Genomic DNA, 56324 nt, shown 5'->3' with positions numbered 1-56324 from the left:
GCGGCCGTCGCCGTTGCCGTCGCCCTCGTTGACGGAGGGCGAGGCGCTCGCCTTCTGGTCGTCGGCGCTCCCGTGCGCGACGGGCTTCTTGTCGTCGTCACCGCCGCTGGTGGCGAGGAACACGCCACCGCCGATGACCAGCAGCGCCGCGACCGCGGCACCGATGATCACCGCGGGCTTGCCCTTGAAGGCGCTGCCGCCGCCGGGGCCGCCCGGGACCGGGGCGCCGGGGTACTGCTGCTGCGGGTAGCCGTAACCGGGCTGCTGCGGCTGACCGTACGGTCCGGGCTGCTGACCGTAGGGACCCGGCTGCTGTCCGTACGGGCCCGACTGTCGGGCGTACGGGCCCGACTGGCCGTAAGGGCCGGGCTGCTGCGGGTAGCCGTAGCCGGGCTCCTGACCCGGCGCCTGCGGGTAGCCGTAACCGGGCTGGGCAGTGGGCGGCGCGGCCGGCATCTGCGGCGGCTGACCGGGCGGCTGAGGACTCCCCTGCGGCGGCTCCTGCGGAGCGCCGAAGCCTCCCTGCGGCGGTTGCTGGCTGGGCGGCTGGGTCATCAGCACGTCCCCCTTCGTGCGGTCCGGTGCCCGTTCCGGTCTCCCCCGCGATTCCGCAGGGCTGAATTCCCTTTGGAAAGGAGCGAATCGGGCATGGCTCCCGCGGCGTTACGACAGTCGAGCGGGGCTTCTTTTTACCATCAGCGCGCGTTCGAACACCGGGTCGGTCCACCCCCTGTTCCCAAGGGAGAACCGCCTCGTGATGCCGCCGTTACGCAGCCGGAGCGCGCCTCGCACGACCGCAGCCGGTGCGCCGCATCGGGCGCCGCTCGATGTGCGGGTGCCAACTCTTCGCAAACTGTCATGACTTCGGACAGCGGAAGTCCGGCATGTCAAGGACCGTCACACATCTCCGATTATCGCCCGAACCGGATAAACCATCAGAACTTCACGTTTCATGACGGAACGTCAGAGTCTTTGCGGACCTCGCGGACCGTCAGGGACCGAAGACCATGACGGTCTTCACCTTCTTCTCCTCCTTGTCGTCGGTCGCGCTGACGCGTGCGCTCACCAGGATGGAGCGGCCGCCCGCATACACCAGCCTCGCCATATCGAAGGAGCTCTCGGCCTTGGTCGTCGACACCGGATGCCGCAGCAGCATCGTCGGGGCGCCGCCCGTCGGTGCGAGGCTGGCGACGGCTCCGCTCTTCCGGTAGGTGCCCTCCACCCGGACGATCACGTTCCGGCCGTTCATCCGCAGCGGCTGCATGATCTGCCCGGCCGGGGCGGCGGCCCTCCACTTGGCCTTGCCGGTGTTCAGGTCGAAGGCGACGACCTTGTTGGTGAGAGCGGAGCCCACGGTCACCGGCTTGGTCGCCAGGTAGAACGTGCCGTCGTCGGCCGCGACCCCTGCGCAGCCGTCGAGGTTCCTGCCGCTCACCACGAGATCCGCGTCGCAGGTGGCGGCGTAGTTCTCGTTCTTGCCGCCGATCATCTGGGAGCGGTACGTGCCGTTGTCCCGCAGCGTGACGATGGCCCACGCCCCGCCCTCGCCGTCGCCCTTCTTCAGCGAAATCACCGGAGGGCTCGTCGAGTAGACCTGCTGGACCCGCCAGCCGGTCTTGACCCGGTACGTCCATTTCGGTGTGCCGGTGGCCGGGTCGATCTCCTCGACCTGCTGCTTGTCCTGCTCGTCGGCGTCGGTGCGGCAGCTGGTGGCGGCGATCAGCCGGGGACCGCTGGTGAACGCGAACGGCTGGCAGACACCCTGCCTCTTGCCGAACACTTCCTTTCCGTCGCTGACCCGGTAGCCCACGGAAGCACTCGCGCGTCCGAAGGTGACGAGATCCCCTCCGATGCTCATGGCCACGTCCGACAACAGGTCCTGGACGCCCTTGCGTTCGACGGTCTTCTTCCAGCCCGCCGTTCCTGTCCTGAGGTCGATCATCTGCAGGACGGAGCAGACCGAGTCCGACGAGGCGCTCTCCTTGAGACCGACGACGATCTTGCCGTCGGCGGTGGGGAGGGTCGGTGCGGCGCACAGGTCGGCGGGCAGCTTCAGCGCCCACTTCCGGGTGCCGTCGGCCACGGAGTAGCCGGAGACGGTGCGGTACATGCCCTTGGCGACGATGTCCCCGGTCAGCCAGGGGCCGTACGCGTCGGCGCCGTTGCGCGGCACGTCGATACCGTTGTCCCGCATCCAGAGGACCTTGGCCTCGCCCGGCTTGCGTGCGGCGTTGAGCCCGTCGACCGGTACGGCCGTGTCGACGACCTCGGCCTCGGCAGGGAGAGAGACTGGCTGCGAGGCGGTGGACTGCTCGGCGTCGGCGCTGCCGTGCGCCACGGGCTTCCTGCCGTCGTCACCACCGCTCACGGCGAACCAGACGCCACCGCCGACCACCAGGACCCCGGCGACCACGGCGGCGACGAGGGCGGTGCGTCTGCGGCCCGAGGGGTGACGACCGGCAGGGCCGCCCGGGCCACCCGTCGCCGGGCCGACGGGGTACGGCTGTTGCGGTTGGCCGTACCCGTATCCGTACGGACCGGGCTGGGACTGGGGCTGCGACGGGGGCGGGGGCTGCTGACCGTACCCCTGCACCGGCTGGGTGGGCCCCATCGGCTCCACGGGCTCGAACGGAGCCCCGAATTCACCCTGTGGCGGCTGCGGCTGCGGCTGGTGCGGGCCGGGCGGCCAGGTCATCGGGACGTCCCCCTTGGTGCGGTCGAACGGGAATCCTTTGTATCACCCGTATCGAACACACCATCAGCACCACCGGCCGCTGAGCGGCTGTCAGGCGCCCTCGGCAAGCTCCAGCCAGCGCATCTCCAACTCGTCGCGCTCCGCCACCAGTTCCCTCAGCTCCGCGTCCAGTTTCGCCACCTTCTCGAAGTCCGTGGCGTTATCGGCGATCTGTGCGTGCAGAGTCGTCTCCCTGCTCGACATCTTGTCGAGCTGCCGCTCGATCTTCTGCAGTTCCTTCTTCGCCGCCCGCGCCGCCTGTGCGGACACCGCCGGAGCCACCGCCCCACCGGACTCCTTCACCGCCGCGGCAGCCGGGGCGGGCGAGGACGCCTCCGCCATCCGCTCCCTGCGCTCGATGTACTCGTCGATGCCGCGCGGCAGCATCCGGAGCGTGGCGTCGCCGAGCAGCGCCATCACCCGGTCCGTGGTCCGCTCGATGAAGAACCGGTCGTGGGAGATCACGATCATCGAACCGGGCCAGCCGTCGAGGAGGTCCTCCAGCTGGGTCAGGGTCTCGATGTCGAGATCGTTGGTGGGCTCGTCGAGGAAGAGGACGTTCGGCTCGTCCATCAGCAGGCGCAGGATCTGCAGCCGGCGCCGCTCACCGCCGGACAGGTCGGCGACCGGGGTCCACTGCTTCTCCTTCGAGAAGCCGAACTGCTCGCAGAGCTGACCTGCGGTCATCTCCCGGCCCTTGCCGAGGTCGACCCGGTCACGTACCTGCTGCACGGCTTCCAGTACCCGCAGGTTCGAGTTGAGCTCGGCGACCTCCTGGGAGAGGTACGCGAGCTTGACGGTCTTGCCGACGACGATCTTCCCGGCCGCGGGCTGTGCGTCGCCCTGGGTACGTGCCGCCTCGGCCAGCGCCCGCAGCAGCGAGGTCTTGCCCGCGCCGTTGACGCCGACCAGACCGATCCGGTCGCCCGGACCGAGCTGCCAGGTGAGGTGGGTGAGCAGCGTCTTGGGGCCGGCCTGGACGGTCACGTCCTCCAGGTCGAAGACCGTCTTGCCGAGCCGGGCGTTGGCGAACTTCATCAGCTCGCTGGTGTCGCGCGGCGGCGGCACATCGGCGATCAGCTCGTTGGCCGCCTCGATGCGGTAGCGCGGCTTGGAGGTGCGGGCGGGAGCGCCGCGCCGCAGCCAGGCCAACTCCTTGCGCATCAGGTTCTGCCGCTTGGACTCCTCGGTCGCGGCGATCCGCTCGCGCTCGGCGCGGGCGAAGACGTAGTCGCTGTAGCCGCCCTCGTACTCGTGGACGGTGCCTCGCTGGACATCCCACATGCGCGTGCAGACCTGGTCGAGGAACCACCGGTCGTGAGTGACGCAGACCAGCGCCGAGCGTCGGCCCTGCAGATGCCGGGCCAGCCAGGAGATGCCCTCGACGTCGAGGTGGTTGGTCGGCTCGTCGAGGACGATCAGGTCCTGTTCGGCGATGAGCAGCTTGGCGAGCGCGATCCGGCGCCGCTCGCCGCCGGAGAGCGGGGCGATGACGGTGTCCAGGCCGTGCTCGAAGCCGGGCAGGTCGAGCCCGCCGAAGAGCCCCGTCAGTACGTCACGGATCTTGGCGCTGCCCGCCCACTCGTGGTCGGCGAGATCGCCGATGACCTCGTGGCGGACGGTCGCCTTCGGGTCGAGCGAATCGTGCTGGGTGAGGACACCGAGGCGCAGGCCGCCGTTGTGGGTGACGCGGCCTGCGTCCGCGTCCTCCAGCTTGGCGAGCATCCGGATGAGGGTCGTCTTGCCGTCGCCGTTGCGGCCGACAACACCGATCCGGTCCCCCTCGGACACACCGAGGGACACACCGTCGAGCAGGGCACGGGTGCCGTACACCTTGCTGACCTGCTCGACATTGACCAGATTGACGGCCATTTCACTCCTGACTGGGGGGATCGATCGACCTCCCAGGGTAATCGCCACGCGGGTGGGTTAGCGTGCGGCGATCGATCAGGGGCGGGGACAGGGGACTTCCATGGTGATCAATTCGGTACGCGGCACGGTCGTGGCCGTGCTGGCGGCGGTGTCGGTGGCGGTGACCGGCTGCACGTCGTCCGCCCCGGACGACGGCGGTAACGGCAAGGAGGCGGCGCCGAAGCCGAGAACCGCGGCAAGGAGTGCGGTGAAGGGCGGCAGCATCGGGGGCTCCGGTTCTGCCTGTGCCCTGCCCGTCACCTTCGACCTCGCGGCGTCCTGGAAGCCGGCGGCCGTCCGGGTCGCCGATGACGACGAACTGAGCGAACTGGGCAAACAGGGCCCGCTCACGCTCGTCTGCGAGATCGACGCGAAGCCCGCCGGGAACATCGGCTTCCTGCGGGTGTGGACCGGGGACCGTACCGACGGCACCCCGCGCCAGGTCCTGACGGCGTTCCTGGCCGCCGACCCGAACGCCTCCGAAGCCACGTACACCGAGGTGAAGGCAGGTGCCCTGACCGCGGCCGAGGTCCGCTACACCTTCAGCAGCGAGCTGCTGGACGAGCCCATGAAGCAGCGGGCCTTCGCCATCTCCACCCCGAGCGGACCGGTCGTGGTGCACCTCGGCGGGCTGGACCCGCAGGAGCACCAGGAGATGCTCCCGGCGTACGAGCTGGCGAAGACGAGCGTACGGCTCGGCTGAGACGAACGCGGGTCTCCGCCGGAACGAACACGGGTCTCCGCGGTGCCCGTGGTCAGCCCGACCGGCGCCGCCCCGCCCGCTCCACCAGCAGCCAGCCGCCCAGCGCCATCGCGACGGCGGCCGGGGCGCTGACCCGTACCGCGATCAGCATCGCCGTGTGCCCCTCCAGCAACCCGCCGAACCCGACCATCGACACCCCGAGCACCCCGAACAGGCAGAGCGTCACACCGAGCGCGGACACCGGCCCCGAGCCCGTCCCCGGCACCGCGGACACCGGCCGCTCGAAGGTACGGAAGACGGCGACCAGCCCCGCGGTGACGACCGCCGCCACCGCGATCCGCGCCGGCACCTGCGCCCACCAGGCGCCGCTCGCCGGCTCGGGCAGGGGCACGTCGAGGGCGAGCATCGCCCCGTACACCCCGAGCATCGCGGTGAGGTGCCAGAGGAAAGCCGTCATCGCGACCCCGTTGGCGGCGACGACCCCGCGCCACACGCGCGGGCGGGCGACCAGCCGGGCGCCGGGGCCGCGCAGCAGCTCGACCGCGCCGACCAGCCAGAGGCCGTGGCAGAGAAGGGCCGGCGTGGGCGGCGCCATGTTGCTGATCTTCTCTCCGGGCATCCCGACCATGGAGAACGGATACGGGCCGAGCGCGACCAGGGCGACGGCGGCGGCCAGGCCGATGCCGGCCAGGAGCGCGGGGCGTGTGATGCGGCCGTCGGCGCGCAGGAAGCCGAGCTGGTGCACGGCCAGCCAGACGAACGCGAAGTTGAGGAACGCGATGTACGGGACACCGGCGGCGAACCGCAGCACGTCGACGGCGACCGCAGCCCCGGCGAGCCCGGCGAAGGCGCCCCAGCCGTACCGGTCGTGCAGCGTCAGCAGCGGCGGGGTGAACGCCACCATCGCGAGGTAGATCCCGATGAACCAGAGCGGCTGGGCGACCAGCCGCAGCGTGACCCCGGTCAGTCCGCCGCCCCCGCCGAGCAGCTGGACGATCAGCGCGGCGGCCCCCCAGACCAGGATGAAGACCATGGTGGGGCGCAGCAGCCGCTGCAGCCTGGCCCGGAGAAAGGCCGAGTAGACGGAGCCCGTGGACCCCTCCGGCTGCTTGCGGCGCAGGGAGCGGTAGGACAGGGCGTGCGAGAACCCGCCGACGAAGAAGAACACCGGCATGATCTGGAGCGCCCAGGTCAGCACCTGGAGCCCGGGGACGACGGCGAGCAGGTTGCCCACACCGTCGGTGGTGACGGCGGCCATCAGCCAGTGCCCCAGGACGACCGTCCCGAGCGAGGCGACGCGCAGCAGATCGATGTAGCGGTCCCGGGTGGCGGGGGTGGCCCCGGCCAGTTCACGAACACTTGATCCCATACGGGTACGGTCGCGCCCGACGCCCCGGGGGCGGCAGCGCGACCGTACTCAGTTCCCGTCTGAGTACCCGCGGTCAGAGCACCGTGGCACCCGGCGCCGGGGACACCGCGACGCGCGCGGTCCGGCAGGTCCCCGACGTCAGCAGCGCGTCCGCGACCTTCCGCGCCGACTCGGCGTCCGCCACCAGGAACGCGGTAGTCGGCCCGGAGCCCGAGACCAGGGCGGCCAGGGCGCCCGCCGCAGTGCCCGCGGCGAGGGTGTCGGCGAGCGAGGGCCGCAGGGACAGCGCGGCGGGCTGCAGGTCGTTGGAGAGCGCACCGGCGAGCGCGTGGGTGTCGCCTCTGCGCAGAGCGTCGAGGAGCGCCGGGGAGGCCGCCGGTGCGGGGACGTCGGTGTCCGCGGTGAGCCGGTCGAACTCGCCGTAGACGGCCGGGGTGGAGAGCCCGCCGTCGGCGACCGCGAAGACCCAGTGGAAGGTGCCGCCGACGTCGATCGTGGTCAGTTGTTCGCCGCGGCCGATCCCGAGGGCGGCGCCGCCGACCAGCGAGAACGGCACGTCGCTGCCGAGTTCCGCGCAGATGGCGAGCAGCTCGTCCCGGGTGGCGCCGGTGGACCAGAGGGCGTCGCAGGCGAGCAGCGCTGCCGCGCCGTCGGCGCTGCCGCCCGCCATGCCGCCCGCGACGGGGATGTCCTTGGCGATGTGGATGTGCACGTGGGGCGCGATGCCGTGGCGTTCGGCGAGCGCGATCGCGGCGCGGGCGGCGAGGTTGGAGGCGTCCAGCGGGACCTGGGCGGCGTCCGGGCCCGAGCAGGTGACCGTCAGCTCGTCGGCGGGGGTGACGGTGACCTCGTCGTACAGGCCGACGGCGAGGAAGACGTTGGCCAGGTCATGGAAGCCGTCGGGGCGCGCGGCACCTACCGCGAGCTGGACGTTGACCTTGGCGGGGACGCGGACGGTGACGCTCACTCACTGCTCCCGGAGGGCTGGTCCTCATCGGTCTTCGGGGCGGGCTTGTGCTCGGCGATGGCCGCGAACTCCTCGATCGTCAGTGCTTCGCCCCGGGCCTGCGGTGAGATCCCGGCCGCGACCAGGGCCGCCTCGGCGGCGGGCGCGGAACCCGCCCAGCCGGCCAGGGCCGCCCGCAGCGTCTTGCGGCGCTGGGCGAACGCCGCGTCGACGACGGCGAAGACCTCGGCCCGGCTCGCGGTCGTCGTGATCGGCTCGGTGCGCCGGACCAGCGACACCAGACCGGAGTCGACATTCGGGGCCGGCCAGAAGACGGTGCGGCCGATGGACCCGGCCCGCTTGACGTCCGCGTACCAGTTGGCCTTCACCGAGGGCACGCCGTAGACCTTGTTGCCCGGCCGGGCGGCCAGCCGGTCGGCGACCTCGGCCTGCACCATCACCAGGGTCCGCTCGATGGTCGGGAACCGCTCCAGCATCGTCAGCAGGACCGGCACGGCGACGTTGTACGGCAGGTTGGCGACAAGGGCGGTGGGCGCCGGGCCCGGCAGCTCCGTGACCAGCATCGCGTCGGAGTGGACGAGCGAGAACCGGTCGGCGCGGCCCGGCATCCGGGCCGCGACCGTGGCGGGCAGCGCCGCCGCGAGCACGTCGTCGATCTCGACGGCGACGACCCGGTCCGCCGCCTCAAGCAGCGCCAGGGTCAGCGAACCCAGCCCCGGCCCGACTTCCACCACCACGTCGTCCGGGCGGACCTCCGCGGTCCGTACGATCCTGCGGACCGTATTGGCGTCGATGACGAAGTTCTGACCGCGCTGCTTCGTGGGGCGTACGCCCAGCTTCGCGGCCAGGTCGCGGATGTCTGCGGGCCCCAGGAGGGCGTCGGGCTCTGTGCTGCTCACCCGGTAAGCCTACGGCCGCAGTGCGGCCACGGGCTCGCCCCCCGTTGCACGTAGAGCTTCTTCGCCCGGAACGTCTGCTCGGACGCCGGGGCGTCCTGCGGGCGTCCTCTGCCACCGAGGGCATGCCAGGTGTGCGTGTCGAACTGGTACAGCCCGCCGTACGTGCCGCTGGGGTCGACCGCCCCGGTCCGGCCGCCGGACTCGCAGGCCGCGAGCCCGGCCCAGTTCAGCCCGTCCACGTCCGCCACCGACTGCGGACGCCGCCCGGTGCCCACCTTCACGATCCGGTCGACCGGCGTGCGGACGGTCTCCTCGTCCAGCGCCCGGGGCCGCTGCCGGACGCCGTTGACGGTCCGCACGGCGTACGTGATCCGGCGGGCGCCCGGCCTGCCCTCGCGCTCGACGACTTCTGTACCGGCGAAGAGCGAGGGGTCCTCGGAGCGTTGCTCGGCGTACGGGATGAGGTCCTCGCGCACCTCGCGGGAGCCGGTGATCCGCATCACGGAGACCGTCTGGCCGTCGCGCGGGAAGCTCTGCGGGTCCACGGAGGTGGTGTCCTCGCCGCGCAGCGTGATACCCGCCTCGTCGATGGCCTCGCGGACGGTCGCGGCATTGGTGCGGACGGTGCGTTCCCGGCCGTCCGCCATGAAGGTCACGGTGCGTTCGGTACGGACGTCCAGGGCGAGCCCGGTCCGGCCGATCGCAGAGGAGCGGGTCGCGGAGAGGTACGTCCCCTCGGCGCGCACCCCGAGCTGACGCAGGGCGCCGTCGACCGTGCCGGCGGTGGTCCACACCCGGCGCCGGACCCCGTCGAGGGTGAGGGTCACCGGGCGGCTGTGCCGGACGGTGATCTCGTCGCCGTTCTCGAGCTCACTGCCGCGCGCGGGGGTGATGACGTCATGGGCGCCGACGGTGACGCCCTGCTCGTCGAGGAGCTCGTCGATGTCGTCGGCGAACGTGTGCAGGGTGCGCGGCTCCCCGTCGACAGTGAGTTCCACCGCCTTGTCGTCGGCGAGGAAGGCCGTGGTGCCGCCTGCCAGGAAGGCGACGACCAGGGCCTGCGGGACGAGCCGGCGCAGGTTCTCCGGGCGGACGGGGGCCCTGTGCCGCCGCGCGGCCCGCCGGGCCTCGGCCCGGCCGCCGGTGCGGATGCCCGCAGGGGCGGGAAGCGGCGCCCGGGCATCGACGACGGTCGGTTCGTGGACCGGCCACGGGGCGACGAGCGTCTCCTTCTCGTGGAACGACTCATGGACCGGCCCGTGGAACGACAGCGGCGCGGGGACGCTCGGCGGCGTCTCCACCGCCGTACCGCCCCTGCCCGTTGCCGCGCGGTGACTGCCCTGCAGATTGCTCACGACGCTCCAGAAGATCCGTCCGTCCGGTCGCCCGAGGGGCGTCCGGGACGATAGTGGACCTTCCGTCACTCTCCAAAACGGCGCGACTGCACACCGTCACGGGCGAGGCGTCAGTAGTCGAACGCGCGCGCCGTGTTCTCGTTGATCGCCGACGCCAGGGTGTCCTCGTCGACCCCCTTCACCTCCGCCATGGCACGGAGCGTCACGGGAATGAGATACGGCGCGTTGGGGCGTCCGCGGTACGGGGCGGGGGTGAGGAACGGCGCGTCCGTCTCCACCAGGACCAGTTCGATCGGCGCCACGGACAGCGCGTCCCGCAGCGGCTGGGCGTTCTTGAACGTCACGTTGCCCGCGAACGACATGAAGTACCCGGCGTCCGCACAGATCCGGGCCATCTCGGCGTCACCGGAGTAGCAGTGGAACACGGTCCGCTCGGGGGCGCCCGCGTCGGCGAGGACGCGCAGCACATCGGCGTGCGCCTCGCGGTCGTGGATGACGAGCGCCTTGCCGTGCCGTTTGGCGATCTCGATGTGGGCCCGGAAGGACTCCTCCTGGGCGGCCATGCCCTCGGGGCCGGTACGGAAGTAATCGAGCCCGGTCTCGCCGACGCCGCGCACCCGGTCGAGGGCGGCCAGCCGGTCGATCTCGGCGAGCGCCTCGTCGAGCGCGGCCTTCCCGCCGGGTTCGCGGCCACCCTGCCGCGACCAGCCGTCCGGGTCCCCGTGCACGATGCGCGGCGCCTCGTTGGGGTGGAGCGCCACCGCCGCGTACACACTCGGGTGCGCGGCGGCGGTCTCGGCGGCCCAGCGCGAGCCCTTCACGTCGCAGCCCACCTGGATCACGGTGGTGACGTTCACCGCCGCGGCCCGGGCCAGGCCCTCCTCGACGGTGGCGTCCTGCATGTCCAGATGGGTGTGCGAATCGGCGACCGGTACCCGAAGGGGTTCGGGCAGCGGCGGCGCGTCCTTGGAGCTCATAGGGCGATCCTATGAGAGCCCGGTGTCACCGGGCCCGGACCTCACTTACGGCGCTGCCGCGTGCGAAACACATGCACGAAACGCCACTGGCGCGGGGAGTGCTCCGACACGCTCTCCGAGGCCGGTATGGGCCCGGCGGTGGCGCCGGTCGGGGTCGCGAAGTTCAGGCGTCGCAGGGTTTCCGCGATGGAGGAGACCTGCCCGGCGCGCATGATGCGGACCTTGTGCCCGTCGCAGTTGAGGCAGGTGAGCCGGTTCAACGGTGAGGGAACGAGCTGCCCCTGCACGCGGTACACGACGAAGGGCTGGCCGCGGCCGTCCGTGTGGTGCTCGATGTCGTAGACCTGTTCCCAACCATGTCCGCAACCCATACAGGCGAAGGCATACGCCTCATGCACGGTGGTTGCTGCGATCTCGCTCATGCCTGCTCCTCTTGTCCGCCGGACAAGCACTCCGGAGAATGCGTCCCTGATTCAGTGGACGCCTTTACCGGCGGGAGCGCACCAGGTCCTGTCGAGTGTTGGAGCGGTCTTGGCCTTCTCGTGGCAAAAGTGGCCGGTGCGCGGCTCGCGCTTTGCTTTTCACGATAGCCCTTTGCCTTCTGCTGGGCCGGTCCGAGCCGCATTCTTTGCCGCGACGACCGCATCGAAAACATCGCGTTTGGGCAGCCCGGCGGCCGCGGCGACGGCGGCGATCGCCTCCTTGCGCCGCTCCCCCGCCTCCTCGCGCACCTGCACCCTGCGCACCAGCTCGGCGGCGTCCAGTTCCTCCGCCGATTCCGCGGCGCCCTCGACGACGACGGTGATCTCGCCGCGTACGCCTTCGGCCGCCCAGACCGCGAGCTCGCCCAGCGGGCCGCGCTTCACTTCCTCGTACGTCTTGGTCAGCTCCCGGCACACGGCGGCCCGGCGGTCGCTGCCGAACACCTCGGCCATCGCGGCGAGGGTGTCGTCGAGTCGGTGCGGGGCCTCGAAGAAGACCATGGTGCGGCGCTCGTCGGCGACCTCGCGGAGCCGGCCGAGCCGCTCGCCGGCCTTGCGCGGCAGGAAGCCCTCGAAGCAGAACCGGTCGACGGGCAGCCCGGACAGGGCGAGCGCGGTGAGCACGGCGGACGGGCCGGGGACCGCGGTGACCTTGATGTCCTTCTCCACGGCGGCGGCGACGAGCCGGTAGCCGGGGTCGGAGACCGACGGCATCCCCGCGTCCGTGACCAGCAGCACCCGGGCGCCGCCCATCAGCGCCTCGACGAGTTCGGGCGTACGGGCCGACTCGTTGCCCTCGAAGTAGGAGACGACACGCCCCGTGGTGTGGATGCCGAGCGCCTGCGTCAGGCGGCGCAGCCGACGGGTGTCCTCCGCGGCGACGACATCGGCCGTCTCCAGTTCGGCGGCAAGCCGTGGCGGTGCGTCCGCCACATCGCCGATGGGGGTCCCTGCGAGTACCAGCGTTCCAGTCGTTCCAGTCACATCAGCCATCCTCCCAGCACGGGCGACAGCAGTCGCACAGATGCGTTCCCTACGATGGCGCGGTGACGAGTACTGCGCCCGAAGCCCAGCAGGGTCAAGACGCCGGGAACCAGCACGGTGAAGAGCTCCCGTCCTGGCAGCAGCGGCTGCGCCGCTTCGGCCATGCGCCCCGGTCCGTAATCGGGCTGCGTGAACGGCTGGTCCCGCCGTACACCCGGCCGGGACAGCAGCTCTGGGCTGTGCTGGGGGTGTCCCCGTCGACGGCCGACCGGCTGGTGCGGTGGTCGGCCTGGGGCGGGCCACTGCTGGTGGCGCTGGTCGCCGGGGTGCTGCGGTTCTGGCATCTGGGCAGCCCGAAGGCGGTGATATTCGATGAGACGTACTACGCCAAGGACTCCTGGGCCCTGATCAAGCAGGGGTACGAGGGGTCCTGGCCGAAGGACGTCGACAAGTCGATCCTGGCCGACCCGTCGCTGGTGCCGGTGCCGACGGAGCCCGGTTATGTGGTGCATCCGCCGGTCGGCAAATGGATCATCGGGTTCGGTGAGCAGCTCTTCGGGTTCACGCCGTTCGGCTGGCGGTTCATGGTGGCGGTGCTCGGCACGCTGTCGGTGCTGATGCTGTGCAGGATCGGGCGGCGACTGTTCCGTTCGACGTTCCTGGGATGTCTGGCGGGCGCGCTGCTCGCCGTCGACGGGCTGCACTTCGTGATGAGCCGCACGGCGCTGCTGGACCTGGTGCTGATGTTCTTCGTGCTGGGGGCATTCGGCTGCCTGCTGATCGACCGGGACTGGGCGCGGCGCAGGCTGGCTGCGGCGTTGCCGGTCGACGCCGAGGGCGTGCTGCGCCCGGACACAGAGGTCGCGGAGACACTGCGGCTGGGGTGGCGGCCGTGGCGGATCGCTGCCGGGCTCTCGCTGGGCCTGGCGTTCGGCACGAAGTGGAACGGGCTGTACATCCTGGTCGCGTTCGGCCTGATGACGGTGTTGTGGGATGTCGGCGCCCGCCGGACGGCCGGCGCGGTCCGCCCGTACCAGGCGGTGATCAAGCGCGACCTGCTGCCGGCGTTCGTCTCGACGGTGCCGGTCGCGATCCTGACGTACCTCGCGTCCTGGACCGGCTGGATCATCAGGAACGACCCCGAGCGCCACGGCTACTACCGGGACTGGGCGACGACCGACGGATCGGGCGGCAACTGGACCTGGCTGCCGGACTGGCTGCGCAGCCTGTGGCACTACGAGTACCAGGTCTACGAGTTCCACGTGAACCTGACCTCGGGACACACGTACCAGTCGAACCCCTGGAGCTGGATCGTCCTGGGCCGTCCCGTCTCGTACTTCTACGAGGAGCAGAACGGCTGCACGAGCTCGGCGACCGGCAAGTGCGCCCGCGAGGTCCTGGCGATCGGCACACCGCTGCTGTGGTGGGCCGCGTGCTTCGCGCTGCTGTACGTGCTGTGGCGCTGGTTCTTCCGCCGCGACTGGCGGGCAGGTGCGATCGCGTGCGGTGTGGCGGCGGGCTGGCTGCCCTGGTTCCTCTACCAGGAGCGGACGATCTTCCTGTTCTACGCGGTCGTGTTCGTGCCGTTCCTCTGTCTCGCGGTGGCGATGATGATCGGCGCGATGCTCGGCCCTGCTGCGGGCACCGGGTCCAGGTGGGAACTGGGCCTGGTGTCCGGCGATCCGTCCGGTGAGCGGCGGAGAACATGGGGGGCCATTGCGGCCGGCGTACTCGTTCTGCTGATTGTCTGGAATTTCATCTACTTCTGGCCGCTGTATACGGGAACGCCGATTCCGGAGAACTCCTGGCGCAACCGCATGTGGCTGGATACCTGGATTTGACCGAACTGTTCAGGCCGTTGCCGATCGCGTTCCGATAACAAAAGCCCCCGCTGTCACTACCGTCCCGTAAAGTGCCCACAAGCGCTCTCTTGAACGTGTTCAAGAGAGTCTTCCGGGGAGGGGGACTGCACAGATGCGCAGTGGAGCGAAGGTCGCCGTCATCGGCGGAGTGTTCGTGCTGGTGGTCGGTGGGGTGGGGTACGGGGCGTACAACGTCCTCGACGGGTTCGGCGGCAGCGGGGGCGGCGGTACGGACGGACGCTCCACCTCCGCCGAGGTGAAGACCGGCCCGCCGAGCAAGGCGGAGATCAGCGAGACGTCCGAGAAGTTCCTCAAGGCCTGGGCGGACGGCCAGGCTTCCGACGCGTCCCAGCTCACCAACAACGCGGTCGACGCCGAACCGGCCCTCAGCGGATACAGCGACCAGGCCCACGTCACCAAGGCTGTGATCACCCCGGGGCCGGCAACCGGCTCGAAGGTCCCGTTCACCGTGAAGGCGACGGTGAGCTTCGAGGGGAAGTCCAAGCCCTGGTCGTACTCCTCGGAACTGACCGTCGTGCGCGGCCTGACCACCGGCCGGCCGCTGATCGACTGGAAACCGTCCGTGATCCATCCGGACCTGGCGGACGGCGAAACGCTGAAGACCGGCGAGGCGTCGACCCCGTCCATCGAGGCGCTCGACCACAACGGCAAGGTGCTGACGAAGGAGAAGTACCCGTCGCTTGGGCCGATCCTGGACGCGCTGCGCGAGAAGTACGGGGAGAAGGTCGGCGGCACCGCGGGTATCGAGACCCGGATCGAGTCGGAGGACGAGAACACTCCGGACAAGACGCTGCTGACGCTGTCCAAGGGGAAGCCCGGCACGCTGCAGACCACGCTCGACGCCCATGTCCAGGCGGCGGCCGAGCAGGCCGTCAAGCAGTACTCCCAGGCCTCGGTGGTCGCCGTCCGGCCGTCCACCGGCTCGATCCGCGCGGTCGCCAACAACCCGGCGACCGGCTTCAACGCGGCCATGCTCGGCAAGCAGGCACCCGGTTCGACGATGAAGATCGTGACCGCGTCGATGCTGATCGAGAAGGGGCTCGCCGGCGCGAACCAGAAGATCGAGTGCCCGAAGACCGCGATGTACCAGGGCCGCACGTTCCAGAACCTGGACGGGTTCTCCATCCCGGACGGCACTTTCACCACCAGCTTCGCCCGGTCGTGCAACACCGCCTTCATCAAGCTGATCGACGACACCAAGGACGACGCCGCACTGGCCAAGGAGGCCCGGGACGTCTTCGGGATCGGTCTGGACTGGAAGACCGGCGTCGCGTCCTTCGACGGCAGCGTGCCCGAGGCCGGCGGTGGTGAGGCCGCCGCGCAGTACATCGGCCAGGGCACCATCCAGATGAACGCACTCAACATGGCGTCGATCACCGCCACCGCGAAGAACGGCACCTTCCGTCAGCCGGTCCTCGTACCGCAGGACCTGGACGGCCGTCAGCTGGCCACCGCGTCCCGCTCGCTGCCCGGGTCAGTCGCGCAGCAGGTGACCAACATGATGCGGCAGACCGCGAGCTGGGGCACCGGCAAGGCGGCGATGGCCTCGGTCGGCGGCGACAAGGGCGCGAAGACCGGTTCGGCGGAGGTCGACGGACAGGCCACGTCCAACAGCTGGTTCACCGGCTTCAGCAACGACCTCGCGGCCGCGGCGGTCGTCCAGTCCGGTGGCCACGGCGGCGACGCGGCGGGGCCGGTGGTGGCCCAGGTACTGCGCGCGGGGCCGTGACGCCCGAGCCAACCGGACGGAGATGGTCCGGTTGCTGAAACCGGATCGCGTGCCCCGCTGGGCGGCCGCTAGCGTGCGGGGCATGAGTACTCCCGACGCGACCGCTCCCGTGACCGAAGCGACCATTTCGGCCGCGCACCCCCGATTCGCCGAGGCCCTGCGCGAGCTGGGTCTCGATGTCGAGGTCCGCCGCTTCCCGGACGCCACCCGTACCGCCGCCGAGGCGGCCGCCGCCATCGGCTGCGAGCTCAGCGCCATCGTCAAGTCTCTGATCTTCGAGGCCGACGGGGCTCCCGTGCTGGTCCTGATGGACGGCTCCTCGCGGGTCGACGTGGAGCTCGTACGGCGGGAGCTGGGCGTCGGGAAGGTCAAGCGCGCCGGGGCCGATCTGGTCCGGGAGACCACCGGGTACGCGATCGGCGGTGTGCCGCCCTTCGGCCACCGTACGAAGACCCGGGTACTGGCGGACCGCGGGCTGCTCGACCACGACGTGGTGTGGGCTGCGGCGGGCACCCCGCACACCGTCTTCCCGCTCGATCCCCAGACGGTCATCAGGCATGCCGGCGGCACTGTGGTGGACGTGCGCGAGCAGTCCAAGTGACGCCGCTGGTCGCATGCGCGGTCCTGATCGCGGCGATCACGCACGCCAGCTGGAACGCCATCGCGCACGCCATCAAGGACCAGCTGCTCTCCTTCACCCTGATCTCGGGGGGCGGGGCACTGCTCGGCGCGGTCGCCGCCTGCTTCGTGCCGCTGCCTGCCGCGGCGGCCTGGCCGTATCTGATCGTCTCCGCGATCCTGCACGTCGCCTATATGGCGCTGCTGATGAGGTCGTTCACGCTCGGCGACTTCGGCCAGATGTATCCGATCGCACGCGGCACCGCGCCCCTGGTGGTGACGGTCCTCGCGGCGGTCTTCGTCGGGGAGCGGCCCGACGGATGGGCGACGACCGGTGTCGCGGTCGCCTGCGCCGGGCTCGTCGGCGTCGCACTGTGGGGCATCCGGGGCTCGCAGACCCGCCCGCACTGGCCGGCGATCGCCGCGGCGCTGGCAACGGGTCTGGCGATCGCCGGGTACACGACCGTCGACGGGGTGGGGGTCCGGGCCTCCGGCACCCCGCTCGGCTACATCGCCTGGCTGATGATCCTGGAGGGGCTCGTCGTCCCCGCGTACACGTTCTACCGCCGCCGCGGACAACTGGCGGCCCAGCTGCGGCCGTACGCGGCACGGGGGCTGGCGGGCGCGGCCATGTCGGTGGTCGCCTACGGGCTGGTCCTGTGGGCGCAGACGAAGGCGCCGCTGGCCCCGATCGCCGCCCTGCGCGAGTCGTCGATCATTGTGGGCGCGGCGATAGGGACGGTGTTCTTCAAGGAGCGGTTCGGCGCACCGAGGATCGCGGCGGCCGGACTGATGGTGGTCGGGATCGGGCTGATGCTGCACACGAGTTGAGCGTGGCGGCGTCCGGAGAAGCACCGGCGCGGACGGCAGACGCGGAGGCTGCTGAGCCGGAACATCCCACGGATCCTCATGGTGAAGCGGAAGCTGCAGAACCAGGGGCCTCTACAGGTTCTTCGGCGGCTGCGGCGCGCGGGACCCGGCGCAACCCGCGCAGCACGCCGGGCCGCCCACCGACCTCAGTCCTGCGCGATCGCCCTCCGGAAACCCGCGTTCACGGCGAGCAGCCCACCGTCCACCCGCAGCGTCGTCCCGGTGATCCAGGACGCGTCTCGGGAGGCGAGGAAGGCGACCGCCGCCGCGATGTCGTCCGGTTCGCCGACCCTGCCGAGGGGGTAGAGCGGGCTCACCCGGTCCAGTTCGTCGGCGCGGTCCGCCCACGCGTCCGTGCGGATCGTTCCGGGGGCCACGAGGTTGACGCGGACCCCGCGCGGGCCGGCGTGGCCGGCGAGCGTACGGGTCAGGCTGCCCAGCCCCGCCTTGGCGGCGCTGTAGGCGTGGTTGCCGAAGTCCTGCTCGCCGTTGACGGAGCCGATGTTGACGATCGCGCCCCTGCCCGACGCCACCAGGTGCGGCAGCGCTGCCCGTGAGCAGCGGTACGGGCCGGTGAGCGTGGCATCCAGATCGCCCTGCCAGACGTCGTCGGGCTCGTCCTCGAAGAGCGGGGTGTCGGGAGTGCAGCGGTACGCGTTGTTGACCAGCACGTCGAGCGTGCCGAACGCCTCGACCGCACGGGCCACCGCCGCCTCGACCGCCGGCCGGTCGCCCACGTCGCAGGCCATCGCCTCGGCGGTGGCGCCCGTCTTCCGTATCGCCGCCGCCGTGTGCTCGGCGCGGTCACCGTCCAGATCGGTCACCAGGACGCGTGCGCCCTCGGAGGCCAGCCGGCGGGCCGTGGCCGCACCGATGCCCTGTCCCGCGCCCGTGATGAGTACGCCGTATCCGTCGAACCTGGAATCACCGGTAGGAGTCATAGCGCCGACCGTACTGCTCTGACCAGGGCCTGGGCACGGGGATCGGCGGTGACTCCCTTCTGCAGACCGTTCGTCACATAGCCGAGCGATACGCCCGATTCGGGGTCGGCGAAGCCGAGCGAGCCGCCGCGGCCCGGGTGGCCGAAGGAGCCGGGGGCGAGGAGCGGGGCGGCCGGTCCGTGCAGCATGTAGCCGAGGCCGAAGCGGGTGTTCACGACGAGCACCCGGTCCGGGCCCGCGGACTCCTCGGTGCGGGCGAGGGTGAGCGTGGCCGGGGCGAAGAGCCGGTGTCCGTCGACCGGGCCGATCATCGCGGCGTAGGCACGGGCCAGCGCGCGGGCGGTCGCGATGCCGTTGGAGGCGGGGAGTTCGGCCGCCCGGTAGCCGGCGTCGTTCTCGTCGGGGAACGGGTCGATGGCGCCGAACGCGCGGCGGGTCAGCGACTCGGGATCACGGTAGGCGTCCACGACCGACCGCTTGGGGCGCATCCGCAGCGCCCCGCCGTTGCCGTCGAGAACGGGCGGCTCGACCGGTCCGATCCGGCCCACCCGGTGCGCCTCTTCCTCCGGGAGCCCGAACCAGAAGTCGAGGCCGAGCGGGCGGGCGATCTCCTCGGCGATCCAGCGGCCCACGGTGCGCCCGGTGACCCGTCGCACCAGTTCGCCGATCAGCCAGCTGTACGTCTGTGCGTGGTAGCCGTGCGCGGCACCGGGCTCCCACTGCGGGCGCTGCGCGGCGACGGCGTGCGCCCCGGAGCTCCCGTCGGCGGCCTCCTGCGGCGTCAGCGGCCGGTCGAGGGCGGGGACTCCCGCACGGTGGGCGAGGAGGTGCCGTACAAGGACGCGCTCCTTTCCGGCCGCCTTGAACTCCGGCCAGTACGTGCCGACCGGGGCGTCCAGGTCCACCTGTCCGCGCTGGTGCAGCAGCAGCGGTACGGCCGCGGCTATGCCCTTGCCCGCAGAGCGGACGATCTGCACCGTGTCGACCGCCCACGGTTCGACGCCGTCGACGTCTCTCGTACCGGCCCACAGGTCGACGACCTTGCGCCCGTCCCGGTAGACGGCGACCGCCGCCCCCCGCTCCCCCCGCTGCTCGAAGTTACGGATGAAGGCGTCCCTGACCGGTTCGAATCCGGTCGCCACCGTGCCCCGTACGTCCACGCCTGCTCCTGCGCTCCCGCTCATCCCCCCATGGTGCATCGCTGCGCAGGTGAGCTGTACCGCGGGTGACCCTCGGCTCACCACGACGCGACCTGGCCGTCGGCGCGCGCGGCGCGGGCGTGCAGCTCCGCCCGCAGCCGCTCCACCTCGTCGGCCCCGCAGCAGCGAGGCCGCGGGATGGCTGGTGTCACCGTCGGTCACACGCCCATGGTCACGGAGCGCGGGTCGAACCCGAAGGGCAGCTCGAGTCGGTGGGCTCGCATCAGCTCCTCGTCGCAGAGCAGGTCCTGAGTACGGTTGTCGGCCGCGATGGCACCTTCGCTGAGGATGACGGCGCGCGGGCAGAGCTCCAGGGCGTACGGCAGGTCGTGCGTGACCATCAGCACAGTGACGTCCAACGACCGCAGGATGTCGGCGAGTTCGCGCCTCGATGCGGGGTCCAGGTTGGACGACGGCTCGTCCAGGACAAGGATTTCCGGTCGCATGGCGAGCACGGTGGCGACCGCGACACGGCGGCGCTGACCGAACGACAGATGGTGCGGGGGGCGGTTCGCGTACCCCTCCATGCCGACCTGTTCGAGCGCCTCGGTGACCCGCTCCTCCAGTTCGGCGCCGCGCAGCCCGGATGCGGCGGGCCCGAAGGCGACGTCCTCGCGGACGGTCGGCATGAAGAGCTGGTCGTCGGGGTCCTGGAAGACGATGCCGACGCGGCGGCGGATCTCCGCGAGATTGCGCTTCTCCACCGGCAGACCGGCGACCCGGACGGTGCCCGCTCCGGCGTCGAGGATGCCGTTGAGGTGGAGGACGAGGGTGGTCTTGCCGGCTCCGTTCGGGCCGAGCAGGGCGACGCGCTCGCCCCGGGCCACCGTCAGGTTCACCCCGAAGAGCGCCTGGTGGCCGTCGGGGTAGGCGTAGGCGAGGCCGCTGACTTCCAGGGACGGCGCGGGGGCGGTGGGCTTGCTCATACGGTCCATCCCAGCAGGCAGATGACGAGGGCGAGTAGGGGGAGTGCCGAGGCGTGGGCCCATTGGGTCCTGGAGGCCGTCACCTCGTCGATGACCGGCATGGAACCGGTGTAGCCGCGGCTGACCATCGCGAGGTGGACGCGTTCGCCGCGCTCGTAGGAACGGATGAAGAGCGCGCCCGCCGACTTGGCCAGGACGCCCCACTGCCGCACCCCGCGCGCCTCGAAGCCGCGGGAGCGGCGGGCGATCGACATCCGCCGCATCTCGCCGGTGATCACATCCCCGTACCGGATCATGAAGGAGGCGATCTGGACGAGCATCGGCGGCAGCTTGAGCCGCTGCAGGCCGAGCAGCAGGGAGCGCAGCTCGGTGGTGGACGCGAGGATCACCGAGGCGGCGACGCCGAGGGTGCCCTTGGCGAGGACGTTCCAGGCGCCCCAGAGACCGGGGACGCTGACGGAGAGGCCGAGCACATGGGTCTGTTCGCCGGGCACCACGAACGGCATGAGCAGCGCGAACGCGACGAACGGCACCTCGATGAGCAGCCGCTTGAGGAGGAACCCGGCGGGGATCCGGGCGACCGCCGCGACCCCGGCGAGCAGCGCGGCGTACAGCGCGAACGCCCAGACCGCCTCGCGCGGCGTCAGGACGACGACCAGCACGAAGCTGAACACAGCGGTGAGCTTGCAGTGCGGGGGCAGGTCATGGACCGGCGAGTGCCCGTGCCGGTAGAGCCTGTGCGCGTGGCCCGCGCCCATCAGACGGTTGCCTTGGTGCGGATGTCGGCGGGCGCGTCCGGCGTACGTCGGCGGCGGACGGCCCAGAAGACCCCGCTGCCGACCACGATCGTGGCGCCGACCCCGATCACCCCGGCCAGGCCGCCGGAGAGCCGCGCGTCGGAGACGTCCTTGACGCCGTAGTCGGCGAGCGGCGAGTCCTTGGCCGTGTGCTCCTCGACCTTCTTGTCGATGCCCTTGTCGGCGGCGACCTTCTCCAGGCCGTCCGGGTTGGCGGAGGCGTAGAAGGAGACGAAGCCCGCCAGCACGAGGGCGGTGACCAGACCGGTGGCCCAGAGCCCCCGCATGGAGCGGGCGGCGGCCGGTGCGACGGACTGCCGGGCGGGGGCGTCGACGAGCTCGCCGTCGATCCGGAGCTTGAGCGGGGAGGTGAGACCGCGGGCGCCGTGGACCAGATCGGGGCGGACGGCGATGACGGCGCCGACGGTCAGCCCGGTGATCACGGCCTCGCCGATGCCGATCAGGATGTGCACGCCGACCATCGCGGTGAGGACCTTGCCGATCGGGATGTCGGTGGTGCCACCGATCCAGTAGATCAGCGTGAAAGCGCAGGCCGCGGCCGGTACGGAGATCAGTGCGGCGACGAATGCCGCGGCGGTGGTGGAGCGGCGGGTGCGCGGCAGGACGGTGGCGAGACCGCGGAAGAGGGCGTACGAGACGACGGTGGTGGTGACGCCCATGACGGTGATGTTCACACCGAGCGCGGTGAGCCCGCCGTCCGCGAAGAGGATGCCCTGCATGAGCAGCACGACGGATATACAGAGCACCCCGGTGTACGGCCCGACCAGGATCGCGGCGAGCGCCCCGCCCAGCAGATGCCCGCTGGTACCGGCCGCGACCGGGAAGTTCAGCATCTGCACGGCAAAGATGAACGCGGCGACGAGGCCCGCGAGCGGCGCGGTGCGTTCATCCAGTTCACGGCGGGCGCCCCGCAGACTGACCGCCACGGCACCCGCGGCAACCACACCGGCGGCGGCGGAGACGGGGGCATTGATGAATCCGTCGGGTACATGCATGGGGAGGCTCCGCTTCCTGCGTTCCTGCACTGCTGCGCGGGGTCATGAACCTCTCAATAATAGGGCCTTGTTGCGAATGGCTCGCAAGAGCGCATTCACAACAAGTACGCGACTTCCTCATCGCGCTCTTTGGCCGAAATATGGGACATTAGATATCAAACATTCACAAATAGGAGGATTCGGCCCATGCCCCCTGTGATCGAAGAACAGGCCGAAGCCCGGCTCATCACCGAGGCGACCGACACCTTCTCCGTCCCCGTCGACCTGCGGTACGACGCGGCCGTCGACCCGCGTACGGTGCATCTCACCTTCCCCGGCGGCACCGACTGGGCCTTCGGCCGAGACCTGCTGGAGGGCGGGCTGCACTCGCCGACCGGGCACGGCGCGATACGGATCTGGCCGTGCGGACGGGCGCAGCTGGTCGTGGAGCGGCACTCGGCGGACGGCGTCGAGGTGGTGCAGTTCGACAACGCGCCGCTGATCCGCTTCCTGGACCGCACCCACGGCGAGAGCAGGACGTCCGAGACCACACCGGCGTGACGGCATGGATGAGCCCCCGTGCCGCTCGCACGGGGGCTCATCGTCGCTCCGGCCCCCCGTCCCCACAGGTAACCGGTGCATTCCGGGGTCGCGCTCCGCTCGGACGCGGACCCCGGGGCTCCTACGGATCAGACGTGCGTCAGTTCGCGCTCGCCCCGGGCGTCGCCGTGCCCGTCTCCGCCGGACGTCTCGCCGAGCTGCTTGCGCAGCCCCTCGCCCTCCACATCGACATTGGGCAGCAGCCGGTCCAGCCAGCGCGGCAGCCACCAGGCGCGCTTGCCGAGCAGGGCGAGGACCGCGGGCACGATCGCCATCCGGACGACGAACGCGTCGAAGAAGACGGCGATGGCGAGCGAGAAGCCGATCATCTTGATCATCGACTCGCTGGAGCCGATGAACCCGGCGAAGACCGCCATCATGATCACGGCCGCGGCGGTGACGACGCGGGCGCCGTGCTTGAAGCCGGTGACGATCGCCTGCGGGGGCTTCTCCCCGTGGACGTACGCCTCGCGCATCCGGGTGACGAGGAAGACCTCGTAGTCCATGGCGAGACCGAAGACCACACCCACCATGAAGATCGGCATCATGGACATGATCGGGCCGGTCTGTTCGACGCCGAACAGCGAGGCCAGCCAGCCCCACTGGAAGACCGCGACGACCGCGCCCAGGGCCGCGACGACCGAGAGCAGGAAGCCGAGGGCCGCCTTCAGCGGCACCAGCACCGAGCGGAAGACCACCATCAGCAGCAGGAACGCCAGGCCGACGACGAGCGCCAGATACGGCAGCAGCGCGTCGTTCATCTTCTGCGAGAAGTCGATGTTCATCGCCGTGGATCCGGTGACCAGGACCTCGGCGCCCGTGTCGGACTTGATGTCCGTGCCCGCGTCACGGATGGCGTGAACCACGTTCTCCGTCTCGGTGGAGCTCGGCCGGTCCTTGGGGATCACGGTGATCATGGCGGTGTCGCCGGCCTTGTTGAAGTGGGCCGGAGTGACCGCGACGACGTGCGGGATACCGGAGATCTCGTCGGAGACCTGCTTGACCGCGGTCTTGCCGTCCGAGCTGTTCGCCGTGTCCACGACGACCATCAGCGGCCCGTTGAAGCCGGGGCCGAATCCGTCGGAGAGCATATCGTAGGCGCGGCGCTGGGTGGTGCTGGTGGGCTGGGAGCCGTCGTCGGGCAGGCCCATCTCCAGCGAGGCGGCCGGTACGGCGATGACCCCGAGGCCGAGGACTCCTACCAGCAGCACCCAGACCGGCTTGCGCAGGACGAACCGCGCCCACCGGGTACCCATGTTCGGCTTCGCCTCGGGCCGGCTCGAGGCCTCGGCGGCCTTGCGCGCCTTGCGTCCCATGACCCGCTTGCCCGCGAAGCCCATCACCGCCGGGACGAGGGTGAGCGCGATCAGGACGGCGATCGCGACCGTGCCGGCCGCGGCGAAGCCCATCTTCGACAGCATCGGAATGTTGACGACGGCCAGGCCGACCAGGGCGATGACGACGGTGAGACCGGCGAAGACGACCGCGGAACCGGCCGTGCCGACCGCCCGCCCCGCCGCTTCCTCTCGCTCGCGGCCCTCGGCCAGCTCGGCGCGGTAGCGGGAGACGATGAAGAGCGCGTAGTCGATGCCGACCGCGAGGCCGATCATCATCGCGAGAGTGGAGGTGGTGGAGCCCAGGTCGAGCACGTTGGCCAGGGCCGTGATCGTCGAGACGCCGATGCCGACGCCGATGAGCGCGGTGAGCAGCGGCAGACCGGCCGCGACGAGCGAGCCGAAGGTGATGACCAGCACCACCGCGGCGATCGCCACACCGATGATCTCGGTGACCCCGGTCTCCGGCATCACCTGGAGCGCGTCACCGCCGATCTCCACGGTCATCCCGCTCTTCTGCGCCGCGTGGCCCGCGTCCTCCAGGGCGCTCCGGGTCGCATCGGTCAGCTCCATCGAGTTGACCTTGTAGGACACGGAGACGTACGCCGTGGAGCCGTCCTTGCTGACGGCGTTGCCGGTGTACGGGTCGGTGACCGAGGCGATCTGATCCGAACCCGACTTCAGCTCGTCAGCGATCTTGTTGACCTCGGCCTTGTTCGCCGGGTCCGTCATCTTCTGACCGGCGTCGGCCTTGAAGACGACCCGCGCGGTCGCGCCGTCGGCGCTGGAGTCGGGGAAGCGCTGTTCCAGCAGGTCGAAGGCCTTCTGAGCCTCCGTACCCGGGATGGAGAAGGAGCTGGAGGTGGCGGTGGACGCGGAGGCGGCGCCGAATCCGGCGAGCGCCAGCAGCGCCACCCAGACGAGGGCGACAAAGCGGCGGCGCCGGAAGGCGAACCGTCCGAGCTTGTAGAGGAATGTGGCCACGGAGGCGTACTCCCGGTCAGGTCGTGTGAGTGGAAAAGGGCGTGAGGAACCAGCCCGACGACGAGAGCGGCGTGTCAGGTGGGGCTTGGGGAGAGGGTCGTACGGAGGGGACGGGGTCAGACGCCGAGAGCGGGGAGGATCACGGAGTCGACGTAGTCGATGAGAAACGCCTGGTCGACGGTGCGGTCCTCGACCAGCTGCCGAGCGGTGAAAGCGCCGATCAGCATGTGCGGTACATATTTCAGCGCCGGGTTGTCCGGACGCAGTTCACCCCGGTCCACGGCTCGGCGGAGGAGCAGGTCGAGGCCGGTCATCTCCGGCTCGATGAGCAGTTCGCGCAGTGCCTGGTACAGATCGGGATTGTTGTGGACGGCATGTATGAGGCCCCGCATCAGCGCGGAGTCCTTCTCCATCTGGCAGTCGTCGGTCCGGCCCAGCGCGGCATGGAAATCTCCGCGCAGTGAACCGGTGTCGATCTCGGCAAGGCCGCCCGGCTTGTTGTGGCGCAGCGCCTTGACGACCAGCTCCGGCTTGCTCCCCCACTGGCGGTAGAGGGTGGCCTTGCTGGAGCGGGTACGGGTGGCGACAGCGTCCATGGTCAGGGCGTCGTAGCCGACCTCGCGCAGCAGGTCGAGCACCGCGGCGTAGAGCTCGCTCTCGCGCTCGGGCGTGAGGCGGGTGCGTGCCATGGGTCGACCTCCTGTCCTGTCGCTCGTACTTCCGTCAGCCGAACGAAACTGTTTCGTACACCTCGAAGGTACCCCCCGGCTGAGCGAAACTGCATCGTTTCGCTTGTGTGTTGCACCACAAGTTCTTCCGCACCACGAGTTGCCGCGTCCCGCTCACACGGAAAGCATTGGGGGGTGAGTGAAGACGTCGCGTATCTCCGTTTCCCGCACCTTCACAAGGACCTGCTCTGCTTCGCGGCCGAGGACGACCTCTGGGTCTCTCCCCTCGTCGCCGAGGGACAACAGCCCGGCCGGGCGTGGCGGGTGACCGTCGACCGGACGCGGGTCAGTCACCCGCGCTTCTCGCCCGACGGGACCCGTATCGCGTACACGACCTGGCGCACCCTGGATCCCGAGATCCATCTCGCCCCGGTCGAGGGCGGGCCGGCCCGCCGGCTCACCTACTGGGGGTCGACCGACGCCCGGGTCTGCGGCTGGACCCCCGATCCGGACGAGACGTCGCACATCCTCGCCGTGTCCTCGCACGGGCAGCCGTTCTCGTACTTCTCCTGGGCCTACAGCCTTCCCACGGACGGCTCCCCCGGCGGCAAACTCCCGTGGGGTCCGGTCTCCGACATCGCGGTCGCGGACATCGACGGCGAGCGGCGCACGCTGCTGCTCACCGGCACACCCCCGCACGAACCGGCCGGCTGGAAGCGGTACCGGGGCGGGGCGATGGGGCGCCTGTGGCTGCACGGCAAGCGGCTGCTGCCCGATATCGGCGGCCATCTGGACTCACCGATGTTCGTCGGCGGCCGGATCGCGTTCCTCTCCGACCACGAGGGCGTCGGCAATCTGTACTCCTGCCTGCCCGACGGCTCCGACCTGCGCCGCCACACCGACCACGACGCCTTCTACGCCCGGCACGCGTCCAGCGACGGACGCCGCGTGGTCTACCAGTGCGCGGGCGAGGTGTGGCTGGTCGACGACCTCGAATCCCCGGACGCGGTGCCGCGGAAGCTGCAGGTGCGGCTCGGCGGGCCGCGGGCCGGGCGGCGTACGTACCAGGTGCCCGCCGCCACCAATGTCGACTCGCTGTCCGTGGACGAGACGGGCCGGGCGAGCGCCGTCTCGGTCCGCGGCAGTCTGTACTGGCTGACCCACCGCGACGGGCCCGCCCGCACCATCGCCGACACCCCCGGGGTCCGGGTCCGGCTGCCCGAGATGCTCGGCAGCATGGGCCAGGTCGCCTATGTGACGGACGCGGACGGCGAGGACGCCATCGAGATCGCGTACCTGCCGCGCGCCAGCGGTGACCGGGCACCGCGCAGGCTGGCCTCCGGCCAGATCGGCCGGGTCCACGAACTGATCGCCGACCCGGAGGGCGAACGGCTCGCGATCGCCACGCACGACGGCCGGCTGCTGCTCCTCGACACGGCCGAGGAGTCCACCAGCGAACCGACCGAGCTGATCCGCTCCATCAACGGACCGGTCCGCGATCTGGCGTTCTCGCCGGACGGCGCCTGGCTGACCTGGTCGCATCCCGGGATCGGCCGCTCGCTGCGGCAGATCAAACTGGCCCGGATCATGGGACCGGGCACCCCGGTGATCGTCGATGTCACCAACGGCCGCTTCGAGGACGAGAACCCGGTGTTCACCGGCGACGGCCGGTATCTCGCGTTCCTCTCCTGGCGGGGCTTCGACCCGGTGTACGACGTCCACACCGGCGACCTCTCCTTCCCGCTCGGCTGCCGCCCGTACCTGGTGCCGCTCTCCTCCGCGACCCCGTCCCCGTTCGCTCTCTCACCGGAGGGGCGTCCGGCGGCGGGCGGCCTCGACCCGGTCGACGTGTCGGAGGAGGCTCCGGCCGAAGGGGCCACGGTCACGGTCGAGTTCGAGGGGCTGGAAAACCGGGTGACGCCGTTCCCGGTCACCGCGTCGAAGTACTCGGCTCTGCGCCCGGTCAGCGGCGGCGGGCTCGTCTGGCTGCGCTGGCCGATCTCGGGCGCGCTCGGCGAGACGTTCGCCAACCCGGCGGACATGTCGGGCCGTCCGACGCTCGAGCATTTCAACATCACGAAGGCCAGGAAGACCGAACTCGTCGGCCATCTCGACTGGTTCGCCGTCAGCGGCGACGCGACCCGGCTGGTCGTCATGGACGAAGGGGAACTGCGCGCCGTACCGGCAACCGAGGTCGGCGACAGCGACTCGACGGTCTACCTCGACCTGCGGCGGATCCTGCATGATGTCGACCCGGCGGCGGAATGGCGGCAGGCGTACGGGGAAGCGGGCCGCATCATCCGCTCCTACTTCTGGGACCCTGACATGAGCGGCATCGACTGGGCGGGCGTGCTCGACCAGTACCGTCCGCTGGTCGAACGGGTCGCGACCCCCGACGAGTTCGCGGACCTCCTGCGCGAGGTCCTCGGCGAACTGGGCACCTCGCACGCGTACGTGGCACCCGCCCGCCGCAACGAGGGCCCGCCGCACTACCAGCGGGCGATCGGCCTGCTCGGCGCGAACCTGGTGTGCCGGGACGGCAAGTGGGTCGTCCGGCGGATCCTGCCGGGGGACTCCTCCGACTCCAAGGCGCGTTCACCGCTCGCCGGTACGGGCATCCGGGAGGGCGCGATCCTCACCCACGTGGACGGCCGCCCGGTGGATCCGGTCGCGGGCCCCTACCCCCTTCTCTCCCAGGCGGGCGGGACCACCGTCGAACTCACCTTCTGCCCGGCCGAGAGCGAAGGTCCCTCCCGCCGTGTCGCCATCGTCCCCCTGGTCGACGAGCGCCCGCTCCGCTACCAGGACTGGGTCGCCAAACGCCGCGATGTCGTACGGGAACTGAGCGCCGGCAAGTGCGGATACCTGCACATCCCCGACATGGGCGGCTCCGGCTGGGCCCAGTTCAACCGGGACCTGCGGATGGAGGTCTCCCGCCCCGCCCTGATCGTCGACGTACGCGGCAACGCGGGCGGCCACATCAGCGAGCTGGTCATCGAGAAACTGACCCGCACGATCCTCGGCTGGGACCTGACCCGCGACGCCCAGCCGGTCTCGTACGCCTCCAACGCCCCCCGCGGCCCGGTGGTGGCGCTCGCCGACGAAGCGACCTCCTCCGACGGAGACATGATCACCGCCGCGTTCCGCCTGCTGGACCTGGGGCCGGTGGTGGGCCAGCGGACATGGGGCGGGGTCGTCGGCATGACGGGCCGGCACCGGTTGGGCGACGGCACGGTGATCACGGTGCCGATGAACGCGGCGTGGTTCGACGCATACGGATGGTCGATCGAGAACCACGGTGTCGAACCGGACCTGGAGGCGCTGCGCACGCCGCTGGACTGGGCGGAGGGCCGGCACGCGGTGCTGGACGACGCGGTGCAGATCGCGCTCGACCTCCTGAAGTCCCACCCGGCGTCGACCCCACCGACGTACGAGGACGCCCCGAACCGCGCACGGCCACCGCTGCCGCCGCGATAGGCGCCGGGCAGGCCCATCAAACCCGTCACATCAAGCCCGCCCTGCGGCCCGTCACATGATGCCCGTCCGGCGGCCCGTCACATCAAGCCCGTCCGGCGGACACATCAAGCCCGTCCGGCGATTGAGGACAAAAGAAGGGGGGCCGGGGGCGTGCCCCCGGTTTCGGGAAGGGGCGGGGTGGGGGAACAGACCCCACGCACGCGAAAGGCGCGTCCGGTCTCCCGAACGCGCCCCTCGCACCGACGAGTCAGACGTCGTCGTCGTACCGGTCGCGCGCCCCATGCGCCGCGTCCCGTCGCGCCCCCTGCGCCGCGTCCCGGGCCCTGCCCCGCGCCCGTTCCGACGCATCGGACGTCCGCTCGCGCGGCTCGCCCTTCTTCTCGCCCCCGTTCTTCTTCGCCTGGTCGGCGAGCTCTTGCGCCTTGTCCTTGAACTGGTCTGCGATACCCATGCTGTTCACTCCTAGTGGGGTGCTCGGGATGCATTGGGGGGTGACCCCGTTGGGGCCTCGACCAGACTTACACGCCAGGACATCCCACGCATTTCGATCACTTACGCTGCGTGCTCGCACCCCGCGCGACCTCGTCCGCCGCACCCCCGGCGCCCACAAGTCCCTTGCTCACGCCCGCGAGTCGCGACCCGAACCGCTTCATCTCGCGCTGCCCGACCACCCCGATGACCGCCGGCAGGTATCCGCGCACCGACTGCATGCCGCGCAGCCACCACTGCGCGTACACGTGCGCCGAACGCCGCTCGATGCCGGCCACGATCCGGTCGACCGCCGGGCCCAGCGGATACGTGCGGTTCGCCGGCCACGGCAGCCGCTGCCGCAACTCCCGCATGACGTCGTCCTCGTCGGCGCCCCGCACCATGTCGGTGTCCGTCCAGGACAGGTAGCCGACACCGACCTTCACGCCCCGGTATCCGACCTCCGCCCGCAGACTGTGCGCGAACGCCTCCACGCCCGACTTCGACGCGCAGTACGCGGTCATCATCGGCGCCGGAGTGATCGCGGCGAGCGACGCGATCTGCAGGAAGTAGCCGCGGCTCTCCATCAGTACGGGCAGGAACGCCCGCCCCGTCACCGCGCCGCCGATCAGATTGACCTCGATGACCCGCCGCCACGCCTCCGGGTCCGAGTCGACGAACGGCCCGCCCGAAGCGACCCCCGCATTGGCAACGACCACGTCGACCTTGCCGAAGCGCTCCTTCACCTCCTGCGCGACCTGCGCCATCGCCACATGGTCGGTGACGTCGGCGTACCAGTGGTCGCTCTCCGCGTGCAGCCGCTCGGAGACCTTCTTCAGCTCGTCCGGCTCCAGGCCGACCAGCGCCAGCTTCGCGCCGCGCGCGGAGAGCTTGCGGGCCAGCAGCTCTCCCACGCCGCGCGCCGCGCCGGTGACGACCACGACCTGTCCTTCGAGACTGCGCCTGCCGCTCATACGACCTCCTCCTCAACAGTGCCACCGACGGTGTCGGTGACAGGGGTGACATACCCGGCGGCCAGTTCCCGGATCTTCGCGGTGACCGCCTCCGGCGCCTCCACCGGTGTCATGTGGCCCATCCCCGCCAGCTCGGTGAGCCCCAGGCATTCGGGCAGCGCCGCCGCGAGGGCGCGCGCGTGGACGGGCAGAGTCAGCCGGTCCTCCGTACCCGCGATCACGGCGGTGGGCACCCGCAACTCCCTCACGCCCGCGTCGAGATCGAGCTCCGCGAGCACATGCCCCCAGGAGACCCGGGCCGCCCGCGGGCAGGCGTGCACGATCCGGGCACAGGACTCGACCCGGTCCGGGGCCGAACCGGCGCCCATCGTCGCGTACTTGAGGATCCTTTTGGAGACAGGTGTGACCGGCCCGAGCGGGGCCCGCGCCCCGAGGATCGCGCGGGTCATCCGGGTGCGGACCGCACCGGCCCGCATCGGCACGACGAGCGACTCGGCGATCAGCCGCGAACTGCCGGTGCTGCACAGCAGTACGGCTGCCGCGTGCTCGCGCAGCCCGGCCCGCCGCGAGGCGGCCATCAGCGTCATGCCGCCCATGGAGTGCCCGGCGAGCACCGCCTGCTCGCCGGGGGCCAGCGCCGCGGCCAGCACCGCTTCGAGGTCGTCTGCGAGCGCGTCGGTGCTGTACCCCTCGGGGCGGACGGCGGGTGTGCGGCCGTGGCCGCGCTGGTCGTAGACGACGACCCGGTGGTCGACCGCCAGGTCGCGGATCTGCGCGGCCCAGAAATGGGTGTTGCAGGTCCAGCCGTGCGCGAGCACGACCGCGGGGGCGCCGTCCGGCCCGTGCAGCTCGACGTGGATGCGGGAGCCGTCGGCGGAGACAGCGGTCAGTTCGCGTGTGGGCACCGGCGGGGCGTCCTCGCGCCGCAGCAGCCTGCTCATCGCGCGACCTCCTCGGCGACGGCCTTCCCGGCGACGACGGCCCCGGCGGCATCGGTCTTCCGGGGCCGGATGACCTCGTACTCCCCGAGGTCCACCGTCCGAGTCGCCCGGCGGAACTCACCCGTCGTTCCCGGCCAGGCCGTGGTGTTGCGCCCTCTTGCGTCCAGATACCAGCTGGTGCAGCCACCGGTGTTCCACACAGTTCGCTTCATCCGCTCCTGGACCCGCCGGTTCCACGCCCCGACCGCCGACGTCCGCACACCGAGCGCGGTCCGCCCGCCCAGGACGTTCAACTGACGCAGATAGTCCGCCATGTAGTTCAGCTGGGACTCGATCATCAGGATCATGGAGGAGTTCCCGAGCCCCGTGTTGGGGCCGATGATCGTCATCCAGTTGGGGAATCCCGCCGCGGTCGCGCCGCGCAGCGCCTGCATGCCGTCCTTCCAGGACTCGGCGAGCGTGATGCCTTCCGCGCCGACGACCCGGTCGGCGATCGGCATGTCCGTCACGTGGAAGCCGGTACCGAAGATGATCGCGTCGACCTCGGTCTCCGTGCCGTCGGCGGCGACGACGGTCGAGCCGCGTACCTCGGCCAGCCCGGAGGCGACCACATCCACATTGGGCTGGGCGAGCGCCGGGTAGTACGTGCTGGAGAGCAGAATCCGCTTGCAGCCGATGCGGTACGAGGGCGTCAGCTTCGCCCGCAGCGCCGGATCCTTGATGGCCCGTGCGAGGTTGGACTTGGCCACCCTCTCCACCAGGCCGAGCTCATTGGGGTGCTTGGTGAAGGCGCTGACCTGCAACTCCCGTATCCCCCACAGCAGTCCGCGGCGCGCGGCGCCGGTGAACGGAAGCGCGCGGTGCAGCCACCGCTCGGCGCCGCTGATGTTCCGGTCCATGCGCGGCATGACCCACGGCGGGGTGCGCTGGAACAGGGTCAGCCTGCCGGCCTTCGGCTGGATCGCCGGCACGATCTGGATCGCGGAGGCGCCGGTGCCGATCATTGCGACGCGCTTGCCGGTCAGGTCGTAGTCGTGGTCCCAGCGGGCCGAGTGGAAGACCTTGCCGGGGAAGTCGGCGAGACCGGGTATGTCCGGCATCTTCGGGTCGGAGAGCGGGCCGGTCGCGGAGACGACGACATCAGCGACGATCGTGGTCCCGTTCACGGACTCGATCACCCAGTTCAGCTCGTCGTTGTCCCACCGCATCATGGTCACTTCATGACCCAGCCTGATGTGCGGGCGCAGCCCGAAGGTGTCGGCGACACGCTCCAGGTAGGCGCGGATGTGCTCCTGCCCGGAGAAGGTGCGCGGCCAGTCCGGGTTGGGGGCGAACGAGAACGAGTAGAGGTGGGACGGTACGTCGCAGGCGCAGCCGGGGTAACTGTTGTCGCGCCAGGCGCCACCGACGGAGTCGGCCCGTTCCAGGACGACGAAGTCGGTGATGCCTTCGCGGCGCAGCCGGACCGCGGCCCCCAGGCCCCCGAATCCGGATCCGATCACCGCCACGCGTACATGCTCGTGCTGGGCCATGCTGCCGCCTCCCGCGGTACGTCACACGACTCTGCCAGCAATCACTGGCATCGTTGGGAGAGTAGAGCAGCTCCGTACCGATGGGTAGGGGTCCGGCACGGGAAAGTTACCGACGGTACAACATAGGGTGCGGTGGTGGCCGAAGGACGCGAGCACCGCGAATACCGCATGGAGGAGCTGGCCAAGGAGGCCGGCATCCCTGTGCGGACCCTGCGCTTCTACCGGGAGCGCGGTCTGATCGCGCCACCGCGCCGGGAGGGGCGCATCGCCTGGTACGACGACCACCACCTGGCCCGGCTGCGGACCATCGCCGCGCTGCTGGAGCGCGGACACACCCTCACCGGAATCGCCGATCTGGCCCGCACCTTCGAGAGCGGCCGCGATGTCGCCGAGGTGCTGGGGCTGGGCGAGCCCACCGAGGAGACCCCCGTCCGCCTCACGCCCGAACAGCTCGCGGACCACTTCGAGGGCGAGGTCACCCCGGAGAACCTCGCCACGGCCCTGGAGCTGGGCTATCTCGCCACCGACGGCGACGAGATCGTGCACATCAGCCGCCGTCTCCTGGAGGTATCGGCGGAGCTGGTACGCGAAGGCGTGCCGCTCTCCACCGTGCTCTCGGCGGGGCGCCGGGTCCGGGAACACGCGGACGCCCTCGCCGATCTCTTCGTACAGGTACTGCAGGCCCACACCACGGAGTCCGAACCGCCCCAACTCCGCCCGCTCGCCCGCGCGGTGGTGGACGCCGAGCTCTCCATGGCCCTGGATCGACGGCTGCGCCGCGACGACGGCACGCAGCCACCGAAGGCGCCGGAGACGTGACCCCCTGCGACCGCTCACCTAACAGCGCCTGCCATCACGGCAATTGACTACGCATCACACGCCCACGGTCGATGGACACCTCGGACACGGCCCGCACCGGCCGCCGTCCGCGCCCGACCGTCACCACGCCTCGACGGGCTCCGACGCAGTCCAGGTGCGTGTCGCCGCGCTCCTGCCGGAACGGGCGAGGCCCACAGGTGCTGTACGGCAGGAACGCACCGCGGTACACGCCGGACGGCGCACAGAAGCCGCCCACCCCGACGAAATCACGTTGCCCACCCTCCCCCTGTACGCAAGGCTTCCCCCATGTCCGACAACAATCCGAGCGGTTCGCACGGGGTTGCAGCCCTGTTCTCCCACGGGCGGCTGACCACGATCCCTCGCAAGCCGGCCCGCCGCGAGCAGCTGCTCGTCCACCTGGCGCAGACCCTGTTCGAGCCGGACCGCACCTACAGCGAACGCGAGGTCAACGAGGCGCTGCTCACCGTGCACGACGACTACCCGGCGCTGCGCCGTTTCCTGGTCGTGGCAGGCCTGCTGATCCGCCCCAAGGACGGCAGCAGTTACCGGCGGGCCGGGTAGAAGCCCCCTACAGCTCGAAGACGGCCGTCACCGGCGCGTGGTCGCTCCACCGCTCGCCGTGTGTGGCGGCCCGCTCCACCCATGCCTTTCTCGCACGCCCGGCGAGACCGGGGGTGGCCACCTGGTAGTCGATGCGCCAGCCCGTGTCGTTGTCGAAGGCCCGCCCGCGGTAGGACCACCAGGAGTACGGCCCTTCCTCGTCCGGGTGGAGCGCCCGCACCACATCGACGTACGCAGCCTCGTCGAAGACCCGGGTCAGCCACTCCCGCTCCTCCGGCAGGAAGCCGGAATTCTTCTTGTTGCCCTTCCAGTTCTTCAGGTCGGCCTCCTGGTGGGCGATGTTCCAGTCGCCGCACACCAGCACCTCACGGCCGCCGGCCGCGGACCGCTCCCTGAGCCCCTTCAGGTACGGCAGGAACGCGGCCATGAAGCGCTCCTTCTCGTCCTGCCGCTCCGTACCGACCTCACCGGACGGGAGATACAGGCTCGCCACCGTGACACCCGGCAGGTCGACCTCGACGTACCGGCCGCTGTCGTCGAACTCCTCACCCCCGGCGCCCCCGAAGCCGCCGAACCCGATCTGCACCCGTTCCGGCGCCCGGCGCGTGTAGAGAGAGACCCCGGCCCGCCCCTTGGCGGCCGCCGGTGCGTGGACGGCATGCCAGCCGTCGGGCTCGCGCACCTCGTCGGCGAGCTGGTGCGGCTCGGCACGCACCTCCTGGAGGCAGATCACATCGGCTTCGGTCCCCGCCAGCCACTCGACGAAGCCCTTCTTCGTGGCGGCGCGGAGCCCGTTCACATTCACGGTGGTCACGGTGAGCATCAGGGCACAATACCGACAACCAGCGATCGCATACCTGTACCATTTCCCGCATGAATATCCAGCCTCGGTCGTTCGACCACCCCGACGCCGTCAAACTCAACGACCAGGTGCAGCTCGAATACGCGCAGCGCTACGGGGACGAGGGTGATGTCACACCGCTCGCCCCGTCGATGTTCCGGCCTCCGCGCGGACTCTACCTCCTCGCCTACGACGAGTCGGGGGCACCGGTCGCCACCGGCGGCTGGCGTGCGCAGGACCAGAACGAGGAGGGCTATCTGGACGGCGACGCCGAGCTCAAGCGGATGTTCGTGATCCCGGAGGGCCGCGGAAGGGGCCTGGCCCGCCGCATCCTCGCCGCTCTCGAAGCGGACGCACGGGCGGCGGGCCGCACCCGAATGGTGCTGGAGACCGGCGACCAGCAGCCGGAGGCGATCGCGCTGTACACCTCCAGCGGCTACACCCCCTGCGAGAAGTTCGGCTACTACCGCACGTACGAGAGCAGCCGCTGCTTCGCCAAACCGCTCCAGGAGTCGTGAACCGGGCCCTGTCCTGATCCGGTGCCCCTCACGGCACTGGAGCCCTCCGAGGAATCCCAGCAACGCGGCACGGAAGGCCTTGCCGTCGTCGGTCCCGGAGACCGGGGAGGTGTCGGCGAGGACCAGCGCCGGCACCCGGTTCCGGTGCAGGCGGTGGAACTCCATGCCGATTCCACCTGGTTGTGCCCGGCGGCGGACGCCGACCCGGCCGCGAAACAACGTCGTGCCCCGATGCCTCACCGCACGCGGGCAACACCCACACAGAACCCGCTGCGTTCGTTCTCCGGCGCCGACTCCTCCCGGTACCACTCCGCGGCCGGGCAGTTGTCCTCGCCGCCCAGCAGCCAGTCGTAGACGCGCGCCGGGTGGGGTTTGCCGGTGTCGATCCGGGACGTGGGCGGGCCGGCCGTCACAGGAAGCTCCTCCGTACGGGGAATCGCAGGCAGGGGGCTGCGCCTCAATCCGGCCGCAGGATGTCCGCGCGGGAAGTACCGGACGGTCCGAACTGCCCTGGGGATCAAGCCGTCTTGGAAACGACGAAGTCCCGCCCGATCTTTCGATCGGGCGGGACTTCGTCGTGCGGTGGACCTGTGGGGATTTGAACCCCAGACCCCCTCGATGCGAACGAGGTGCGCTACCAGACTGCGCCACAGGCCCTTGCAACGAGTGAAACTCTAGCACCCTCACAGGGGTGCTTGGAAATCCGCTCCCTTGCTGGTCAGCCGGGTCGGCGTCGGAGCGGTCTCACTCGTTGGCGGCGCGGGGCCGGTCGCCGTCGTCGTACTGGTCGAAGAGCGGGGTCCGGCCGTGGTCGCGGGAGCGGCGGGACGAGCCGGTGCGCCGGCGTGGCGCCGGTTCGGCCGGGGGCGCGGCGGGGTGCGCGGTGCCCGTCTGTGTCGGCTCGGCCGTGCTGGAGCGGGCCGCGCTCCAGGTCTCCGGGTCGCCGACCTCGACGCCGCCCGTGGCGCGCGGGGCGACCGGTGCGGTGACGTACGTCGGCAGCGGGACCGGGACCGGCTCCCAGCTGTCGCCCTGGACCCTGCCGCGTTCACGCTGCTGGTCGACCCATTCCGCGTGGTCCGTCTGCTCGACCAGGGCGCGGCGGCCCGCCTCCTGCGGAGAGACCGCGGGGGCGGGCTCGGGCTCCGGGTGGCGCGCCTCGGGCTCCTCGTCGGACTCGGCGGGGGCCGTCGTCGCGGGCTGGTGCCTGCGGGGACGGTTCTCGCGCAGGTGCTGCGCCGCGACCTCTGCCCGGCGCCGGTCCATGGTGAAGACGAACCGGCGCCGTTCCTGGGCGCGCAGATGAACGATGTACATGCTCAGCAGCACGGCCGGCACCGCGGGCGCCCACAGGAAGCGGAGGCCGCCGACGGCCGCGACGACCGCGCCGAGGGTGAAGGCGAGAAAGAGGATCGACGTGGTGCGCCGTCGGCGCGCGAGGACCTGCGAGCGCTGGGCGCGCCGGGCGCGCTCGGCGTCGGCCCCGCCGGGTCGTGTGCGCCGTGCGGGCACAGGCACGTGTACGGGTCTGTCCTGGGCCTGCGGCTCCGGTGCGCGCGCCGGGTCGTGCACCCGGGCTTCGGTGTGCGCCGGAGGCGCGGCAAAGGCCCGGACGTCCACGGAATCCAGTCGGTCCGTGTCCGCGTCCGGGTCGGCGTCGGGGGCCGCCTCCTCGGCGGTGCGTTCCCGCAGCTCCTTGGCATACCGGCGCTCCATGGCCGCCCGTCCGGACAGCAGCCGGATGGCGGTGCTGAAGCGTTCCGTCGGACGGGCTTCATTGAGCTCGTCCTGCCTGCGGAGCCACATCGGCACCAAATAGGCGGCCCAGGCCCCGACGATGACTGCATAGATGAGGCCGCTGCTGCTCACGTCTCACACCGTAGAGGGGTTTGCACGGAGGCATCCGCCAATTGGCCCGGTGTGTCGCATGATCCGGCTGATATCGCGGACTTTTTTTGTGATTGTTCGGATCAGCTGTCGGCGTTTGCGCGTTCGTTAGCGGTCACACATCGACCAATTTCGAACACTTATTTTATTTCGCGTGGCGTTCCGGTCGTGCCTGGTGCCAGCGCCGGAGCAGTCCGTCGGGCACCTCCTCCGCCGTGAGCGCAAAGATCAGATGGTCCCGCCAGGCACCGTCGATGTGGAGATAGCGCGGACGCAGCCCTTCCTCGCGGAATCCGAGTTTCTCCACGACCCTCCGGCTGGGCCCGTTCTCCGGCCGAATGCACACCTCGATGCGGTGCAGCCCGACCGTCCGGAAACAGTGGTCGACAGCGAGCGCCACCGCGGTCGGCATCACACCGCGGCCCGCCACGTCCTGATCCACCCAATAGCCGACGTGTCCCGAGCACATCGACCCCCAGGTGATCCCGGCGACCGTCAACTGTCCGACCAGGCGCCCCTCGTACTCGATGGCGAAGGGCAGCATCCGGCCCGCGTTGGCCTCGGAACGCAGATGGCGGATCATCTGACGGTACGTGGGGCGCCGGGCGACCGGGCCGCCCGGGGCGGGGGGTGGAACCGTCGCCTCCCAGGGGCGCAACCAGTCGCGGTTGCGCCGGTTGACCTCGCGCCACACGCGCTGGTCCCGCAGCTTTATCGGCCGGAGGGTGATCGCGCCGTCCGTCAGAATCACCGGCCAGGTCGGGACGTTCAGCTCGGGCTCCCGGGTCGGGGGTGGTCGCCGCCGCGGAGCTGGTCGACGGCGTGTACCAGAAGACGTTCGAGGACGGCAAGTCCGTCCCGCACCCCACCGGTGGAGCCCGGCAGGTTCACGATGAGGGTGCCGCCCGCCACACCCGCGAGGCCACGGGAGAGCGCGGCCGTGGGGACCTTCTCGCGGCCCTCGGCGCGGATCGCCTCCGGGATGCCGGGGATCTCGTGGTCGAGGACGCGGCGGGTGGCGTCGGGGGTGCGGTCGGTGGGTGAGATGCCCGTACCACCGGTGGTGACGATGGCGTCGTACCCGGCGGCCACCCCGGCCCGCAGGGCCTGTTCGACGGGATCGCCGTCGGGGACGACCTGCGGCCCGTCGACGGCGAAGCCGAGCGCGGTGAGCGCCTCGACGATCAGGGGGCCGCCCCGGTCGGCGTAGACACCGGCCGAGGCGCGGTTCGAGGCGGTCACGACGAGGGCGGCGTACGGGGCGGTCGGCGCACCGCCGAACGGCGCCGCGTCGGGCGCCGTCATGCGTCCGCTCCCTCCGGCGCCGGGCGCCGGTAGTCGCCGGACTTGCCGCCGGACTTCGCCTCGACCCGGACATCCGTGATGACCGCGCTCTTGTCGACCGCCTTGATCATGTCGATCACGGTGAGCGCGGCGACCGAGACGGCGGTCAGCGCCTCCATCTCCACGCCCGTGCGGTCCGTCGTCTTCACCGTGGCGGCGATCTCCACCGCGTCGTCGGCGACGCTCAGATCGACCTTCACGCCGGAGACGGCGAGCGGGTGGCAGAGCGGAATCAGCTCCGGGGTGCGCTTGGCACCCATGATCCCGGCGATGCGGGCGGTGGCGAGGGCGTCGCCCTTGGGGACTCCCTCGCCACGGAGCAGTTCGACGACGCGCGGCGAGACGAGGACCCGGCCGCTGGCGCGGGCGACGCGCGCGGTGACGTCCTTCTCGGACACGTCGACCATCCGGGCCGCGCCCGCCTCGTCGAGATGCGTCAGCCTGTTCTGCGTACTCACTGAACTCCGCCTAGCGGTAGGGCGCCGGTTGCCCGCTCGGCCTGCACCGGGGTGCGGCCGGGGGTCCAGGGGGTGTCCCCCGGTAAGGCACAGCGGCAGACACCGTACCGCCACCGGCCGGCGTTCAGCGGAGCAGGATCACCTCGGTGACCGTGCCGGGCTCCGCCGAGGTGACGTCCTCGGGCAGCACGATCAGCGCGTCCGCCTGGGCGAGGGCCGCGATCAGATGCGATCCGGAGCCGCCGACGGGCGTGACGGTGCCCGCCTCCGCGTCGTACGTGCCGCGCAGGAACTGGCGCTTGCCGGACGGCGAGGAGAGCGCTTTGTCGGTGTTCAGCGTGGCCTGGACGGTCGGGCGGGTCACCTCTTGCAGGCCCATCAGCGTGCGGATCGCGGGCCGCACGAACAGCTCGAACGAGACGTACGAGGAGACGGGATTGCCCGGCAGCGCCAGCAGCGGTGTGTGCTCCGGGCCGATCGAACCGAAGCCCTGCGGCTTGCCGGGCTGCATGGCGAGCTTGCGGAAGTCGATGCCGCTGCCCGGCTCGTCCTCGTCGCCGACGGAGGACAGTGCTTCCTTGACCACGTCGTACGCACCGACACTGACCCCGCCCGTGGTGACGACGATGTCCGCGCGGATCAGCTGGTCCTCGATCGTGGCGCGGAGCGAATCGGCGTCGTCCTCGACGGCTCCGACCCGGTAGGCGATCGCTCCGGCGTCGCGCGCGGCGGCGGTCAGCGCGAAGCTGTTCGAGTCGTAGATCCGGCCGCCGGTCAGCTCCTCGCCGGGCTGTACGAGTTCGCTGCCGGTGGAGATGACGACGACGCGCGGCCGCGGGCGCACCTTCACGGTGGAGCGGCCGATCGCTGCGAGCAGCCCGATCTGCGGTGGCCCGATCACCGAACCGGCCCGCAGGGCCAGATCGCCGGGCTGCACATCACTGCCGCGGGCCCGGACGTGGGCACGGGCCGCGACCGGACGGTGGACGCGGACCTCCCCGCCCGCGACCTGCGGGGCGTCGCTGTGGGAGCGCATGGTGTCCGCCGGGCCGCCGCCCGTACCGCCGTCGGTCCACTCGACCGGGACGACGGCCTCGGCACCGGCCGGCAGCGGTGCGCCTGTCATGATGCGGGCGGCCTCGCCCGGTCCCACGGTCTGGTCGCCGGAGAGCCCGTCGCTGCCCGCCGCGATGTCACCGATGACCGTGAGCACCGCGGGGAACTCCTCGCTGGCGCCCTCGACATCGGCGATCCGGACCGCGTACCCGTCCATCGAGCTGTTGTCGAAGGGCGGCAGGGCGATCTCCACCATGACGTCCTCGACGAGGACGCAGCCCTGGGCCTCGGGCAGCTGCAGCTCGATGGGTTCGAGCGGCCGCACGGCGCCGAGAATGTCTTCCAGGTGCTCGTCCACCGACCAGATCGTGCTGCTCAAAGTGCTACATCTCCTCGGTGACATATCTGCGGAGCCAGGTCCGGAACTCCGGTCCCAGATCTTCACGTTCGCACGCGAGTCTGACAATGGCACGCAGATAGTCGCTCCGGTCACCGGTGTCATAGCGGCGTCCCTTGAAGACGACACCGTGCACCGGGCCGCCGATCTTCTCGTCCGCGGCGAGCAGTTGCAGCGCGTCGGTCAGCTGGATCTCGCCCCCGCGGCCCGGCTCGGTCCTGCGCAGTATGTCGAAGACGGCGGGGTCGAGGACGTAGCGCCCGATGATGGCGAGATTGCTGGGCGCATCGGCTGTTTCGGGCTTCTCGACCAGGCCGGTGACCCTGACGACATCGCCCTCGACGGTGGTGTCGACGGCTGCGCAGCCGTACAGATGGATCTGCTCCGGCTCGACCTCCATCAGCGCGATGACGCTGCCGCCCTCGCGCTCCTGGATCTCGACCATGCGGGCGAGCAGCGGGTCCCGCGGATCGATCAGGTCGTCGCCGAGGAGAACGGCGAACGGCTGGTCGCCGACGTGCGGTGCGGCGCACAGCACGGCGTGGCCGAGGCCGCGCGGGTCGCCCTGGCGGACGTAGTGCATGGTGGCGAGGTCGCTCGACTGCTGGACCTTCTGGAGCCGTTCGGCGTCTCCCTTGCGGGTGAGTGCCGACTCCAGCTCGTAATTGCGGTCGAAGTGGTCCTCGAGCGGACGCTTGTTGCGGCCGGTGATCATGAGTACGTCGGAGAGACCGGCCGCAACCGCCTCCTCGACGACGTACTGGATCGCAGGCTTGTCGACCACAGGCAGCATCTCTTTGGGAGTGGCTTTGGTGGCCGGCAGGAAGCGGGTGCCGAGTCCCGCGGCCGGGATGACAGCCTTGCTGATCCTGGGGTGCGACTGAGTCATGCGCGCAACCATAACCGGTGAGTATGGGCGGAAGATGAGCCTCCGGTTAACTTTGTACTTCTATATGCACATACGAGAGATGCGCAGGTGCACGTTGAACACCGACATGTCCGGAAAGGCCTCGCTCAGGCGTCAACTACTCGCCTCGCGAGCCCTCCTGACCAGCGAAGACGTCGAAAATGCCGCGATGGTTCTGTCCCGGGGCGCAGTCGGTCTCACCGAGCTGGCCGGGGCCCGTACCGTCGCCGCCTATGTCTCGGTCGGGAGTGAACCAGGGACTCGCGCGCTGCTGGACGCGCTGCGCGCGCGGGGCGTACGGGTACTGCTGCCGGTGCTCCTCCCGGACAACGATCTGGACTGGGCGCCGTACGAAGGTGCCGGCCGCCTTCTCCCGGCGGGCCGCGGACTGCTGGAGCCGGACGGTCCACGGCTCGGGCCCGACGCCGTCCTCGACGCGGACGCGGTCCTGCTGCCGGGCCTCGCGGTGGACGGGCGCGGGATGCGGCTCGGCCGGGGCGGCGGTTCGTACGACCGGGTGCTGGCCCGGCTCGCGGCCGCGGGGGCGCACCCCTCGCTGATCGTCCTTCTCTACGACAACGAGGTGGTCGCGACGGTTCCCGTGGAACCGCACGACCACCCCGTGGACGCCGTCGTGACGCCGGCCGGAACGCGGCGCTTCACCGGCTGAGCCCGGCCGGCGCCGCGCCGGGCCAGTCGGCCCGGGACCGCGGTGCCGGGTCCGCCGCCCTACGACGGCTTGAGCGTCAGCGTGTCCTTCGTCGACTTGGCCACGGCGTTCGTTCCGAAGGACCAGTCGAGCAGATCCCCGTCGGCCCACTTGTCGGTCTGATCGGTGTAATGCGCGCTGAACGCGTGACCGGACGCGCCGGTGAGGTTGATCCAGCGGGACTTGTCCCAGTCCCCCACGTTGACGACCATGCGCATCGACGGGACCCAGATGACCTCGTAGCCGCCCGCCGCGTTCCAGCCGCTGGCGTTGACCGCGGCCTCGCCGCCGCCCAGGTTCCACGGGCCGCGGTTGAGGGCCCGCTGGAGCAGATCGGGGCCTTCGGTACCGAGGGTCTGGTTCTTCAGGGTCAGCTGGTGCAGCCGGCCCCAGCTCCAGGTGGAGATGTCCTTGCCGAGCTTGGCGGTCAGCTCCCAGCGGGCGTCCTTCATGGCGCGGGCGAAGAGCATGTCACGGTTCTCGGTCGCCTTGTCCTTGCGGTTCTTCGGCGCCTTCCACCAGTCGTTGTTCTCGTCGTCCTTGAGCTTCATGACCACCTGGTACCAGCGGTCGCCGCCGTCCGGCTGCGCCGAGTCCGCGTCGCGCTGACCGCATTCGCGAACCGGCTTGTCCTGCTCGTCGACCGGGCCCGTGCTGTCGGCCGGGAGCACGGTGAGGCATTCGCCCTTGACCCGCATCTCCTTCGGCAGCTTGTCGCCGAAGGCCAGCCTCAGGATGTTGCGCCAGACCGCGTTGAAGTACGCGGCGGCCGCCGAGTCGGGCTCCTGGATGTAGTCCCAGCCCTCCAGGAGCTTCTGCGCCTCACGCACGCTCTTGTCGGAGACCTTGATCTTCAGCAGTTCGGGCACCAGCTTCGTGGCGATCTCGCTGGTGTTGTCCATCTGCATCTTCTGCATGTCTTCGGTCGAGATCTTCTCGCCGCCCTTGATCTTCCCCGCGATGAGGTCGTTGATCCGCTGGCTGCGGGTGCCGTAGCCCCAGTCCTTGGTGAGCAAGGGGCGGTACGTCTTCTCGTCGATGACGGCCTGGTTGGCGGTGACGATGTAGCCGCGCTTCGGGTTGTACTCGTACGGCAGCTGGGCGAACGGGATCGGCTCCTTCTCCCAGCCGTACTCCGAGGTCCAGCCGGGGCTCGGCGTCGTGCCGTCGCCCTTCTTGCGGACCGGGATCTTGCCGGGGGCCTGGTAGCCGATGTTGTTCTTGTTGTCCGCGTAGATGAGGTTCTGCGAAGGCACCTCGAAGTGCTCGGCCGCCTTGCGGAAGGACGGGAAGTCCTTGGCCCGGTTGAGCTCGAAGACGGCGTCCATGGAGTGGCCGGGGTCCAGCGCGGTCCACTTCAGGGCGACCGCGTAACCGTCGGCCCGGTCCGGGGCCGCGCTGGCGACGGGGGCCTTCTGGCCGACCTTCTCCAGCTCGCTGCTGCGGTCGGAGATCAGCGGACCGTTGTTGGTCTCGCGCACGGTGATGTGCCGGCTCGCGCCCCCCGCGACCTTGATGGTCTCCTCACGGGTGACGAACGGCTTCACCTTGCCGTCGTACTGGTAGCCGTCGCCGGAGACCTTCTCCAGGAAGAGGTCGGTGACGTCGGCGCCGAGGTTGGTGAAGCCCCAGGCGATGTCCTGGTTGTGACCGATTATCACGCCCGGCATGCCGGAGAAGGTGTATCCGGCGGTGTCGTACTGGCAGGTCGCCGAGATCTGACGGCAGTGCAGCCCCATCTGGTACCAGAGCGAGGGCAGCTGCGGCGCCAGGTGCGGGTCGTTGGCGAGCAGCGGCTTGTCCGTCGTCGTGTACTTGCCCGAGACGACCCAGGAGTTGGACCCGATGCCGTTGCCGTTCGGACCGAGCAGCGCGGGGATCTGGTCGAGGGTGTCGGAGAGCGAGGCGAGCTGCGTGTTCACTCCCGCGGTGGCGCCCTGCACGGTGTCCGCGCCGATGCCCGAGGTCGGCGTCGCCTCCGGGTTGAACGTGCCGGTGACCGGCGAGATCGCGCCCTCGCTGACGATCGGCTCGTGGGTGTCGTACGGGTACTCCGGGTACAGGTCCTCGATCTGCTCCTTGCTGAGCCTGCTGGTCATCAGCGAGCGGTCGATCTCGTCCTGCATGTTGCCGCGCAGGTCCCAGGCCATCGCCTTGAGCCAGGCGACCGAGTCGACCGGGGTCCACTTGGTCGGCTTGTAGTCGTTGGTGAGGCCGAGCGCGGCGTACTCGACGGAGATGTCCTTGCCGTCGCGCCCCTTGAGGTAGGCGTTCACCCCGTCCGCGTACGCCTGGAGGTTCTTCTTGGTGTCCGCGGACAGGAAGGTGTCGTATTCCTTCTGAGCGACCTTGCGCCAGCCCAGCGTGCGCAGGAAGGCGTCCGTGTCGACCTGCCCGGAGCCGAACATCTCGGAGAGCCGACCGGCCGTCATGTGACGGCGGACGTCCATCTCCCAGAAGCGGTCCTGCGCCTGCACGAAGCCCTGTGCGCGGAACAGGTCGGCGTCGGAGTCCGCGTAGAGCTGCGGGATCCCGTAGCTGTCGCGCTTGACGTCGACGTTCCCGGCGAGGCCGTCGATCTTGATGGAGCCGTTCGTCTGCGGGTACGAGGCCCGCACAGTGGTTACGGACCAGAACGCGCCGTAACCGATACCCGCGACAAGCGCCAGCACCAGGACGATCACGATCAGGCGGGCGCGTCGCCCCTTCTTCTTGCCGGTCTTCCCACCGGCGGAACCGGAAGAGCCGGAAGAGGCGGTTGTGTTGGCGGGCATCGCTGTCCTTCGAGGGGCAGGGTGGTCCTGGGAGTGCAGGAGCAACCATAGGCGCAGCACCGAAGCGGGTCCGACGCGGTATCGGGATGCATCGAATCGAAGTGCGATCGCACGAACGCTCGAAGCCGTCAAGAAAACGTTAAAGATTAGGTAAGGTAACGAAGTACTGGCCGCCGGAAGACGATTCGGCAGGCGTACGCAGGGAAGGAACGGCCACTGACTGTCCACGCGCTCAACGAACTCCTGCTCGTCTGCTCACTCGTGCTGCTCGTCGCCGTCGTGGCGGTACGCATCTCGTCCCGCAGCGGCCTCCCCAGCCTGCTCCTGTATCTCGGCATCGGGATCGCCATAGGGCAGGACGGGATCTTCCACGTCAAGTTCGACAACGCCGAACTCACCCAGGCGTTCGGCTACGCGGCTCTGGTCGTGATCCTGGCCGAGGGCGGCCTGGGCACGAAGTGGAAAGAGATCAAGCCGGCGCTGCCTGCCGCCGCCATGCTCTCGGTCGTCGGCGTCGCGGTGAGCGTGGGCGTCACCGCGGCCGGGGCTCACTATCTGGTCGGCCTGGACTGGCGGCAGTCGCTGATCATCGGCGCGGTCGTCTCGTCGACCGACGCCGCCGCGGTCTTCTCGGTGCTGCGCAAGGTGCCGCTGCCGGCCCGGATCACCGGTGTGCTGGAGGCCGAGTCCGGCTTCAACGACGCCCCCGTGGTGATCCTGGTGGTGGCCTTCTCGACCAGGGGGCCGGTGGACAGCTGGTACGTACTGGTCGGCGAGATCGCCCTGGAACTGGCGATCGGCGCGGCCGTCGGAATCGCCGTCGGCTGGCTCGGCTCGTTCGGACTGCGTCATGTGGCCCTGCCCGCGTCCGGTCTCTACCCGATCGCGGTGATGGCGATCGCCGTGTCCGCGTACGCGGCGGGCGCCATGCTCCACGGCAGCGGCTTCCTCGCCGTCTATCTGGCCGCGATGATCCTCGGCAACGCCAAACTGCCCCACTGGCCCGCCACCCGCGGCTTCGCCGACGGGCTCGGCTGGCTGGCACAGATCGGCATGTTCGTCCTGCTCGGGCTGCTGGTCTCCCCGCACGACCTCCTCGCGGACTTCTGGCCCGCGGTGATCGTCGGTCTGGTGCTGACAGTGGTGGCGCGCCCGCTGGAGGTCTTCATCTCGCTCATCCCGTTCCGGATGTCCTGGCAGGAGAAGACCTTCATGTCATGGGCGGGGCTGCGCGGCGCCGTACCCATCATCCTGGCGACCATTCCCATGGTGTCCGGGATCGAGGGCTCCGCCCACGTCTTCAACATCGTCTTCGTACTCGTTGTCGTCTACACGCTGATTCAGGGACCGACCCTGCCCTGGCTGGCCAAGGCCCTGAAGATCGCCGAGGACCCGTCCGAGGCCGCCGACCTGGGCATCGAGTCGGCGCCGCTGGAACGGCTGCGCGGTCATCTGCTGTCGGTCGCGATCCCCGCGAAGTCGAAGATGCACGGCGTGGAGGTCGCCGAACTGCGACTGCCCGCCGGCGCCGCGGTCACCCTGGTCGTACGGGACGGCAAGAGCTTCGTCCCCGCGCCCTCGACGGTGCTGCGGCGCGGGGACGAACTGCTGGTCGTCACGACCGATCCGGTACGCGACGCGGCGGAGTCGCGGCTGCGGGCGGTCGGCGAGGGCGGCAAGCTGGCCAGCTGGCTGGGAACCGACGGGGACAGCAAGGGCGCGAGGGCCCATCACTGACCATCCGAAGCGCACGACCAGGAGTCTGCGCACAATCGCAGGCAGGCAAGCAATCCTGCCTGTAGCATGAAGGAAAACTGATCGATACATCTGGTCACTCCACCTGATCGACCAACTCTGCCTGACGCAGAGCTGGCGCGACCGTATGGCGGTCGTGGCGTCCTCCGCCTCTGCAGCGAGCGCCCGGCATCTACCGCAGTTCCGCGCGAAGAGGACAGCTCTCGGCAGCCCCCGTACGGGACCGGCACCCACAGGTGCGGACCGGCGGGGGCACCGCTACCAGGCGGCAGAAAGGCATGGACCGTGGCGTCCACGGTCTCCGACCGCCCCGGTTACGGGCAGCTGCTGCGCACCCCGGGTGCGTGGACCTTCCTCCTGCCGGGCTTCGCCGCACGGCAACCCTTCGCCATGCTGACCATCGGCATCGTGCTGCTGATCCAGCACACCACCGGTTCGTACGGCAGCGCGGGCGCCGTCGCCGCTGTCACCGGCGTCTCCATGGCGCTGTTCGCACCCCAGAGCGGCAAGCTCGCCGACCGCATCGGCCAACGCGCCGTACTGCTGCCGGGCGTCCTCGTGCACGCGGCGTCCGTATCGGCACTGACCGCACTCGCCCTGGCGGACGCGCCGCTGTGGCTGCTGTTCCTGGCCGCCGTTCCGACGGGTGCGTCCGTCCCTCAGATCGGGCCCATGGTGCGGGCCCGCTGGGCGGCCCTGCTGGGCGCGGCTCCGGGCCGGGAAGCCTCGCCGCTGATGCCGACCGCCGCCGCCTTCGAGTCGGTGACGGACGAGTTCACCTTTGTCATCGGGCCGGTCCTCGCCACCGCGCTGTGCACCGGCGTGCACCCGGCGGCCGGGCTGATCACGGAAGCCGCGCTGACGCTGGTGGGCGGCCTGCTCTTCGCGGCGCAGCACCGCACCCAGCCCGCGGCCCGAGCCGCCGTGGCCGGCACTCCCGGGCAGCGCGTCTCCGCTCTGTCCGTGCCGGGCGTACGGGTGCTCGCGGTGGCCTTCCTCGGGATCGGCGCGGTCTTCGGCGGCATGCAGGTCTCGCTGACCGCGTTCGCCGAGGAGATCGGCCGGCCCGGCGCGAACGGCCTGCTGTACGGGATCTTCGCGGCCGGCAACATGCTGGCCGGGATCGTCTGCGGCGCCATAGCCTGGAAGAGCGGGCCGCGACGCAGGCTGATCGCCGGGTACGCGGCGCTGACGCTGACCGCTTCGGGGCTGTGGGCGGTGCACTCCGTGCCGCTGCTGGCCGGGCTCGGGCTGCTCGTCGGGCTCTCCATCGCACCCGCGCTGATCAGCGGATACACGCTGGTCGAGACGCTGGTTCCGGCGTCCGCGCGGACCGAGGCGTTCACCTGGCTGACGGGTTCGGTCGCGCTCGGCCAGGCGGCTGCGGTGACGGTCGCCGGACGGCTCGCGGACGCCCACGGCGCGAGCACCGGCTTTGTGGTGCCGCTGGTGGGGACCGTGCTGGCCCTGGCGACCCTGGTGACCCTGCGTTCGCGGCTGGCACCGAGAGCATCGGGACGGACCGTGGCACGTGGTGTCGGTCACCGAGAGCCGGTCACGGTGGACTGATCCAGCGGAATACGTCAGTATGGAGCGTCGTTAGCACTCATTGAGTCAGAGTGCCAGGAGGATCAAGTGCCGACCTATCAGTACCAGTGCACCGAGTGCGGCGAGGGCCTCGAGGCGGTGCAGAAGTTCACCGATGATGCCCTGACCGTGTGCCCGAACTGCGAGGGACGCCTGAAGAAGGTGTTCTCGGCGGTCGGCATTGTCTTCAAGGGTTCCGGTTTCTACCGGAACGACAGCCGCGGATCGTCGTCGAGCAGCACGCCGTCGTCTTCGCCCGCGAAGGCATCCAGTTCCGCTTCGTCCTCCTCGACGGGGTCGGACTCGAAGTCGTCCGCTTCGTCCGCCTCCGCTTCGTCCTCGTCGTCGTCCTCCGCGTCGTCGGCGAGTGGTACGTCGGCCGCCTGAGCCGAGGTACCCAGCCTCTCTTCACCGGGGACCCCGCCGATCCACTCGGCGGGGTCCCCGGCGTTTTTGCGCCCCGCTACTGTGATCGCATGGTGAACGCAGAGATCGGTGTCATCGGCGGCTCGGGCCTGTACTCCTTCCTGGAGGACGTCACCGAGGTTCGCGTGGACACCCCGTACGGACAGCCGAGCGACTCCCTCTTCCTCGGCGAGATCGGCGGCCGCCGGGTCGCCTTCCTCCCCCGCCACGGCCGCGGCCACCATGTGCCGCCGCACCGCATCAACTACCGCGCCAACCTGTGGGCCCTGCGCTCCGTGGGCGTACGTCAGGTGCTCGGCCCGTGCGCGGTCGGAGGGCTGCGACCGGAGTACGGCCCCGGGACGCTGCTCGTTCCGGACCAACTGGTGGACCGCACCAAGACCCGTACGCAGACGTATTACGACGGGGAGACCCGGCCGGACGGGGTGGCGCCGAACGTGGTGCATCTGGGCTTCGCCGATCCGTACTGTCCCGAGGGGCGCAAGGTCGCGCTGGCCTCGGCCCGCGGCAGGAACTGGGAGGCGGTGGACGGCGGCACACTCGTCGTCGTGGAGGGGCCGCGCTTCTCGACCAGGGCCGAATCGCGCTGGCACGCGGCGATGGGCTGGTCCGTGGTCGGGATGACCGGGCATCCGGAGGCCGTGCTCGCCCGCGAACTGGGGCTCTGCTACACGACGATGACGCTGGTGACGGACCTGGACGCGGGTGCCGAGGCAGGCGAGGGCGTCTCCCACGAGGAGGTGCTGAAGGTGTTCGCCGCCAATGTGGACCGGCTGCGGTCGGTGCTCTTCGACGCGGTGACCGCGCTGCCCGCGGAGGGGGATCGCCACTGTCCCTGTGCGCATGCGCTGGACGGGATCGAGACGGGACTCGAACTGCCGTAGGGGGGTGCCCCGGTGGCGGGTGGGTGACGGAGTTGTCCACACCGTGGGGGCTGTCCACAGGGCTCAGCGGGAATCCCGCGGAAGGCGGAGGGTGAGGGGCGTCGGCGTTCGTCCGGACTCCGCGCTCCTCACGACTGGTGGTGTTGGCCATGTTCCCGCCCGCTTCTGCGACCTCCTCCCTTCATGTACGCCCGTCCGTCCCGGGTCCGCCGGCGTCGGCGCCCGCGCCCTGCGGGGTGCCCTCGTTCGCGCCGTTGCGGGTGCGCGGGGGCGGGGGGCGCCGGCTGCGGCGTGCGATGTGGCGGCAGCGTCGCGCGATGGCGGCCGGGCTGGCGCTGACGGCTGCGGCGCTGGCCGCCGCGGGACTGGGCGGCGGCGAGACCCCGGGCGATGCCGGAGGCGCGGCAGGTGCCGGGCCGGTGAAGCGACGGCCGGCTCCGCTGGTGTCGGCACCGGTCCGGATCGCGGATGCGGCAACCGTCCGGCTGCTGCGCCCCGGTGACCGGGTCGATGTGATCGCAGCCGGGGGCGCCGGGGCCGATGCCAGGGTGGTGGCGAAGGGGGCCCGGGTGGCGGCGGTGCCGCGGGCGCCGGCCGACGGCTGGGCTGAGGATCCCGCGGAAGGTCCTGCGGCAGGCGGCGCGCTGGTCGTGCTGTCCGTCCCGCGGAGCACGGCCGCATCGCTGGCCGGCGCGGGGATCTCGGCCCGGCTGGCGGTGACCCTGTGCTGAACGGGACCCGTCAGCCCTGCGGACTGACGCACCGCCAGGCAACCGGCCCGAAGACGCGGATCGGGTGGTTCTGCCGCGTACTGCCCCAGGTTGCGGAACAGTTCGCTCCCCCTGCGGCTCCCGCGGAGGAAAGGTCACTCGTGGACGAGAAGAAGAAGGCCGGTCCGGGTGAGGGCTACAACCCCTACCTGCTGCGCGGGCCGTGTGATCGACCCGGCGATCACGGTCGTCATCGGCGCCGCCTTCGCCGACATCGTGAACGCGATCGTCAAGGGCGTCATCGACCCGCTCGTCGGCGCGTTCGGCACCCAGGATCTGGAGAGCTGCAGCTCCAGCCTCAAGGAACCCCTGCGTCACCGACCCGAAGGCGGACCGCGGCCAGGACCCGGGGCGCGGGCACGAGCAGCTCAGACGTGGTGGGGCGGCTTCTCGTCGAGGAAGCGCGCAAGGTCGGCGGAGCTGTCGCCGCCCGGGGCCCGCTCACCCCACCCTCGGTCCGTATCGTCCGCGGACTGCTGGTCCAGTGGATCGTCGAAGATCAGAGCCGGCTTGGGCTTCCTCTGTTCCGGTTGTACGGGGTGTGCCGGCTGTGTCGGTTTCGAATCGCGCGGTCCGGAGGCGGGGGCGGTGCTCATGTCTCCAGGGTACGGCGGCTCTCCCGGGTACGGCAGCGGTCAGCGGTCCTTCGGGTCGAGCATCCAGAGCCCGAGGACGACGGCGAAGGACAGGCAGAGGAAGCCCGCACCCCACCAGGCCGTTGCGGTGTTGCCCTCCATCCATTCGTCGACGACGACGGTCAGGCCCCAGAGCTGGCCGATGACCACGGTCATGGCCAGGGCCAGCCGGGCCGTCAGTTTCGAGGAACGCTCGGGTTCCTGGTCGGTGCCCGCTCCCGGGCCCGGGCCGGTGCGGCGGACCCGTGGGTCGCCGTAGCCGCTGGTGGAGCGGATCTGCGGATAGCGCTCACGGACGGGGCGGTTCAGCTCCGGCCGGGCGCTGCCCGGGTGGTACTCCGGGTAGGCCCGCGGGTCCGGGCCGACGGGCTGCTGGGCGTCGGTCACGTCCGCCTGCCGGGGGGCTCGGCTTCAGCTGCCTGGGTACGGTGCGCCTTCGCGCCAGGAGCCTGCGCGGGCGGTGCCTCCCCGCCGCCTCCCCGGACGGAGGGGCAGCCGATCCGGGAGGCGAGGTCCGGGCGCTCGGAGCTGATCTGGCGGCACAGGCCCTGCTCGATGCTCTCACCGGAGCGGGTGGTGCCGATGGCCCAGACGCTGCCGTCGGTCTCCTCCGTGAGCACCACCTTGGGCAGCGCACGGGGCGGCGGTCCGGCGGTGACCTCGCCGGTGCGGGCGTCGAAAACGCCGTCGTGGCAGGGGCAGTAGAGCTCCCCCTCCGCACCACGGTCCTTGCGCCAGAGGACCGCGCAGGCGAGATGGGTACAGATCGCGGAGTAGCCGACGAGGGTGCCGTCGTCCAGCCGGACGGCGACCGCCCTGTCCTCTTCGTCCGGGTAGCCGAAGGCGAGGGACTCGCCCGGCAGGAGCTGGGCGGCGATCTTCCTCGGCCCGGGTGCCTTGCCGTCCTCGGGCTCCCCGTGGCGCGGAAGCATCCCGGAGGCCACGCCGAGCCCGCCGACCGCCAGCCCGCCGGAGACGGTGGCGACGATCCGGAGATAGTCGCGCCGAGTGGTGAGGGAGTCGGCGGCGATCCGGTCGTGCAGGGCCTCGCGCGGGTCCCCGCCGGAGTACCGGCCCCCGGCCGGTGGCTGTTCGCTGACACTCATCGGCGGACGTCCTTCCCGTTGATTTCGACGACGGGAAGACCGCCGGGCACCGGCCACTGGACCTTGTCGGCGGGGACGACCATCGCGACGCCGGTACGGACCTCGGTCGCGCCGAAGGTGAAGGTGTCGGCGATCTGGACACCCGGCCGCTCGGCCTGGAGTTCCTCGGCCGTTCCGTAGAACAGCGCCCCGGTCGGACAGACGGTGGCACACATGGGGGCGAGGCCGTAGGCGGTGCGGTCGTAGCAGAGGTTGCACTTCATCTGCAGCTTCGCCTGGAGGTCGATCTTCGGGACGCCGAAGGGGCAGGCATTGACGCAGTTGGCACAGCCGATGCAGCGGGTGGTGTCGGCCTGCTGCACCACACCGTCGGCGGTGACCAGGATGGCGTCGGCCGGGCAGACCTCGGCGCACGGGGCGACCGGGTCCTCGCAGTGCATGCAGACCGTGGGGAGGGAGGCGACGGAGTGGCCCTCGTCGGTGTAGTCGAGGTGGATCATCGATTTACCGCGGTGCGAGTCGCACTCCCGGCATGCGGAGACACAGGCCTGGCAGCCGATGCAGCGCCCCGGGTCGATGAAGATCGTTCTTCCCATCATCCGGGTCTCAGCCCCTCTCCGATGTGCCACGGCCCTGTGGGGACGTGGGCGGCCATGGGTCGGTGCGGGAGACCTGGGCCTCCGGATAGGCGACGTGGCCGGGTGCCACGGGAGGCGCGGGGACCTCGTCGATCTTTTCGGCGTGCTCGATGCGGCAGGCGCACACCTTGTATTCGGGGATCTTGGAACGGGGGTCGAGGGCGTCGATGGTGAGTGCGTTGGCAGCGGTGGGCACCGGCCAGTGGTACGGAATGAAGACGGTGTCGGGGCGGATCGCCTCGGTGACGAGGGCGGGGAAGACCTCGCTTCCGCGCCGGGTGACGACGCGGACCGGTTCGCCGTTGCGGAAGCCGTGGGAGGGGTGGATCTCGGCCCAGGGACGCGGGGTCTGTTCGACGAGGCCGCCCAGGCGTCGGGTCTGGTTGCCGGAGAGGTAGTGGGCGACGGTGCGGCCGGTGGTGAGCGACATGGGGTGCTCGTCGTCGTACGGGTCCATCGGCGGGTGCCAGTCGACGACCTGCAGATGGATCTTTCCGTCGGGGTGGTAGGTCCGGCCGTCCTCGAAGAGCCGGGGGGTGCCGGGGTGGTCGATGGAGGGGCAGGGCCAGGCGATGCCGCCGGTCTCCTCCAGCCGTTCGTAGGTGATGCCGTAGTAGTCGTTGACGGTGCCGGCGGAGGCGATCCGCAGCTCGTCGAAGACGGCGCGCGAGTCGGCGAACGCGAATTTGTCGCCGACGCCGAGCCGCCGGGCGAGTTCGCACATCACCCAGGTGTCGGTCCGTACCCCGGGAGGCGGGTCCTGTGCCTTGTTGTGCTTGACGACGCGGGCCTCGGCGTTGGCCATCACCCCTTCGTCCTCGGCCCAGGTGGTGACGGGGAAGACGACATGTGCGTTGGCAGCGGTCTCGGAAAGGAAGAAATCGAATTGGGCATGGAATTCGGCGGCGTCGTACCCCTCCTTGACCACTCCGTAGTTGGGCAGGGAGACGAAGGGGTTGTTGCAGATGCCGATCAGGCCCCGGATCTCGCGGCGCTGCATCTGCCAGACCATTTCCATCATCGAGGTACCGGCGGGCGGGAGTTCGGACTCCTCGATGCCCCAGATCTCGCAGATCTGCCGACGGTGCTCCGCGTTCATGATCGAGCGGCCGCCGGGCAGGAGGTCCGACTTCTGGCCGTGCTCGCGGCCGCCCTGCCCGTTGCCCTGGCCGGTGATGGTGCCGTAGCCGGCGCCGGACTTGCCGATGTGGCCGGTGGCGGCGCAGAGGTTGATCACGGCAAGGCAGTTCTCGACACCCTGCGAGTGGTGCTCGATGCCGCGGGCGTGCCAGGCCATGGCCTTGGGGGCGCGGGCGAAGGTCCGGGCGACCTGGACGATCTGTTCGGCGGGGACACCACAGACCTCGGCGCCCCGGGACGGCGGGTACTCGGCGGCCTTGGCCCTGACCTCGTCCCAGCCGGTGGTGTGGGCGGCGAGATAGGCCTCGTCGGTGAGGCCCTCCTCGACGACGACGTTCAGAACGGAGGTGAAGAACGCCGAGTCGGTGCCCGGCTTGAGGGCGACATGGATGTCGGCGGTGCGAGCGATGGCGGTCTCGCGCGGGTCGATGACGATCAGGCTCGCGCCGCGGTCCCGGGCCCCCCACACATACTGGGTCATCACGGGGAAGCATTCGCCGACGTTGGAGCCCGCGATCAGCAGGCAGTCGGTGAGCAGGATGTCGGAGAACGGGTTGCCGGCCCGGTCGATGCCGAAGGCGAGCTTGTTGGCTCCCGCCGCGCTGACCATGCAGAGCCGGCCGTTGTAGTCGACATGCCGCGTCTTGAGTGCTACCCGGGCGAACTTGCCGACCAGATACGTCTTCTCGGAGTACAGGCTGGCGCCGCCGAGCACCCCGAAGGCGTCGTTGCCGTACGTCTGCTGGATGCGTTTGACCTCGGAGACCGTGAAGTCGAGCGCCTCGTCCCAGGAGGCTTCGCGGAACGCCTCGTCACGGGAACGGCGCACCAGCGGGGCGGTGAGCCGGTCGGGGTGGTTGACCTGCTGGTACGCGTTGACGCCCTTGGGGCACAGCCTCATCCGGTTGATGTCGTGGTTGCGGGGTTCGACGCCGAAGACCTTTCCGCCGCGGTCGACGCGCAGATACATCCCGCACTGGACGCCGCAGAAGCAGCAGTGGGTGGGGACGAGGGTCTCGCCGTTCTGGTCGGCGTGCCACCGGTCGGCAGGGATGCCGCCCGCGTCCCGGAACGCCCGGGTGCCGGGCGGGGCGAGGGACGGGTCGAGCGGAACGGCCCTACGGGGGTCGTCGGCTCGCGGATCCGCGGTCACTTGAAGCCCTTCTTCACATGGGAGAGATAGGCACTGCCGCGCAGGACCCGCTTGCAGCGCGGGCAGTATTCGGCCCACTCGTCGAAGTCGAGGCTGAGATCGCGCATGGTGCCGCGAAGGTTCTCGACGTACGGTCCGGTGTCGATGGGCTCCTCGCAGCGACGGCAGCTGAAGATCTCCTGGTCCTGCAGGCCGGTGTACTTGAACAGCTGCATACCGACCGCGGCCGGACGCTGGACGATGTGGAAGAACTTCCCGAACGGGAGGTAGATGAGGGTGAAGACGACCGACACCATGTGGAGGATCGCCAGGAATTCGTATCCGCCGCCGTGCAGGAAGATCGACGAGAAGGTGAGCAGCAGACCGGTCACGGAGACGACGATCAGCGCAATCAGCGGGACGAGGTCGTAGGCGAAGCGCTGGCCGGTGATGGCGCCGCGGTCCTTCATCCGGCGCCACAGGAAGTAGCAGGCACCGGGGATGACGAGCACGGCGGCGATGTCGAGGCCGTGGAACATCAGCCAGCCGAGGACGTTCAGCGAATCGAAGCCGATGATCTTGAAGCCCCAGATGCGCATCTCGTAGCCGGGGCCCGAGCCGCTGCCCGAGGTGAAGGTGAAC

General features: G+C 70.5%; 51 protein-coding genes, 1 tRNA gene and 2 pseudogenes (2 of these 54 cut by a window edge). 17 read left to right on the top strand and 37 right to left on the bottom strand.

Features of this window, described 5'->3' with window-relative positions; translation table 11 throughout:
- The 3 genes from ACFU8W_RS19705 to ACFU8W_RS19695 all read right to left on the bottom strand — a co-directional run.
- Positions 1–555: the beginning of a PQQ-binding-like beta-propeller repeat protein gene (locus ACFU8W_RS19705; RefSeq protein WP_384038665.1), read on the bottom strand. It extends 1254 nt beyond the left edge of the window; 555 of the gene's 1809 nt are visible here — the first part of the coding sequence; its start codon is at positions 553–555; the stop codon falls past the left edge of the window.
- Positions 556–991: 436 nt separating this feature from the next.
- On the bottom strand, positions 992–2695 hold the full coding sequence (locus tag ACFU8W_RS19700) for a PQQ-binding-like beta-propeller repeat protein (protein WP_384038662.1): 1704 nt from the start codon (positions 2693–2695) through the stop codon (positions 992–994).
- Between the two features lie 90 nt (positions 2696–2785).
- On the bottom strand, positions 2786–4606 hold the full coding sequence (locus ACFU8W_RS19695) for an ABC-F family ATP-binding cassette domain-containing protein (RefSeq protein ID WP_345517692.1): 1821 nt from the start codon (positions 4604–4606) through the stop codon (positions 2786–2788).
- Positions 4607–4706: 100 nt separating this feature from the next.
- Here ACFU8W_RS19695 and ACFU8W_RS19690 point away from each other — a divergent pair, with 100 nt between their 5' ends.
- Positions 4707–5348: a lipoprotein gene (locus ACFU8W_RS19690; RefSeq protein ID WP_384038658.1), complete on the top strand. Its 642-nt coding sequence runs from the start codon at positions 4707–4709 to the stop codon at positions 5346–5348.
- A 52-nt stretch (positions 5349–5400) separates the two neighbouring features.
- On the opposite strand, the gene ACFU8W_RS19685 is transcribed toward ACFU8W_RS19690, so the two are convergent.
- The 7 genes from ACFU8W_RS19685 to rsmI form a co-directional block, all read right to left on the bottom strand.
- Positions 5401–6717 carry an acyltransferase family protein gene (locus ACFU8W_RS19685; RefSeq protein WP_384038656.1) on the bottom strand — a complete coding sequence of 439 codons (1317 nt, stop codon included), beginning with the start codon at positions 6715–6717 and terminating at the stop codon, positions 5401–5403.
- 73 nt (positions 6718–6790) lie between these two features.
- Positions 6791–7684 carry a 4-(cytidine 5'-diphospho)-2-C-methyl-D-erythritol kinase gene (locus tag ACFU8W_RS19680; protein ID WP_384038653.1) on the bottom strand — a complete coding sequence of 298 codons (894 nt, stop codon included), beginning with the start codon at positions 7682–7684 and terminating at the stop codon, positions 6791–6793.
- The gene (gene rsmA / locus ACFU8W_RS19675) at positions 7681–8583 is read right to left on the bottom strand and encodes a 16S rRNA (adenine(1518)-N(6)/adenine(1519)-N(6))-dimethyltransferase RsmA (RefSeq protein ID WP_345517688.1); all 903 of its coding nucleotides are present in this window, start codon (positions 8581–8583) and stop codon (positions 7681–7683) included. Before rsmA ends, ACFU8W_RS19680 begins: the two co-directional genes overlap by 4 nt.
- Positions 8580–9938, bottom strand: a complete 1359-nt coding sequence (locus tag ACFU8W_RS19670) for a ubiquitin-like domain-containing protein (RefSeq protein ID WP_384038650.1) — start codon at positions 9936–9938, stop codon at positions 8580–8582. Before ACFU8W_RS19670 ends, rsmA begins: the two co-directional genes overlap by 4 nt.
- A 110-nt stretch (positions 9939–10048) precedes the next feature.
- A complete protein-coding gene (locus tag ACFU8W_RS19665; protein ID WP_384038647.1) occupies positions 10049–10915 on the bottom strand; it encodes a TatD family hydrolase in 867 nt (288 codons plus the stop codon).
- Between the two features lie 41 nt (positions 10916–10956).
- Positions 10957–11337, bottom strand: a complete 381-nt coding sequence (locus tag ACFU8W_RS19660; RefSeq protein WP_345517686.1) for a hypothetical protein — start codon at positions 11335–11337, stop codon at positions 10957–10959.
- Between the two features lie 159 nt (positions 11338–11496).
- Positions 11497–12390, bottom strand: a complete 894-nt coding sequence (rsmI, locus tag ACFU8W_RS19655; RefSeq protein WP_384038644.1) for a 16S rRNA (cytidine(1402)-2'-O)-methyltransferase — start codon at positions 12388–12390, stop codon at positions 11497–11499.
- A 53-nt stretch (positions 12391–12443) separates the two neighbouring features.
- Here rsmI and ACFU8W_RS19650 point away from each other — a divergent pair, with 53 nt between their 5' ends.
- The 4 genes from ACFU8W_RS19650 to ACFU8W_RS19635 all read left to right on the top strand — a co-directional run bounded on the left by ACFU8W_RS19650 (position 12444) and on the right by ACFU8W_RS19635 (position 17442).
- Positions 12444–14222: a dolichyl-phosphate-mannose--protein mannosyltransferase gene (locus tag ACFU8W_RS19650; protein ID WP_384038641.1), complete on the top strand. Its 1779-nt coding sequence runs from the start codon at positions 12444–12446 to the stop codon at positions 14220–14222.
- 133 nt (positions 14223–14355) lie between these two features.
- Complete coding sequence (locus tag ACFU8W_RS19645; protein WP_384038638.1) at positions 14356–15993, top strand: penicillin-binding transpeptidase domain-containing protein; 1638 nt, start codon at positions 14356–14358, stop codon at positions 15991–15993.
- 82 nt (positions 15994–16075) lie between these two features.
- The gene (locus ACFU8W_RS19640; RefSeq protein WP_384038635.1) at positions 16076–16594 is read left to right on the top strand and encodes a YbaK/EbsC family protein; all 519 of its coding nucleotides are present in this window, start codon (positions 16076–16078) and stop codon (positions 16592–16594) included.
- Positions 16591–17442, top strand: coding sequence for an EamA family transporter (locus tag ACFU8W_RS19635; RefSeq protein ID WP_384038633.1), 852 nt, complete (start codon positions 16591–16593; stop codon positions 17440–17442). Before ACFU8W_RS19640 ends, ACFU8W_RS19635 begins: the two co-directional genes overlap by 4 nt.
- Positions 17443–17627: 185 nt before the next feature.
- Here ACFU8W_RS19635 and ACFU8W_RS19630 read toward each other — a convergent pair whose 3' ends face one another.
- The 5 genes from ACFU8W_RS19630 to ACFU8W_RS19610 all read right to left on the bottom strand — a co-directional run bounded on the left by ACFU8W_RS19630 (position 17628) and on the right by ACFU8W_RS19610 (position 22360).
- Entirely contained in the window at positions 17628–18422 is a 795-nt protein-coding gene (locus ACFU8W_RS19630; protein WP_384038631.1) for an SDR family NAD(P)-dependent oxidoreductase, read from the bottom strand.
- Positions 18419–19582: a serine hydrolase domain-containing protein gene (locus tag ACFU8W_RS19625; RefSeq protein ID WP_384038928.1), complete on the bottom strand. Its 1164-nt coding sequence runs from the start codon at positions 19580–19582 to the stop codon at positions 18419–18421. The genes ACFU8W_RS19630 and ACFU8W_RS19625 overlap by 4 nt, the downstream gene beginning before the upstream one ends.
- Positions 19583–19779: 197 nt before the next feature.
- The gene (locus tag ACFU8W_RS19620; protein WP_384038628.1) at positions 19780–20547 is read right to left on the bottom strand and encodes an energy-coupling factor ABC transporter ATP-binding protein; all 768 of its coding nucleotides are present in this window, start codon (positions 20545–20547) and stop codon (positions 19780–19782) included.
- A complete protein-coding gene (cbiQ, locus tag ACFU8W_RS19615; protein WP_384038626.1) occupies positions 20544–21305 on the bottom strand; it encodes a cobalt ECF transporter T component CbiQ in 762 nt (253 codons plus the stop codon). Before cbiQ ends, ACFU8W_RS19620 begins: the two co-directional genes overlap by 4 nt.
- On the bottom strand, positions 21305–22360 hold the full coding sequence (locus ACFU8W_RS19610) for an energy-coupling factor ABC transporter permease (protein WP_384038624.1): 1056 nt from the start codon (positions 22358–22360) through the stop codon (positions 21305–21307). Before ACFU8W_RS19610 ends, cbiQ begins: the two co-directional genes overlap by 1 nt.
- A gap of 186 nt (positions 22361–22546) precedes the next feature.
- Between ACFU8W_RS19610 and ACFU8W_RS19605 the strand changes: the two genes are divergently transcribed.
- Positions 22547–22900, top strand: coding sequence for an SsgA family sporulation/cell division regulator (locus ACFU8W_RS19605; RefSeq protein ID WP_345517676.1), 354 nt, complete (start codon positions 22547–22549; stop codon positions 22898–22900).
- 128 nt (positions 22901–23028) lie between these two features.
- Here ACFU8W_RS19605 and ACFU8W_RS19600 read toward each other — a convergent pair whose 3' ends face one another.
- Complete coding sequence (locus ACFU8W_RS19600; protein ID WP_384038621.1) at positions 23029–25257, bottom strand: MMPL family transporter; 2229 nt, start codon at positions 25255–25257, stop codon at positions 23029–23031.
- A gap of 116 nt (positions 25258–25373) precedes the next feature.
- A complete protein-coding gene (locus tag ACFU8W_RS19595; RefSeq protein WP_384038618.1) occupies positions 25374–25946 on the bottom strand; it encodes a TetR/AcrR family transcriptional regulator in 573 nt (190 codons plus the stop codon).
- Between the two features lie 174 nt (positions 25947–26120).
- Here ACFU8W_RS19595 and ACFU8W_RS19590 point away from each other — a divergent pair, with 174 nt between their 5' ends.
- Positions 26121–29402, top strand: a complete 3282-nt coding sequence (locus ACFU8W_RS19590) for a S41 family peptidase (protein WP_384038615.1) — start codon at positions 26121–26123, stop codon at positions 29400–29402.
- Positions 29403–29649: 247 nt separating this feature from the next.
- Here ACFU8W_RS19590 and ACFU8W_RS19585 read toward each other — a convergent pair whose 3' ends face one another.
- The 4 genes from ACFU8W_RS19585 to ACFU8W_RS19570 all read right to left on the bottom strand — a co-directional run bounded on the left by ACFU8W_RS19585 (position 29650) and on the right by ACFU8W_RS19570 (position 33317).
- On the bottom strand, positions 29650–29853 hold the full coding sequence (locus ACFU8W_RS19585) for a hypothetical protein (RefSeq protein WP_345517672.1): 204 nt from the start codon (positions 29851–29853) through the stop codon (positions 29650–29652).
- A gap of 97 nt (positions 29854–29950) precedes the next feature.
- Positions 29951–30844, bottom strand: coding sequence for an SDR family oxidoreductase (locus tag ACFU8W_RS19580; RefSeq protein ID WP_384038612.1), 894 nt, complete (start codon positions 30842–30844; stop codon positions 29951–29953).
- The gene (locus tag ACFU8W_RS19575) at positions 30841–31785 is read right to left on the bottom strand and encodes an alpha/beta fold hydrolase (protein WP_384038609.1); all 945 of its coding nucleotides are present in this window, start codon (positions 31783–31785) and stop codon (positions 30841–30843) included. Before ACFU8W_RS19575 ends, ACFU8W_RS19580 begins: the two co-directional genes overlap by 4 nt.
- Positions 31782–33317 carry a flavin-containing monooxygenase gene (locus tag ACFU8W_RS19570; protein ID WP_384038606.1) on the bottom strand — a complete coding sequence of 512 codons (1536 nt, stop codon included), beginning with the start codon at positions 33315–33317 and terminating at the stop codon, positions 31782–31784. Before ACFU8W_RS19570 ends, ACFU8W_RS19575 begins: the two co-directional genes overlap by 4 nt.
- 168 nt (positions 33318–33485) lie before the next feature.
- Here ACFU8W_RS19570 and ACFU8W_RS19565 point away from each other — a divergent pair, with 168 nt between their 5' ends.
- The gene (locus ACFU8W_RS19565; protein WP_384038925.1) at positions 33486–34136 is read left to right on the top strand and encodes a MerR family transcriptional regulator; all 651 of its coding nucleotides are present in this window, start codon (positions 33486–33488) and stop codon (positions 34134–34136) included.
- 306 nt (positions 34137–34442) lie between these two features.
- A complete protein-coding gene (locus ACFU8W_RS19560) occupies positions 34443–34718 on the top strand; it encodes a DUF2087 domain-containing protein (RefSeq protein ID WP_384038604.1) in 276 nt (91 codons plus the stop codon).
- A gap of 7 nt (positions 34719–34725) precedes the next feature.
- Here ACFU8W_RS19560 and ACFU8W_RS19555 read toward each other — a convergent pair whose 3' ends face one another.
- Positions 34726–35541, bottom strand: coding sequence for an exodeoxyribonuclease III (locus tag ACFU8W_RS19555; RefSeq protein WP_384038601.1), 816 nt, complete (start codon positions 35539–35541; stop codon positions 34726–34728).
- Positions 35542–35591: 50 nt separating this feature from the next.
- Here ACFU8W_RS19555 and ACFU8W_RS19550 point away from each other — a divergent pair, with 50 nt between their 5' ends.
- Positions 35592–36077, top strand: a complete 486-nt coding sequence (locus ACFU8W_RS19550; RefSeq protein WP_345517666.1) for a GNAT family N-acetyltransferase — start codon at positions 35592–35594, stop codon at positions 36075–36077.
- 281 nt (positions 36078–36358) lie between these two features.
- On the opposite strand, the pseudogene ACFU8W_RS19545 reads toward ACFU8W_RS19550, so the two are convergent.
- From ACFU8W_RS19545 to galU, 8 genes and pseudogenes are all read right to left on the bottom strand, one after another.
- Positions 36359–36490 (bottom strand): annotated as a pseudogene (locus ACFU8W_RS19545) (SAM-dependent methyltransferase); the annotation flags it as partial.
- Between the two features lie 170 nt (positions 36491–36660).
- Positions 36661–36734, bottom strand: a tRNA-Ala gene (locus ACFU8W_RS19540).
- A gap of 87 nt (positions 36735–36821) precedes the next feature.
- On the bottom strand, positions 36822–37946 hold the full coding sequence (gene glpR, locus ACFU8W_RS19535) for a gephyrin-like molybdotransferase receptor GlpR (protein WP_384038598.1): 1125 nt from the start codon (positions 37944–37946) through the stop codon (positions 36822–36824).
- 163 nt (positions 37947–38109) lie between these two features.
- A complete protein-coding gene (locus tag ACFU8W_RS19530; RefSeq protein ID WP_266984714.1) occupies positions 38110–38715 on the bottom strand; it encodes a GNAT family N-acetyltransferase in 606 nt (201 codons plus the stop codon).
- A gap of 17 nt (positions 38716–38732) precedes the next feature.
- Positions 38733–39269, bottom strand: a complete 537-nt coding sequence (locus tag ACFU8W_RS19525) for a MogA/MoaB family molybdenum cofactor biosynthesis protein (protein ID WP_327245902.1) — start codon at positions 39267–39269, stop codon at positions 38733–38735.
- On the bottom strand, positions 39266–39766 hold the full coding sequence (moaC, locus tag ACFU8W_RS19520) for a cyclic pyranopterin monophosphate synthase MoaC (protein WP_327245901.1): 501 nt from the start codon (positions 39764–39766) through the stop codon (positions 39266–39268). Before moaC ends, ACFU8W_RS19525 begins: the two co-directional genes overlap by 4 nt.
- Positions 39767–39890: 124 nt before the next feature.
- Entirely contained in the window at positions 39891–41201 is a 1311-nt protein-coding gene (gene glp / locus ACFU8W_RS19515; protein ID WP_384038593.1) for a gephyrin-like molybdotransferase Glp, read from the bottom strand.
- Positions 41202–41205: 4 nt separating this feature from the next.
- Positions 41206–42108, bottom strand: coding sequence for a UTP--glucose-1-phosphate uridylyltransferase GalU (gene galU / locus ACFU8W_RS19510; RefSeq protein WP_345517661.1), 903 nt, complete (start codon positions 42106–42108; stop codon positions 41206–41208).
- A gap of 94 nt (positions 42109–42202) precedes the next feature.
- Between galU and ACFU8W_RS19505 the strand changes: the two genes are divergently transcribed.
- On the top strand, positions 42203–42796 hold the full coding sequence (locus ACFU8W_RS19505; RefSeq protein WP_384038590.1) for a 5-formyltetrahydrofolate cyclo-ligase: 594 nt from the start codon (positions 42203–42205) through the stop codon (positions 42794–42796).
- A 59-nt stretch (positions 42797–42855) separates the two neighbouring features.
- Here the strand turns inward: ACFU8W_RS19505 and ACFU8W_RS19500 are convergent, their stop codons facing one another.
- Positions 42856–45609, bottom strand: coding sequence for a penicillin acylase family protein (locus ACFU8W_RS19500; RefSeq protein WP_384038587.1), 2754 nt, complete (start codon positions 45607–45609; stop codon positions 42856–42858).
- Positions 45610–45825: 216 nt separating this feature from the next.
- Between ACFU8W_RS19500 and ACFU8W_RS19495 the strand changes: the two genes are divergently transcribed.
- The 6 genes and pseudogenes from ACFU8W_RS19495 to ACFU8W_RS19470 all read left to right on the top strand — a co-directional run.
- The gene (locus ACFU8W_RS19495) at positions 45826–47346 is read left to right on the top strand and encodes a potassium/proton antiporter (protein WP_384038922.1); all 1521 of its coding nucleotides are present in this window, start codon (positions 45826–45828) and stop codon (positions 47344–47346) included.
- A 303-nt stretch (positions 47347–47649) separates the two neighbouring features.
- Positions 47650–48933 (top strand): MFS transporter, encoded by a 1284-nt coding sequence (locus tag ACFU8W_RS19490; RefSeq protein WP_384038584.1) that lies wholly within the window; start codon positions 47650–47652, stop codon positions 48931–48933.
- Between the two features lie 66 nt (positions 48934–48999).
- Positions 49000–49338: an FmdB family zinc ribbon protein gene (locus tag ACFU8W_RS19485; RefSeq protein WP_384038581.1), complete on the top strand. Its 339-nt coding sequence runs from the start codon at positions 49000–49002 to the stop codon at positions 49336–49338.
- Positions 49339–49427: 89 nt separating this feature from the next.
- A complete protein-coding gene (locus tag ACFU8W_RS19480; protein ID WP_384038578.1) occupies positions 49428–50261 on the top strand; it encodes an S-methyl-5'-thioadenosine phosphorylase in 834 nt (277 codons plus the stop codon).
- Between the two features lie 149 nt (positions 50262–50410).
- Positions 50411–50992, top strand: a complete 582-nt coding sequence (locus ACFU8W_RS19475; protein ID WP_384038575.1) for a hypothetical protein — start codon at positions 50411–50413, stop codon at positions 50990–50992.
- Positions 50993–51160: 168 nt separating this feature from the next.
- A pseudogene (locus tag ACFU8W_RS19470) lies at positions 51161–51271 on the top strand (hypothetical protein); the annotation flags it as partial.
- 128 nt (positions 51272–51399) lie between these two features.
- Here ACFU8W_RS19470 and ACFU8W_RS19465 read toward each other — a convergent pair.
- The 6 genes in view from ACFU8W_RS19465 to ACFU8W_RS19440 are tightly spaced (at most 39 nt apart) and all read right to left on the bottom strand, a layout consistent with a single transcriptional unit that may run on beyond the window.
- Complete coding sequence (locus ACFU8W_RS19465) at positions 51400–51627, bottom strand: hypothetical protein (protein WP_266984698.1); 228 nt, start codon at positions 51625–51627, stop codon at positions 51400–51402.
- Positions 51628–51666: 39 nt separating this feature from the next.
- Positions 51667–52053: a DUF6755 family protein gene (locus ACFU8W_RS19460; protein ID WP_384038572.1), complete on the bottom strand. Its 387-nt coding sequence runs from the start codon at positions 52051–52053 to the stop codon at positions 51667–51669.
- On the bottom strand, positions 52050–52772 hold the full coding sequence (locus ACFU8W_RS19455) for a Rieske (2Fe-2S) protein (protein WP_384038569.1): 723 nt from the start codon (positions 52770–52772) through the stop codon (positions 52050–52052). Before ACFU8W_RS19455 ends, ACFU8W_RS19460 begins: the two co-directional genes overlap by 4 nt.
- Positions 52769–53371, bottom strand: coding sequence for a 4Fe-4S dicluster domain-containing protein (locus tag ACFU8W_RS19450; protein ID WP_326792433.1), 603 nt, complete (start codon positions 53369–53371; stop codon positions 52769–52771). The genes ACFU8W_RS19455 and ACFU8W_RS19450 overlap by 4 nt, the downstream gene beginning before the upstream one ends.
- Positions 53372–53378: 7 nt before the next feature.
- The gene (locus tag ACFU8W_RS19445) at positions 53379–55703 is read right to left on the bottom strand and encodes a molybdopterin oxidoreductase family protein (protein WP_384038565.1); all 2325 of its coding nucleotides are present in this window, start codon (positions 55701–55703) and stop codon (positions 53379–53381) included.
- A protein-coding gene (locus ACFU8W_RS19440) for an MFS transporter (RefSeq protein WP_384038562.1) crosses the window boundary here: on the bottom strand, positions 55700–56324 show its 3' portion. 476 nt of this gene lie beyond the right edge of the window; the window shows 625 of its 1101 coding nt (coding positions 477–1101); its start codon lies off the right edge, out of view — the gene reads right to left on this strand; the stop codon is at positions 55700–55702. Before ACFU8W_RS19440 ends, ACFU8W_RS19445 begins: the two co-directional genes overlap by 4 nt.

This window comes from Streptomyces sp. NPDC057565 (assembly GCF_042801455.1).
Classification (GTDB): Bacteria; Actinomycetota; Actinomycetes; order Streptomycetales; family Streptomycetaceae; genus Streptomyces; species Streptomyces yanii.
This window is presented reverse-complemented; position numbering and strand designations above follow the sequence as displayed.

Excerpts from the sequence above, each read along its gene's own strand:
- ACFU8W_RS19660 (WP_345517686.1), bottom strand. The coding sequence starts at position 11,337 with ATGAGCGAGATCGCAGCAACCACCGTGCATGAGGCGTATGCCTTCGCC.
- ACFU8W_RS19555 (WP_384038601.1), bottom strand. The coding sequence starts at position 35,541 with ATGCTCACCGTGACCACCGTGAATGTGAACGGGCTCCGCGCCGCCACG.
- ACFU8W_RS19620 (WP_384038628.1), bottom strand. The coding sequence starts at position 20,547 with ATGAGCAAGCCCACCGCCCCCGCGCCGTCCCTGGAAGTCAGCGGCCTC.
- ACFU8W_RS19550 (WP_345517666.1), top strand. The coding sequence starts at position 35,592 with ATGAATATCCAGCCTCGGTCGTTCGACCACCCCGACGCCGTCAAACTC.
- ACFU8W_RS19685 (WP_384038656.1), bottom strand. The coding sequence starts at position 6,717 with ATGGGATCAAGTGTTCGTGAACTGGCCGGGGCCACCCCCGCCACCCGG.
- ACFU8W_RS19665 (WP_384038647.1), bottom strand. The coding sequence starts at position 10,915 with ATGAGCTCCAAGGACGCGCCGCCGCTGCCCGAACCCCTTCGGGTACCG.
- ACFU8W_RS19690 (WP_384038658.1), top strand. The coding sequence starts at position 4,707 with ATGGTGATCAATTCGGTACGCGGCACGGTCGTGGCCGTGCTGGCGGCG.
- ACFU8W_RS19610 (WP_384038624.1), bottom strand. The coding sequence starts at position 22,360 with ATGCATGTACCCGACGGATTCATCAATGCCCCCGTCTCCGCCGCCGCC.
- ACFU8W_RS19455 (WP_384038569.1), bottom strand. The coding sequence starts at position 52,772 with ATGAGTGTCAGCGAACAGCCACCGGCCGGGGGCCGGTACTCCGGCGGG.
- ACFU8W_RS19595 (WP_384038618.1), bottom strand. The coding sequence starts at position 25,946 with ATGGCACGCACCCGCCTCACGCCCGAGCGCGAGAGCGAGCTCTACGCC.
- ACFU8W_RS19465 (WP_266984698.1), bottom strand. The coding sequence starts at position 51,627 with ATGAGCACCGCCCCCGCCTCCGGACCGCGCGATTCGAAACCGACACAG.
- ACFU8W_RS19585 (WP_345517672.1), bottom strand. The coding sequence starts at position 29,853 with ATGGGTATCGCAGACCAGTTCAAGGACAAGGCGCAAGAGCTCGCCGAC.
- ACFU8W_RS19575 (WP_384038609.1), bottom strand. The coding sequence starts at position 31,785 with ATGAGCAGGCTGCTGCGGCGCGAGGACGCCCCGCCGGTGCCCACACGC.
- ACFU8W_RS19580 (WP_384038612.1), bottom strand. The coding sequence starts at position 30,844 with ATGAGCGGCAGGCGCAGTCTCGAAGGACAGGTCGTGGTCGTCACCGGC.
- ACFU8W_RS19525 (WP_327245902.1), bottom strand. The coding sequence starts at position 39,269 with ATGACGGCGCCCGACGCGGCGCCGTTCGGCGGTGCGCCGACCGCCCCG.
- ACFU8W_RS19695 (WP_345517692.1), bottom strand. The coding sequence starts at position 4,606 with ATGGCCGTCAATCTGGTCAATGTCGAGCAGGTCAGCAAGGTGTACGGC.
- ACFU8W_RS19630 (WP_384038631.1), bottom strand. The coding sequence starts at position 18,422 with ATGACTCCTACCGGTGATTCCAGGTTCGACGGATACGGCGTACTCATC.
- ACFU8W_RS19700 (WP_384038662.1), bottom strand. The coding sequence starts at position 2,695 with ATGACCTGGCCGCCCGGCCCGCACCAGCCGCAGCCGCAGCCGCCACAG.
- galU (WP_345517661.1), bottom strand. The coding sequence starts at position 42,108 with ATGACTCAGTCGCACCCCAGGATCAGCAAGGCTGTCATCCCGGCCGCG.
- cbiQ (WP_384038626.1), bottom strand. The coding sequence starts at position 21,305 with ATGGGCGCGGGCCACGCGCACAGGCTCTACCGGCACGGGCACTCGCCG.
- ACFU8W_RS19645 (WP_384038638.1), top strand. The coding sequence starts at position 14,356 with ATGCGCAGTGGAGCGAAGGTCGCCGTCATCGGCGGAGTGTTCGTGCTG.
- ACFU8W_RS19640 (WP_384038635.1), top strand. The coding sequence starts at position 16,076 with ATGAGTACTCCCGACGCGACCGCTCCCGTGACCGAAGCGACCATTTCG.
- rsmI (WP_384038644.1), bottom strand. The coding sequence starts at position 12,390 with ATGGCTGATGTGACTGGAACGACTGGAACGCTGGTACTCGCAGGGACC.
- ACFU8W_RS19500 (WP_384038587.1), bottom strand. The coding sequence starts at position 45,609 with ATGCCCGCCAACACAACCGCCTCTTCCGGCTCTTCCGGTTCCGCCGGT.
- ACFU8W_RS19570 (WP_384038606.1), bottom strand. The coding sequence starts at position 33,317 with ATGGCCCAGCACGAGCATGTACGCGTGGCGGTGATCGGATCCGGATTC.
- ACFU8W_RS19480 (WP_384038578.1), top strand. The coding sequence starts at position 49,428 with ATGGTGAACGCAGAGATCGGTGTCATCGGCGGCTCGGGCCTGTACTCC.
- ACFU8W_RS19565 (WP_384038925.1), top strand. The coding sequence starts at position 33,486 with ATGGAGGAGCTGGCCAAGGAGGCCGGCATCCCTGTGCGGACCCTGCGC.
- ACFU8W_RS19560 (WP_384038604.1), top strand. The coding sequence starts at position 34,443 with ATGTCCGACAACAATCCGAGCGGTTCGCACGGGGTTGCAGCCCTGTTC.
- ACFU8W_RS19605 (WP_345517676.1), top strand. The coding sequence starts at position 22,547 with ATGCCCCCTGTGATCGAAGAACAGGCCGAAGCCCGGCTCATCACCGAG.
- ACFU8W_RS19475 (WP_384038575.1), top strand. The coding sequence starts at position 50,411 with ATGTTCCCGCCCGCTTCTGCGACCTCCTCCCTTCATGTACGCCCGTCC.
- ACFU8W_RS19450 (WP_326792433.1), bottom strand. The coding sequence starts at position 53,371 with ATGATGGGAAGAACGATCTTCATCGACCCGGGGCGCTGCATCGGCTGC.